The sequence below is a fragment of the Enterococcus sp. E5-162 genome (assembly GCF_035725965.1).
GTDB lineage: Bacteria > Bacillota > Bacilli > Lactobacillales > Enterococcaceae > Enterococcus_B > Enterococcus_B lactis.
The window spans coordinates 57,672-115,342 of record NZ_JAPRFV010000005.1 but is presented as its reverse complement, the minus strand read 5'-3'; the positions used below and the strand labels follow the sequence as shown (position 1 = coordinate 115,342).

Genomic DNA, 57,671 nt, shown 5'->3' with positions numbered 1-57,671 from the left:
TTTTCTTTATACAAATCTGCAATGAGTGTCGTATCTAGATTTTTCTCTTCGGAGACAGAATAAAAACGGACCGTTTCTCTCTCTTCCTTTGTTCCAAAACGTTCCGTATACATTTCTTCAAGTAATTCTTGTCTTTTTTTCAATTCTTCATCTTCATATTCAAAAGACTTATTTACTTTTCTATACAAATTTCGATTGTTCCATCTAGTCAACACAAATGAGATAATCAGGAAGCTGAAAAAGATCAATGCAAAAAAGCCGATGAAGAAATACAGCATTTTCTTTTCCAATAAAAAAGCGTACAAGTAAAAATCTTTGGCTCTTTCTGGTCTCGTCAATGGAAAAAACACCCATATAAAAGGAAGAACAACGATCATCCAACCGAAAAGAGCCACTAGCGTTTGCCAAATTTTCAACCAATAATTACCTTTCGAAAAATACTTATCTTTCACCAAAATCGATGCAACTTCTTCTCTTGTTACTTTTTTCATATCCTCACCTCACATTTTTTGTTACGACGTAGGAGTTTACCATACTTTTCATTTCTTTTCACATAAAGTGTTCCTAAATTTTTCCTAAGAAAAAGAACAAAACATTTCTCATCGGCAAATGAAAAATATTTTGTTCTTTTTATCAGTTGTTCTTTTTATTTTTTTATCTCTTAATTATGTTTCTCTTTCCAATACGACAATGCTTTTCATTCCTCTAGATATCGCCGTGTACATTTGTCTGCGTCTTCTTTGCTCATCTCTATTGTTTTCAAATGGATACAAGATTACATGATCAAATTCTAGTCCTTTTGCTAGACTCAAAGGAATGATCTGGCAGTTTTCTAATCCATATGAACTTTTTTTAATCGATTCTTGTAGCGTTTGGGTCTTCTCTTCTGTTTGGGTGATAATTGCCGCTTTTTCTCCTTTTAGAGAAGCCAAAATCTCAGCTAGTATTTCCAACAATTCTTCAGAGGATTGAAAAGAGCGGTATTCGGGTTCTTTTCCTTGCGGTCGGATCGATACGATGTCGATCTTCTCTTGATCCACAGCATAGGTTTTGAAAAGCTCTGTGATTGCTCCGCTAGAACGGTAACTATTTCTAAGATCATATCGATGGATCGGCAGATGGAAGTCATCGAAACAACGCATAATATCAGCAAAAGTAGTGGAAGAATTAAAGATTGCTTGATTCTCGTCACCTACTAAAGTAAAGTGAGTTTTTGGAAATAATTCAATCAATAGACCTAATTGTGCCAGGGTATAATCTTGTACTTCATCAATCAATAAATAGCGAAACACTGGTACATTTACCTTTTCAACAAGCAAATGATGAATAGCTAATAAAATGACTGCTTCATCAACAGTACGTGTGTGTTGCCAAACATAAGCTGAGCCATATCGTTTTTCATAAATTCTTTCAAACAATCGATGCTCATCCACCCACGCCATTTCTTCGATTTGTCTGGTTATTTTTCGATAGTTTTTTTGTAAAAGTTTCCTTGCATAAGTTGCGATACTTTGTTCCGAATCATCAGAAATCAATTCACCGAATAATTTCAACTGCCTATCTTCTGTCAACGAGAGTACCTGATTCTGCACTGCAGGACTTTTTGCTTGTTTCAAAAGATGGTTCTTCCATTCGCTCATCAGTGCCTTTTTCGTTGCTTGAAGCCTATCGATCAATTTAGGATGAGCAGGAACTTTCTCATATATTTTTTCGATCGTTTTTTTAGAAAGAACTGTTTTTCCATTTTTAGTAAGTCCACGGATAAAATCAGGATGATCTAGAAACAAAGGATCTGATCGTTTTAGATCATCGATATACTCTTTACTACGCAAATGTTCTGCTTGCTCTGATACATTTTCTTTCGTGATACGTTTGAAATAAGCTTCTTCACCTTCTATTTCCTCTGCTGAAAGCTGTGAAACCAGCTGCAAGATGGTTAGATTCAGTGGATTTCTTTCGCCTAATGATGGTAGGACATTCGAGATATAGTCGATGAACCGATGATTAGGCGATAGAATCAGCAAGTCATCAGATGTCATCGTATCTCGATATAAATAGAGCAGATACGCAATACGCTGCATGATAGCAGAGGTTTTACCACTTCCTGCTACGCCATTTACCAAGATATTTTGACTTTTCACATCCCGAATGATTGTGTTTTGTTCCGATTGGATCGTAGCAGTGATAGCCTTCATTTCATTGGTTTCATCTTGACCTAACACTTCTAATAACACATCGTCTTGGATAGCTACAGACGTATCAAAAAACTTGACCAAACGATCTCTTTCCAAAATAAATTGTCGTCTTTCTTTGATAACCGTATCGATTTTATTTTGACGAACCGTATAAGAAGACGGACCAATCACGTTATTGTAAAAAAGTTCGGCAATTGGTGAACGCCAATCATAAACAAGATTTTCATCTACATCATCTGTGAAATTTGCTGTACCGATATAAAAGGATTCTTTTGGCTCATTATCCAGAAAGTCTACAATGACTTTTCCAAAATAGGGACTTTTCAATAAACGTTCGATCTTTGCCAGCTGATTTTCTGCGTTTTTCTGTTTGATATTCATCTGATCGATTTCTCTATTTTTCATTTCAATCATCGAAAAAGTATCCAGGTTATCTAAGTAACTGTCAAAATTCAATCGAAGCTCGCCAGCCATTTCTTTCAGCGACTGGTTTCCTTCTATTTTTGCCGTATCCATCGATTCACGCAGTTCGTTTCTTTTATCGATTAGCTTTTGATACACATTCTTCAGATATGCTTCTTCTAACTGCTTTTGTGTGTCGACCATACACATTCTCCTCTTTTTTTAAAGTGGTGGAACCGATTAGTTTACCTCTTTTAAGAGTCGAATGCAAGCTTTTTAACGAGTATCATTTGTTAGGATATATCAGTTCTTCAGGTCGGACAGTTTGATATAAAGAAAATGCTCCATCAAGGTTTTTTACGTGGTAGCCAGACTGCTTCAAGATTCTTTCTGCTAGATAGCTACGTAAGCCGCTATGACAGCTGACGATATATTCTTGTTGACTGTCTAATTCATTTAATCGGTCCCGAAGTTCATTCAAAGGGATATGTTTGGCTTCCTTGAATTTGCCTTTTTCCAATTCTTCTGCTGTTCGCACATCTAATAAAATTTTTCCTTTGGCTAATTCTGTTGGCAATTCATGCCATTGTACGGTTTCACTAAGCCCTTCTGCAATGTTCATTGCTGCATATCCTAGCATGTTTACTGGATCTTTGGCTGAGCCAAATGGCGGTGCATACGTCAATTCTAACTCCGGCAAATCGAAGATCGTCAAATGCCCTTTGATTGCTGTTGCTAAAATATCGATCCGTTTATCCACACCTTTTGCCCCAACACCTTGTGCACCATAAATCTCGCCAGTCTCTGGATGGAAGATCAACTTCAGTAAAATATCTGTTGCTTCTGGATAATAGCTTGCATGATCTTTTCCTGACACATGAACGACTTCAAAAGACAGCTCGTTTTCTTTGGCTGTTCTTTCACTTAATCCGGTGGATGCGGCGGTCATTCCAAATGTTCGTATAATTGCTGTTCCAATACTGCCTTGATTTCTTCGAGAAATTCCGGAAATCGTGTCTGCAACTTGTCTACCTTGACGATTGGCTGGTGAAGCAAGAGAAATAAGTGCATCTTTTCCAGTGATTAGCTGTTTTACAACGATAGCATCCCCCACCGCATAAATATCAGGAATATTCGTTTGATATCGTTCGTCTACTAGGATACCCCCGCGTATACCTAATTCGATTCCAGCGGTCACTGCTAACTGGTTATCAGGACGAACACCAATGGATAAAATAACTAAATCAGCAGGGATGGTACGCCCGTCATCCAGTCGCAATCGTTTCCCGTGGTCTTCAAATCTAGCGACAGCATGAGAAGTAATCACTTCTACTCCTTGATGAGACAATTCTTTTTCTATAAAAGCTGCCATTTCTTCATCCAGTGTCGGAAGAATATGCGGCGCTTGTTCGATCACCATGACTTCTAAACCTCTTTTTTTTAGGTTTTCTGCCATTTCCAATCCGATGAATCCTGCACCAACGATCACGGCACGGTTTGGCTGTTTTTCTAACGCATGCATCACTTTATCGATGTCTGGTACATTTCTAATAGAAAAAACATTGTCGGCTTCTGTTATCCCTGGAATTGACGGAACAACTGGTTTTGCGCCAGGAGATAAAACCAATACATCGTACTGTTCCAGGTGTTTTTGACCTCCATGTACGACTTCTACTGTTTTGTTTTCAGGAAAGATAGCTGTCACTTCATGGTTTGGACGCACATCTAAACAAAAACGAGCAGCTAATGATTCTGGCGTTTGGACCAGAAGATTTTCCCGGTCACTGATTTCACCCGAAAGATAATAAGGCAAGCCGCAATTTGCAAAAGAAACATACGGTCCTTTTTCAAAAACAATGATTTCTGCATCTTCCATTAAACGGCGAAGCCGTGTAGCAGCAGACATCCCACCCGCTACACCTCCGACAATAACGATTTTCATCTTATTTCCCTCCTACTGTTCGATCAAACCATTGATTCATACCGCCACGTACATTCACCACATCATAACCAGATTTCTTTAATTCTTTTGCTGCTTGTTTACTCCTCATCCCTGATTGACAAATCACATAAACGGTCTTTTCTTTGTCTCCATCATATCTGTTTATGCCTTGTAATGGAATATTTTTAGCTCCTTTTATATGCCCACTCCGGTATTCTACAGGTGTTCTAACATCAAGTAATACTGGCTTTTCTAAAAGCTTTTCCTTTAATTCTGGGACTGTTATCGATTTTATGGGTTGAAATAACAAACTCATTTTCTGCACCTCATTTATATTTTATAAATACCTTATGGGGTATATTAAACAAGAGCTTTCTTATTCTGTCAACCAGAATGACTCTTCATTTTTTTACTGCTTTTTATATTTGCATAAAATACCGATTAGGGGTATTATCGAGTTATAAAAATGGAGGAGAATGTGCTATGGAGATTGAGAATAAAAATATCCTGAACCGTTTGAAACGTACAGAGGGACAAATTCGTGGTATCCAAAAAATGATCGAAGATGAAAAAGAATGTATGGATGTCATCACTCAATTAAGCGCTGTTCGTTCTAGCATTGATCGCGTAATGGGAATGATCGTTGCAGATAATCTGAAAAATTGCTTTGAAAATCCTGATAGTAATCCAGAAGAACAAGCAGCTAAATTAGAGCAAGCAATCAAGATGATTATTAAAAAGTAAAGGAATGATTTCAATGAAAGTCGTTTTCCATATTGATGAATTAGAAAAATGGTCAGAAACAGGGAAAAACGTAAAAAACCTGATAAAAGCTTCTCCTGAAACGACGATCGTCGTTTCCGTCAACGGCATCGCGATTACCGGTTATCTAGACTCTGCCAATGCAGAATTCTTAAATTTGAAAGAAGTCGTTTTTCACGCTTGTGCGAATGCTATGCGTGCTAATCATGTTTCAGAAAGTTCTTTACCTGAACAAGTAATCGTTGTACCAGCAGGTGTACTTGATTTAGTTGAACTGCAATCCCAAGGTTATGCTTATATCAAGCCCTAGTCAGTAGAGGTTGTGATCCTACCATTTAACTCCGAGTTACAAGAAATAATATTAAAAACAACTTTTCATGTTTTTGGTTTGGTTGGCTTATTATCGAGAAGTAGCTATTGGAAGTCTATTTATCAAAAAAAGGAGTGCGACATAGGTCACACCCCTTCTTTATTTTCTTTGAAACATCTTTCGGTACTCGACAGCATACAAGATAAAAGATTGTAAAAGACCGTAAGTGATGACGGCAAAAATGACTCTCACCCACAGCGTTGGTAATTCTGGGAAAAGCAACAAAAGGATCATGCCAACATAGATGACAGCAGTCGCTACTTTGCCATACCACTTCGCACCACTTAATTTGATATTTTTAGATAGCCCGATTAATCCAGCTACAAACATAAAGCCTTCTTTTATCAAGAATAGACCAAACAATAGCCAAAGCCACGGTCGATACCATGCCATAGACAAAATCAGGAAAAGTTGTGTCAATTTATCTGCAAACGGATCAAGTACCTTCCCTAAGTCTGTTACCTGATTATATCTCCGAGCAATGACCCCATCTAAATAATCAGACAATCCTGAGACAACAATTATCGTGCCTGCTACATAAAACGACTGTCTCAGCACAAAATAAAGATAAATCGGCAGCAAGAGAATACGGAATATCGATAAAAGATTCGGAATCGTTTGGATTTCTTTACGCCAGTTTGTGCTTATTTTCATTTGACCGACCCACCTCCTCAGCACTCTTTTTTATTTTAGCTTACATAGAGAATAAAACCAATGATTTTACTGCTGTTATTTTTTTGCAATCACTGATCATATGAGTTGGTCTGAAATAATCACTTGCTTTTTTCATCTTTTGCTCTTCTTTCTTCCTGTCGTTTACGCATTTCTTTTACTAACGCTTTATGGGCTTTTTTTGATCCTCGCTCTAGGTCACGCTGCTGTTTCCGTGTTTTAAAATCGATAAACAGACTGTCTAAATCGTAACCTGTCGGGTACAGATTTTCTGCTGAACGCACCAGACGAACACGCTGACGAGGCACACGGATCATTTCTTTTTCTAAATATACGGCAATCGTATCTTCACCTATATCCTCATAAACTAATGCTTCTTTTTGGTATTCATTCACAAATATTCGATCGCCTTTTGCAAAGAGCTGGCGTTCTTTTTTATTGTCCTTCCTAGTTATAACTGCTGTCTTAGGAGGAAATTCTTTTTTCTGTGTCCGGTAGGCTTTTTCCTCCAGGTAACGCTCTGCTTGCTGGATCAATTTCATAGACATAGCCATTTTATGTGCAATCCATAAAGCTTGGCTTTCTCCTGTTTCTCCAACACGCAATTGATATTTAGGACGAAGTGCTTCCCGATCGAAAGCCATAGCAGCCGGCACAAAATCTTCATGATCCCTGGCAAATTTCTTAATTTCTCCATAATGGGTCGTGGCAATGATCAATGCCCCCTGCTCATACATAGATTCCATGATTGCAATCGCTAATGCAGCCCCTTCATTTGGCTCTGTTCCACTGCCAATCTCATCCAGAAGTACCAATGTATTCCTTTTTATCTTTTTCAAAATAGCAGCGATGTTTTGCATATGACCAGAAAATGTGCTCAACGCATTTTCTAAATTTTGGTGGTCACCGACATCGACGAAAACCTCATCAAAGACAGCAAGCTCTGTCCCTTCTTTTGCCGGAACTTGCATGCCGAACATCGCCATCAAAGTCAATAAACCGACCGTCTTCAACACGACTGTTTTACCGCCGGCATTTGCTCCAGTGATAATCAAGCCTCGATAGTCTTTACCGATTTCAATATCCAATGGTACCGCATGATCAGGTAAAAATGGATGTCTGCCTTGTTTGATGACGATATGTTCTGATTTATTCATTTTAGGCGTGATCCCATTGATTTCTCGACTGAGTTTTGCCCGAGCAAAAATGATATCTAATACCGTCATCGTTTCGATCAATAAATCGATTGCTTCTTCATTTTCTGCAATAGCACCAGTCAATGCAGCCAGAACTTGATATTCTTCACTGATTTCTTCAGCTTTTAACAATTGATAGTGTTCATTCAGTTTAGAAACCACAGTCGGTTCAATAAAAACCGTCGTTCCTTTGTTCGATTCATCGATGATTGTCCCATCTACTTTATTTTTATAGCTGACTTTGATAGGAATCGTATAATATTCACCTTTTTGAACGATCATTGCTTCTTGGATCATTTCTTTGTTTTTCGGATGACGTAAGAATTTCAGCAATTTTGACTGGATTTCTTTTTCGATTATTTGTAATTGTTTGCGTACTTTACGCAGATTACGTGAAGCATCGTCACTGACTTTATTATTTTTTATTTTTTGGTCAATCAACTCTTCTACATTTATCAAATCAGGAAGATGCTTGCTATAAGCAAACAACAAAGGTGCCTGGTATTGATTCTTATCAAAAAACTTTGTGATCATCCGACTGCTTCTTAGAAAATCCGCATATTCGATCAAATCAGCGGGCGACAGAACCAACCCTTTTTTGACTTGTTCTGTCAGTGTATCGATCCTCGGCAATCCCATAAATGGAACATGCTGACTACTTTCTAAGATCAAGCGTGCTTCTCTTGTTTCTTCTTGACGATCTAAGACGGTTTGTAGGTTTGTCGAGGCCGTCATATTGTTGATTCGTTTTTTGCTATAGTTTCCGATTGCTCTTGCTTGGATTTCCTTTTTGATCCGATCAAATTGTAATTGACTAATCATTTCGTTGTTCATACTCTCTCCTTTTCTTGAAGAGATACCTGTCCCAAAATAAATAAGGGCCTAGAGATAAATAAAAGGATAGAACACAGCTTAAAAAAGTCATGTCCTATCCTCATTAGAATACAAAGATATTGTTTTCCTGACAGGTACCGTTTCATAAGCACACCAAATAAACCTTGTTTATTGGCTATTCGACTTACTGATTAGATACCAGCTACACTCACAAAACATTCCCCATTCTTCTAGGTCTTATTTATTTTCCACTTAACTATAGCAAGACGCCTTTTGATTGTCAAACCTTAGTATGTTTTATAGACTTACACCATTAACGAATAGACACCTACCGCGATAATTGCTCCAATCATTGGGCCTGCAATTGGTACCCATGAATATGCCCAATCTGAAGTTCCTTTATTAGCTATTGGCAATACCGCATGTGCTAATCGAGGACCAAAGTCCCGAGCAGGGTTGATTGCGTATCCTGTTGGTCCTCCTAATGAAAGACCGATAGCTAAGATCAATCCACCTACAGCGAATACGTTCGTTCCAGGTGCAAATTCGTTTTGTCCAAAAGCTAGCAACCCAAGAACTAATACAAATGTACCAATTAATTCTGTGATTACATTTGCTGGATAATTCCGTATAGCAGGACCTGTTGCAAACGTGCCTAAAATCGCACTTTCATCTTTCGTTGCATTCCAATGTGGCAAATAAGAAAGCCAAACAAGAATGGCCCCTGCAAAAGCTCCTAAAACTTGCGCAATGATGAAAGGAACGACAAGATTCCAACTAATTGCCCCTGTCATCGCCATAGCTAGAGAGACTGCAGGATTCAAATGAGCTGGGCCCATGAATCCAGAAATATAGACAGCCATTGTTACAGCGAGTCCCCAACCAAATGCGATGACAATCCAGCCAGAAGCTTGTGCTTTACTTTTGTTTAGATTCACAGCTGCACACACACCATCTCCAAGCAAGACTAGGATCAATGTCCCAATAAACTCCCCCATGATTTGAGTCATATCACTGTTCATTTATTTCTCCCCCTTTAGTTCCCGCAGATCTGATTCTGCGATCAATGCTTCTAAACGTTTAGTCTGTTGCGCTTTCTCTTCTTCTGTCCACCCAAAATACCCAGCAATTGCATCGATCACAGGTTGCTTGATCTCATCCAGCTGATCTCGTTCAAACAACAGATGATTCGTCCGACGAATGAGATAATCACCTGGGGCTAAAACCATTTCTTCTTCTAAGCCATAACGTAACCGAGCTGACTCAGCGAGACTCAAACCAGGATAAGGTGCCATTTCTTTTGCTAATTCAAAGATACGTCGAGCATTAGTCCCGTAAAAATCAGCGATATAAGTAGCATCTTCTTCCTCTAAACCGGCTGCTACTCCTTCTTTTGCTAATTCCTTCACTGTTTCTTCTAATTTCGTTGGATCGAAATTTCCACCTGAAATCTGATATTTTTTAGAGTCGATTTCTTTCGTCTCTATTCCGTATTCTTCTTTTAACAGCTGACGAATCAATCGTAAAGCTCCTTCTGCCATCTTACGGTAATCGGTGATTTTCCCACCTGATAAAGTCAGCAATCCATCTGGTTCTCTTTCTAAAGAACTACCTCTGGAAATCGTAGAAGGTGCTTTTTCATCACGGCTGTTTTCCAAATGGTTCAACACATCTTCTACTTCAGCACGTGAAACTTTATTTTCCTTATATTCACTCACTGTATCAACTACTTTATTGAAGCTCTTATCTGAAATCGATCCATTATCTCCACCATTATAATCAGAACCAGAATTACCAATCAATAGTGGACGAAGTCCTGCCCAGCTTGCTTCGATATCTGCCAATGTGATATTTGCTTCTGGATAGCGATGGTTGATTACATCCAATAGATAATCCACATCTTCTTGTGTGACTTTCGGATCCGTAAAGTCTCCTTGGTAATCCGTATCTGTTGTGCCAAAGTAAGTCTTGTTTTCTCTTGGGATAGCAAAGACCATCCGCCCATCTTGTTTTCCTGTATCGAAGTATGTGGGTTGTGGTACAGGCAGTTTTTTCGCATCTACGACTAAATGGATCCCTTTGGTTGGACGCATTTTAGGAGAGACTGGACGCGTAAAATTCAAGTTCCGTACTTTATCTACCCAAGGACCACTCGTATTGATCACTAATTTTGCTTTGATCTCGATCACTTCATCTGTCAGCAGATCACGAGCTTTGACGCCAACGATTTGATCGCCCTCATATAATAAGCCAACCGCTTTCATTTTACTTACTAGATAAGCCCCATCTTCTGCAGCTTTTTTGATATTATCGATCACTAAACGGGCATCATTGTTGCGGAAATCAAGGTAAACACCTGCACCTTTTAGTCCTTCTTTTTTCAAAAATGGTTCTCTTTCCAATACTTCTTCTGGTGTCAGGGTATAGTTCTCATATTTAGTTCCTGTCACATTTGCCAGTTTGTCGTAAAGGTCCATTGCTACTTTGACGGAGAACATATTGAAGGTTGTTGCTCCTTCATCATCATAGATTGGTAAAAGCATTGGATCTGGTTTTGGGATGTGTGGGGCAATACCTTGTACGACTGCACGTTCACCAACTGTGTCAGCTACTACTTCCACATCAAATGTTTTCAGATAACGAATACCGCCATGCACAAGTTTGGTCGAGCGAGAGGACGTCCCTTCTGCAAAATCTTGCATTTCGATCAATCCTGTTTTGATTCCTGATGCTGCTGCTTGGACTGCCACACCGGCACCAGTGATTCCGCCACCGATGATCAACAGATCCAATTCTTCTTGCTTCATTTTTTGAATGCTATCTTGTCTTGTCTTGTTTGAAAACATATGGATTTCCTCCTTATTCAAATGCTTGGGTAGCTTTTACTGCTTTTTTCCAGCCATTGTAAAGTTTTTCTCGGCGCTCTTCCTCCATTTGAACTTCAAATAACTTACCAGCTTCATAAAATTCGCGGATCTCATCTGTATCTTTCCAATAACCGACAGCTAATCCTGCTAAAAATGCTGCCCCTAGTGCTGTTGTTTCCAAGTTTTCTGCTCGTTGGATCGGTACATTCAAGATATCTGTTTGGAATTGCATCAGATATTCATTATTTGCTGCACCGCCATCCACTTTCAATACAGGAATATTGATTCCAGTGTCATCTTGCATCGTATCGATGATATCTCTCACTTGATAGGCAATCGACTGCAAAGTAGCTTTAATGATATCTTCTTTTGTCGTTCCACGTGTCAAACCAAACATAGCCCCTCGCGCTGACTGATCCCAATAAGGAGCCCCCAGTCCAACAAATGCAGGAACAACATAGACCTCATCTTCGTTTGTGGAGCGTTTTGCCGCGTCTTCCGAATCACTAGCTTTTTGCAACATTTGAAGTCCATCTCTCAGCCATTGAATCGAAGAACCAGCCACAAAAATACTTCCTTCTAAAGCATAGTACACCTTTCCATTTATGCCGTAACCAATTGTCGTCAATAAATTATTTTTGGATAATTGCGGTTTTTCACCGGTATTCATGACAATAAATGAACCTGTACCATAAGTATTCTTGACCATCCCTGGTTCGAATGCCATTTGTCCGAATAATGCAGCTTGCTGGTCTCCTGCCATCCCTGAAATTGGTGCTTCGCTTCCATAAAAATGATAACCTTGCGTATAACCATAAACTTCTGAGTTAGAAGTAACTTTTGGTAACATCACTCGAGGAATATTCAATAAATCCAAAATTTCCTGATCCCAATCTAGCTGATGGATATTGAACAACATCGTCCGACTGGCATTCGAGTAATCAGTAACATGTGCTTGTCCATCGGTCAGTTTCCATACTAACCACGAATCAATCGTTCCAAACATTAACTCGCCTTTTTCAGCGCGTTCTTGCGCACCTTCTACATGATCAAGAATCCAGCGAATCTTCGTTGCTGAGAAATAGGCATCGATCACTAGTCCTGTTTTTTCGTGGAAAAATTCTTGATATCCTTCATTTTTTAAGTTATCTGCAATTCCAGCTGATTGTCTGGATTGCCAAACAACTGCATGATAGATTGGACGTCCTGTATCTTTTTCCCAGATTACTGTTGTTTCACGCTGGTTCGTTATGCCAATCCCAGCAATCTGGTTTGGTTTGATCCCTGATTCGATGAAAGCTCCGGCAATAACTGACTGTACAGAATTCCAGATTTCATTTGCATCATGTTCAACCCAGCTTTCTTGCGGGAAATATTGCGTGAACTCTTTTTGAGAACTGCCGATATGTCTTCCTTTCTTGTCAAAGATAATTGCTCGTGAGCTAGTTGTACCTTGGTCAATCGCCATGATATACGTTGGTTCTGTCATTGTGATTCCCTCCATTATCTGCAAACGCTTTCTTTAACTACTTTTATCATACTACTCATTTAAAAAAAGAAACTGTCAAAATTTTATTCGTTTTTTCTTTTTTTTGACAGTTTTTCATTATGATGCTAGTTTTTGATTAATTCTTTTCTTTTTTCAACATTTCTATTCTTCTTTTCAATCGGATAATGTCATAAGGCGACGCAAATTCTGATAGATAATATTCACTCTGTTGCTTGTTTCTCTGACAAAACGTTATGACCAAATCATAGTTTTTTCCTTCTTCATAACTTTCAATCTCAATACCGCTGACTCCTCTCAGTTCTCTGATCAGATACTGTTGGAAAGCAATACGATAAATAGGCAAACTTTCTAAATCGATCCCTATCACTACTGGTTTCGCAATATAAAAATCGATCATCAAAAGAACATTGGCATACTGGATCATCAGATAACTAAGTGCACTGTCTTCGGCGCTTTTCCTTGGCAATTGCTGCATCGCTGTTTCCTGCAGTTTCTCCAATAGCTGTGTTAAGGAATGCCCAAGCATTTTTTGCTGCTGCTCCAAAAGCCGATCACGCTCGTAGACTTCGATCTTTCCAACAAAGAAAAACCATTCATTGTTGATTTGTGAAATTTGGTAGCCTACTGCTTTTTCCTCTTTGATTTTCAAACGACGAGGACGATAATGCCATAGCATCGTTTCCCGAATATAAGTATCCAAAACAGCTGTGGGTAACTTTTTGCTCCGTGTCAAATCATATTGATAAAATATTTCTTCGTCTACTATCGAAAAAGAAACAAAAAAGCTGTAAAACATCATTGTTTCGTATACATTCAGTTCTGCTGCTGTTCGACTAAGATGCATCACGATGATTGGATCGATTGCTTGATAAAGCCGATCCGACTGATAGAGTAATTTCTTTTCTTCCAAAGTTGCGTACGTACTTTTTTCATTCAATAGTCTTTTTTTCGTGATCCCGAGCCAGCAAGCAATCTGTGCTTCTGCTGATGCCGTAAACGTCGTTTCTAATACGCGACCCAATCCTAGAATGAATGGTCTTTTTTCTGGTGTATTTTGCAAAAAAAACGGTCGTTGGTCTTCCGGGATATATTGGAATAATTCATAATAAAAATATCGGATCTGTAGCTCTTCTCCGTATAATTGACCGTTTTTGATTTGTAATCCAAATTCCTCTAAGAGCTGGTTCAATTCTTTGATTTTTCGAAAAACAGAAGACTCACTGATATTAAACGCTGTCGCTAATCGAACGATGGATACTTGCTGGTGTTCTAATAAATAGACAAGCATTTTAAACTTCAAGCTTTCCTGTAATAAAAACAAAAGAATTTTTTCCAAACTGACATCTTCGTCCAACACAAGCAGCGCCTGATACTCGTTTCGCTGTACTTCTACTTTTTTTCCCATCATCCGGCCAATCAATTCAATATCTTCCAAATATTGATCAAAAGAAGTTTTTGACAGTTGGACATGCTCTCTCAATCCATTGATAGAGGCTGTTCCCCCTTGCAGAACAAGGTTTCGCAAAATCAGGATCTGTAACTGCTCTTTTCTTTCTAATAATGCTTCAATCTTCATAGGCAGTATTCGCCACCTTTGACCACACCATATCAGGCACACGATATTCTGGCTGGAAAAACAGCTCATGTTCTTCTAACTGTTCGAACGTCCAGCCTTCTTCTACTGCGATTGTCAGTTGGTCAAGAAGATGGAACATTTCTTTTCTGCTTTGGAGCTGTGCTCCAAGAATCTTTTTTTCAGAATCAAATAGGAATTTGATTTTGACTTTGCTTTGGTTTATTGCTGCAAGCTTGTATTCCGCGTACCCTGTTTCAATTTTTTGGGGATAAAAAATGCTTTCTTCTTCTGTCATACCTACGCTTCCTAAGAAATAGCCAAACCACTGATTGCCGACTGGTCGGTAGGTTCCCTGATCCTTTGTCGCGGAGCCGCTAATTGTCTTGCTGACATTTCGCGCTGTACGGACAGCGTTGTTTACTAGAGAAACGTACATTTTTTCATTTGTTGGGCGAAAAGTGACTTGGATTGCATCGCCAATTGCATAGACGTCTTTTTGAGACGTTTGCAAATAGTCATCTACCCAGATCGTTCCATCATCATTCAATGTTAATTGTTCTTCCCACATCTGATTGTCGGGGCGAGAATGGTTAGCCAGCAAAACAAGATCATAGTTTTCCCTTCTTCTTTCCGTCTCTACTACAGCGGTTTCATTTTCGGATAAAGATACGACTTGCTCTTCTAAGAAAAGCGATATCCCTTGATTTTTCATTTCCTTTACTAACGGTTCCGTCATTTCAGGGTCTAGGTAACGAAAAAGAATCGACTTTCGACTTTCATAAAGATGGATTTGTGTTTTTCCTGATGCTAACCCTTCAGCTATTTCGATCCCTGCTTGACCTGCTCCAATGATGGCAATTTTTTTTGCATCCATGATCTTTTGCTGAAGAGAAGCTATGTTTTGTATCTTTTTAACTGAGTGAATGAATCTTGCTTCTGCAGGAACATTTCGAAAATTTTGATTTGAGCCAGTCGCCAAAATCAAACGGTCAAAATCCAGTTTGTCTCCTCCTGCTAAAATGACTTTCTTTTCTTCCAATCCTATTACCGTCTTTTCTGTGTAAACATGGATACGATAGCGGTCAATCAGCTCTTCTTTGGTGATCCAAGAAAGTTGTTTTTCACTGGTGACCTTTCCTTTTACTATCAGATTGAATCCGCTGGGAATCCACCCTAACTTCGATTGCTTTTCAATCAAATATATTTCACTTGTTGGTATCAATTGGCGAAGATAAATAGCCGCATGAATCCCTGCAAACGACCCGCCGACAATTACAATGTTCATCTGCATTCCTCTTTCTTATTAAGTGTGCGACTGCCAACATGGGCTGAAATCACAATGTTCTTAAACCACGTTTACTCATTCCTATGATCCATAGCAGCGTAGCAGAACACACTCTCTCCATCCTACCGTGTGACTAGGTCTGCTTCTCAGTAATAAATTAGTTGACCTAATTGAAGAGTATCATTTCTGAAGAGATGTTTCAAAAAATGTACTCTTAGAAAGGCAAAAAACTCGCCTTTTGCGTACCTCTGTCCAAATAGGAAACAGAAAAGAACGAAAAGACGAGTTTTAGCGTGTGTAATGTAATAGTTAGAATAGACCTATCATTTTTATGTTGACAATTTTTAATGCTTTAATGCTTCAACCACTACTTCGCCCAATTGATGAGCAGATTGAGGGTTTTGCCCTGTAAGAAGACGTCCATCGATTTGAACGACTTCTGAAAAAGCTGGACCTGACTGATAGTCAGCTCCTTTTTCTTTCAAAGCATCTTCTGCTAAGAATGGTACTTCATTCGTTGTACCATTGGCTTCCTCTTCTTCATTACTGAATCCAGTCACTGTGCGTCCAGCTAAAATAGACTTTCCAGATTCATCTGTAACTGGCAACAATCCGACAACACCGTGACAAACAGCTGAGACCAGTCCTTCATTTCGATAGATTTGTGAAGCAACTTTCCCAAGATCTGTTGCTTCTGGAAAATCCCACATTGTTCCGTGGCCACCAGCATAATAAACTGCTGCATAATCTTTTGCATCCACATCATCAGGACGTAAGGTATTTCCCAAGGCCCGATTTCTGAAATCTTCATCTTTATAATAGGCCCAATCAATTTCATCCATATTCAAAACGCTTTGCGGTTCTAAAGGTACATATCCACCTTTAGGACTGACAAAATCTGCATCGATTCCATTTTTTACTAATACATCATAAAAATGAGTTAGTTCACTTAACCACAAACCTGTAGGACGCTCGATCTTTTCGTACTTTTCTACATTTGTTAATACGATCAATACTTTCATTTTTCCATCCTCTTTCTATAAAAATTGAGTTATTGATAACGTGCTTTCAAGAAATTATATAATGGACTTGGCAAATAAAGCTCTTTATATGCTTCTTCAAAAGGTTTCGTTACAAATTCATCCTCACGGTTTTCCAATAACTTCTCTGCCCAGTCAGGATCGACGATCATTTGCTGTCCAATTGCTGCAAGTTCTGCATATTTCAGTACTTGCTCTACATCTTTGCGAGTACGGATGCCTCCAACACCAATTAAAGGGATCTTTCCTTGGATCGTGTCGTGGACAGCTTCAAGAATCGACTGATCGCTGTATTTATCAGAACGGGCTCTTCGATCATACGCATTTAATGAAACATGCAGATAATCTAGTTTTGTCTCACGTAATCGTTCAAGAAGCCAGATCGTGTCTTCAAAACGAATACCTGGTGTTTCATATTCTTCTGGTGAGAAACGATACCCTACGATGAATGGTTTTTTTGCATATTTTTCAACCGTTGAGAAAACCGTTGTTAATAATTCGTCAATAAAACGATAGCGATTTTCTAAGCTACCGCCCCATTGATCCTCTCGTCTATTCGAATGTGGAGAGAAAAATTGTTGAATCAAATACGTATTTGCTCCATGCAACTCGATACCATCAAATCCTGATTCAATCGCTCTGCGTGTGGCTTCGCCAAATGCTTGGATTGTTTCTTTGATTTCATTTTCACTTAATGCTCGCGGTGTTTCTGCATCAGGTCGTTCCGCTGCAACTGCACTTGCAGATACAGGCTGTTCTCCGGATAGAGTAGCTCGACTAGTCATTCGTCCACCGTGGAAAATCTGAACAATCGCTTTTGCACCGTCTCCTTGGATTGCTTTAGCTAGTTCACTTAACCGAGGAATCATTTCATCATGAGCGATGCTCAGTTCACCTGGCCAACCTTTTCCGATATCTTGGACATTTGCAGCACCAGTAATAACAGCACCAAGTCCTTTAGAACGTTGTTTATAATAAGTAATCTCATCTTCGGTGATCACACCATTGAAGAAGCTGAGTTGTGTCGTCATAGGCGACAGCATCAATCGATTCTTCAATTGAACTCCTGAAGGTAAAGTAATTGATTGATCAAATTGTGACATTGTTATTCCTCCCATGAATTGCTCTAATTAACCTATCGAGAATCATCTATCATTAAACCACTCGATTAGTTGTACATGCAACTATTTTGCTTAAAAAAATTTTTATTTTTTTTGTAACTTATCTGTTGCTTCATTCATTATCTCGGCTAATTCTTTACTTGCTTCATTTCCCAAGACTGCTTTGTACGACTGATGGAGTTCTTCCCAGCTACCATCGACTTCCTTAGTAAATTGGCGTCCTTGTTCTGTAAGATAAACCAATGACAAGCGTCCTTCGCTAACTGTTTTGACGTATCCTTTATATTCTAATTTTTCAACAAAACGAGCGATTGTTGAAGGCGCAGAATAGAGCATTTGCGCAATATCTTTTTGCGGTATACCATCTTTTTCTTTTAATATCAATAAAATAAATCCATATGTTGGTGCCAGGCCTGTTTTTCTAAATGCTTCATCAGCTAATTTATTCAACATGCGATCAAGCTTTTTCACACTAAAGAAAAGACATTCATCCAACGCTTTTTCAATTGGCTTTTCCATTTCATCCCCTCCATTGGCGTACATATCATAGTATGATTTTTATTTTTTGTCAAAAAACACGGAGTAATGACCGCCTCCTCTGTTTAGTTTTGAGAAAAAGAAGTTGTGACAAAAAATATGTCACAACTTCTCGGTAATACGTTTCAATCAAATAAGCTTTTCTTTATTTTACTTCCACCACAAATGCTTCATATGGTCGTAACTCAACTTTGCCGTCTGGTAACTGTTTCAGAGGATAATTTGATACAATAACCCTTAAAGCTTCACGTGGAACAGTGAACACCTCTTTTTCACTGGATATATTGCAAACAACGAGCCATCGCTGGTCTTCATATGTGCGAGAATAGGCAAAGATATGCTCTGGCGTCTCTTCTACTAATTCATAGTCACCCCAGACGATGATGTCGTGTTTTCTACGCAAATCGATCAATTTTTTGTACATATAAAAAACAGATTTTTGATCTGCTAACGCTTCTTCTGCATTGATTTCTTTATAATTTGGGTTGACTCGAAGCCATGGAATTCCCATAGTAAACCCAGCATGTTCACTGGCGTTCCATTGCATAGGCGTCCTAGCATTGTCTCTTCCTTTCGCATTGATTGATTCCAAGATTTCCTCTTTTGTAAATCCAGAAGAAATCCTTTCGTTATACATATTGATTGTCTCAATATCTTTTGCTTCCGCGATATCATCAATTGGGCAATTCGTCATGCCTAATTCTTCTCCTTGATAGATATAAGGAGTGCCTTTCATCATATGAAGCAAGATAGCAAACATCTTGGCACTTTCTTTTCGATACATATCGTCATTTCCCCAACGAGAAACAATTCGCGGGAGATCATGATTATTCCAAAATAAACTATTCCATCCTTCATCCCCCAAAGAAGTTTGCCATTTCGATAATACTTTTTTCAGTTCAGAGATACTTAAAGGTTTCAAATCCCATTTGTCTTTGCCTTCTTGCTGATCTAATCCTATGTGTTCGAATTGGAAGATCATGGATAATTCCTTTCTTTTAGGATTGGAATAAAGTTTAGCAATCTCGGTAGTTGCTCCCCATGTTTCGCCAACGGTCATCAGATTTTTGTCGCCAAAAGTTGCTTGATTCATTTCCTGAAGATACTCATGCAGTTTAGGTCCATTACTTGTGATTTCTTTATCCGGTTCTTTGCCAATCATATCGATCACGTCCATACGAAAGCCACCAATACCTTTGTCGATCCAGAAATTCATCATTTGATAAATCGCTTGGCGAACCTGTTTGTTTTTCCAATTCAAATCAGGTTGACGCTTGCTATACAAGTGCAGAAAATATTGCCCTGTTTGCTCATCCAACTGCCAAGCAGGTCCACTGAATATCGATCGCAATCCATTAGGTTCCTCTCCATTGACTGGATCACGCCAAATATAGTAGTCACGATAAGGATTTTCTTTATTTTTACGTGCCTCAATGAACCACGGGTGTTCATCCGAAGTATGATTCACCACCAGATCCATAACGATACGGATATTTCTTTTCTTTGCTTCTTCAATCAGTTCCTCCAATTCTTCCATCGTACCGAATTCTGCCATGATTGCTTGATAATCACTGATATCATAGCCATTGTCATCATTTGGAGACTCGTACACTGGCGAAAGCCAAATCACATCAATGCCCAAATATGCCAGATAATCCAATCTAGAAATAATCCCTTGCAAGTCTCCAATCCCATCTTGATTTGAATCTTGAAAACTTCTTGGATAGATTTGATAAACAACTGAATGGTGCCACCATTTTCGTTCCATGATTTCCCTCCTATAAATGGATGTTTCTATTTTTCACTTAATCATCTAGTTTAGTTTCTTCCACCAAAAATTGTAACGCTTTCAAACAGTCATTGCACCTTGTTATCGGTAACAGAATAAAACAAAAAAACAGCTGAGGAAATTTCCTCAACTGTTTTTTGAAAGGATTGATTGATGTAGGGAAGAACGCTGATTTCACAACCTCTTTATAAACGGTGTTCACTCAGCTGTCCCTCGGTATTAGCTCAAAAAACGGCAAAATAGGAGGAACTATTTTTTCGTTTTTTGAGCTAATACTCAGGCCAGAACACTGATTTCACAACCTCTTTATTTCACATTCAATATCCACATGAATCCCACGAATACAAAGAACAGACCATACATGATTGGAGATACTTCTTTTCCTCTTTTAGCCGCTAACATCGTAATTGGATAGAAAATAAAACCTAATGCAATCCCATCTGAAATACTATAAGTCAAAGGCATGCCGATCAAGATCAAGAAGGAAGGGATCGCAATCTCTAATTTTCCCCATTCGATTTGACGTAATGATTGAGCCATCAAAACACCTACCATGATCAATGCTGGTGCAGTTACTTGTGAAGTAACAACTGATAGTAATGGAGAAAAGAACAAACCTAACAAGAAAAAGATTCCTGTAGTAATTGCTGTGATTCCTGAGCGTCCTCCAACAGCGATTCCAGCTGACGATTCTACGAATGCACCAACAGGAGAAGTACCTAATAAGGAGCCCGCAAGCATAGCTGTTGAATCAGAAGCTAAAGCTTTCCCTACACGAGGCATCTTGTTGTCTTTCATAAAACCTGCTTGATTTGCTAATCCAACTAAAGTTCCTGCTGTATCAAAGAAAGTCACAAGCAAGAATGTTAGTACTACGACCCACATTTGAAGAGAATTGATGTCCCCTACATGTTTTAACGCAACTAAAAATGTTGGTTTCAAACTTGGTGCTGCGGCAACAATTTCAGAAGGCATTGGAATCAAACCTGTGACCAGACCTAAAATCGTTGTAGCTGCCATCCCAATGAAAATGCCACCTGGTACACGTCGAACAAGCAAGATAGCCGTGACGACTAATCCAAAAATCGTCAACCAAGTAGAACCAACGTTGAGTGATCCTAATCCTACTAATGTAGATTCATTCGAAACGATGATGCCACCTTCGCTCAGACCAAGGAAAGCAATAAATAGACCGATACCACCAGAAATCGCATATTTCAAATCTGCTGGGATCGCATCAATGATCATTTCCCGCAGTTTGAAGATTGTAATCAAAATAAAGATCAAAGAAGCAACGAATACGCCGGACAATGCTGTTTCCCATGGGATCCCCATCCCTAAACAAACAGAATAAGCAAAGAAAGCATTGATCCCAAGAGCAGGTGCCGTTCCAATTGGATAACGGGCTAATACCCCCATCAAAATACAGCCAATCGCACTGGCTAATGCAGTCGCAGTGAACACCGCTCCTTCATCCATTCCAGAAGCGCCTAATACAGTTGGATTTACAAATAAGATATAGGCCATTGAAATAAATGTCGTAAATCCTGCCAGTACCTCACGTTTTACCGTGGTGTTCAATTTTTCTATTTCGAAGTAGGAAAGTATTTTTTCCTTCATCTTCCATCCCCCTAAATCCGAACATTATAAATAAAGTCCGTTAAAATTTCGATTTATTAATAAAACAACGTGTTTTATCATATACTAAAACAAAACATAAGTAAACAAAAAATTCGGATTTTAAGCAAAATCCGAACGTTCCATCTGATTAAATCCCTTTATCTCAAAGTTCATGAACATTCACTTTGGATTACAAGAATTTCTTTATTGTGTTAATAAAGTTTCTTCATTCTAGTCTCAAAAATCAATAGTGTGATTTGATTTTACCATTTCGTTTCTGCTCTTCTTTGATGAATTCTTTTGTATCAACAGGATTTAGGTTATTTAGTCCGACAAAACCTGTATCGACCATTTTTCCCCAACCTTTTGTCTTCTTTTTACCTGATTTGAGATTCCTTGCTCGAAGCTTCTCACTATGTTTTGCTCGCCGATACTTCAAATAACCTTCTAGCCTTCCCATTAGATCCACTGTTTTTCCTCCTTTTTATTCAAACAGACAACTCAGCTTTTCCTATAACAAAATAATTGCCTTCAGGGTCCGAAAAATTGAAAGTCAAGACGCCATTGTTGTCTGTGATTTCTCCAGGTTCGTCCATGTTCTCGTAGATAGTTTCAAATTCATCCGTAAAAAAGACTAAAGAAGGTGGCGGTCCCAATACTTCTGGTGAAAACTTCTGCACAAATACTTTTGGAAATACATCTAATTCTAATTCTTTTGAGATACTCAGTACAATACTCTTAAATTCTTCTGGCAATTCGATCGTTTCTGAAATTTCTGCACCAATTTTTTCTACAAAGAATCGGCAAATCATCTCTACGTCATTGACATAAAGCATCACACGTGTTTTTTGTATCATCGTTTGACCCTTCTTTCTAGTTGATTTTCTTACCTGTCTATAAACTGATTCCATTATATCACGAAAGCGCGAACACCTTGTGTTTGATCCTATTCAAGAAAAATAAAGCAATAGTTTCTAGACTTGATGTACTCCATTAATTTTTTTACAAAAAAAGAACGGCAATAAATGCCGCTCTTCTTTTTTCGATTTTTTTATAATTCTGCTTCTGATTCAGCTTTGGTTAGTGTGTGTCTGACACTAGACACGCCAAATGTTTGATCGATTTTTTCCTTCAACGCTTCGATTGCCTGTGCGCCACGTGCTGCTTGTTCAGCATTGATGGATTCAATGACCAGCACCGCTGCTTGCGTTTCTTCCGTCAGCATCGTTCTTTGGGCTTCACGCCAGTTGAGACAGCGACAGATTGCTCCTTGTTCATCATAGTAGATGATTTCTTCCGGAAGTGCCGGAGCATCGGAATCTGCACCTAAAGGCAGGAATGATTCGCCACCTTGGGCTTTTCCTAGATGCAGATTTCCTGAAATCTTTTCGATATCTTCTCCGCCACAAGGTACGCCAAAAGACAAGGAAATACTATTATAAATATCTACAAGCGGGTTGATTGGGAAAAATTCCCGTTCTTGATTTGCACGTTTCAGTAAAGCTTCAATAGAAGAACGTGCACCTTTTTTAGTCTTGAATGTGGTAAAAGCCTGACGCCACTGAGCAATGACTTCGTTTTGGCTGAATGTTTCTTCTGTAAGGTAATTTCTTGCTTCTTTTGCCGCGCTATTCAATAATTGATGATACGTTTCTTCAGTTTCTTCTGTTACGTGATTATCGATACCACTCGCGGATAAGATTTCGATGGTTGCTTCAGGAAATACTTCCCAAAAATTGGCATCCACTATTACTTTTTTCATATGTTTACACCTCTTGATTAGAATAATTCCTTGATGAATAGATCGTCTGTTTGGGGATCATCTCCCATATAAAAAATATGTTCACTGTACTTGGTAAATCCTCTTTTGCGATAGAAAGCGAGCGCAACATCGTTGTGTTCCCACACACCGAGCCAAATGGCTGTTTTTTGCTTTTCTTTTGCTTTTTTGATAGCTGTATCTAGTAAAAATGTACCAATACCTTGATGTTTAAATTTTTTTCGTACATAGATTCGCTCGATTTCTAAAAAATGATCATCCATTTCCTCAGATTGACTCGTTCCTATATTTAGTTTCAGGTAACCCGCAGGCTCTTGGTCGATACTTACTAGTAAAAAATCAGTTTCTTTCTCTTTTAGCTCTTCTGTAAGTTTTTCTGGCGCATAAGCTTGTCTCAAGTAAGCAGCTAGATGCTCCGGCGAATTATCTTTTCCAAATGTATCTGTAAATGTTTCGATACTGATTTGTTGTAGTAAGTCTACATCTGAAGGCGTCATTTTTCGAATTTCGTATTTATTCACGGCTTCTTCCTTTCAATAGATCCTTTTATTACCTTTTTTGACAAAATTCCAATCTTCGCTAATATTCTTGCATACTTTCTTTAAAAGATATTCCAATTGTTTCGCTTCCTCGTCAGACAGACCATTTAATGCGACTGCATTAGAGTAGTTGTTTTCTCGGATGATGAAAGGATAGATTTCTGCTCCTTTTTTAGTCGGATAGAGTTTCTTGATTTTTTTATTTTCTTTATCTTCCAAACGTTCGATCATCCCATTGGATTCTAATTTCTTGATTGCTCGTGCAGTCGTTGTACGATCTACTTTGATCATTTCTGCTAGTTTTTCTTGGATGATTCCTGGATTTTCGCAAATACGTACTAAATAAAGATACTGCCCTCTTGTTAAATCAACTTCTTTGAATTCGATATTGCTGATAGAATCCAGCGCTCGGGCAATCATTCCGATGTCTCGAAGAATTTCAGCCATTTCACCCCACCTTTATTTTGTTTGTAAGACTAGTTTACCTCTTTTTGTTGCAAATGCAACTATTTTTTAATAAAAGAACGAGTTCTTTTTAGAGAACTCGCAGAGTAAATAGCTTTCTTCTTTTACGAAAAAACTCAATCGCAATAAAGCTGGTTTTTGTTTTCTAAAATGAGCAACTGCTTCTTTGTTGTTCGTTTTTCTGATAGCTTTGGCAACTCTTCTATGCTAAAAAAACCCATGTCGGAAGTTTCGTTGTTCTCAATAAATTTTGCATCTTCATCGTGGATCGTACAAGCAAAAACAAGCTTATAATACTGAAAAAGCTGCGGAATATCTTTTTGTTTATTCGTATCAAAAACCGCTCGCAGCTGTGTAGATTCTACTGTTAAACCCGTTTCTTCATAGACTTCTTTCCGCACGTTTTCTTCAGGAGATAAACCTATTTCGGCAAATCCGCCTGGCAGTGACCATTCTTTCGTCCGTTTATCTTCGATTAGTAGGATCTTGCCGTCTTTTTTGATATAGGCACGAACATCAACTTTTGGTGTGGGATGACCTTCTTCAATAACTGTAAGTGCTTTTATTTCTTCGAAAGTTTCTTTTCCTATTTCACTGATCAATTCCAATGAGATCGTCCGAATCTCCTCAAATCGTTCTTTATCGAATACATCTTTTCCATAATACAGACCAGCTTGAGAAAGTGCGAGTAGTCTTTTGTATTGAGCCAACTTGTTATTCATTCTCTTCCCTTCTTTTCATCGAATGTATGACTATGTAATCAAGTATAGAAGACTGACCTAATTACGGCAAATAAACACAAGGAAATCGGCAATAAATAAAAGAATATTAAAAAAACATTTTAGAACAAAAAGACATTCGACTCCTCTGTGCTGTGAATAACCGATGTTCAAAAGCTTGCATCTGCGGTAATAAGCCCAACCAAACGAAAAATAGGAGGAACTATTTTTGTTTGGCTGTTCTTATTACTTGATGCAGGACAGCTTTTTCACAACCTCAAGAGAAGAGCCGCCTGTCTTTATTACCTGTCACTATCAAACCATTTCTTCGTCACTTATTGTCATTGATTTCTTTTTCTAATTTATCCAATAATGGAGTGTAATCCACTTGAGTATAGTCTGTTACATCAAATTCATATAGTGTTCCTAACTGGAATTCATCATATTTTCGGTCAGTGATGATCTTTTTGAATGCTTCTTTCGTAATATGGTTCGTCCCTTTCGATCGATCTTCCAATATGTCGCCATAGTGATAATGATCCATGATATAGCTCAAATGACGATCTGGTTCACGATCACGTTTGTACCGACGTTGCCATAACACTTCAAAATCTGCTGTCAGGCGAATCGTAATCACCTGATATCCGTATCTTTCTGCTAATTCTTGGAGTCGAGTTTTTTGCTTATCACTAAAAGGATACTCGGACACAATCACTTTCTTTCCTGCTTCCATATACAGATCAAGTGCTTTGTAATAGAAAGGATAAACTTTCGTCCTTTCTTGTTCCGCCCGTTCTTCCAAGTTGTTAAAACCGATGGATTCTGCATAATATTCCTTGATTTCATCGAGCGTGATGGCATACATATCTGGAAATCGTTCCCGTAGTTTATTCATAAGATATGTTTTTCCTGTACCAGGACTACCAGCTAGAAGAATGAAATACTTTTTCATCTCATTTGTTTCCTAAGTTAATTGGACTTTCCAAGTTCATAAACAGTCCAATCTTATGCTTGACAATTTCTTTTACTGCTTCATTTGCTGGAATCACATTATGGCGAAGAGACTTGTTGATTTCTGTTTCACTAAAGGTTCCTTTAGCCACTTTTGTCCAGTTGACTAAAAGCTCCGTTCCAACATTGAATTTGCGGATCCCGTTATTGATCAATTCAGGATAATCTTCTTCTTTCACACCTGTTCCGCCATGGATAACGAGGGGGACATCGACTACTGCATCGATTTCTTTCAGCAAGGGAGTGTTCACTTCTGTTTTTGATTTGAATTGTCCATGATTCGTACCAATAGCAATAGCTAATGCATCCACACCTGTAGCTTCTACAAATTTCACTGCATCTTCCGGTCTTGTATATACCTTGTCATTTTCAGCGACATGGATCCCTTCTTCTGTACCGCCGATCGTTCCAAGTTCTCCTTCTACGGAAACACCGTGTGCATGGGCATATTCTACCACTGCTTTCGTTTTCAAGATATTTTCTTTGAAAGGCAGATGGGACCCGTCATACATGACAGAAGTATATCCGCTATCGATTGCTTCTTTGATATCATCAAAGTCTCGGGCGTGGTCTAAGTGCAAGACTGCATCAACCATTTCTTCTTCTGCAATAGCTGTCATTACATTGACTAACACATGCATGCCGATATATTTTGCGGTGTCGACACTTGTTTGAATAATGATCGGCGAGCCCATTTCTTTTGCTGCGCCTAGCATGGCAGGAAGCATTTCTAGGTTATGTGTATTAAAAGCTCCAACTGTAAAATTCAATTCTTCTGCTGTTTTTGTTACTTCTTTCAATGTTGTATACATCTTTTATTGCCACCTTATCTTTTTATTTATTTCCTTTGATCGTTACTTGTTTTGCAATTTGTCGCATCTCATCCATTTTGCCCATGTAGTAATCGATTCCTTGATCATCCCCAGCACGAGCAGCATCTGCACGCTTCTGGTTATAGAGGCTCATCAGTTTTTTATACCCATCTCCGATCGTCTGTTTATTTTCCAAGCTCTTTTCTAAATATTGGATGGCTTGATCGTTCTCATACAATTCAGAAAATTTAAGTCCAATTTGTTCATAAAGTTCCGCTAATTCGTGCTTCTCTTGGGTCGTTGAAATCTCTTGATTTAATTGTGTAATCTCTGATTGAATCTTTTCGATCGCTTCTGGCGAGAGGATTTTTTCCTCTTTTATCGATCTTTTTTTTGGTTCATTTTCTTTTTTCTTAAAAAATCCGAACATCATTTTCCCTACTTTCAATTAAAATGCTTTCAAAATTGGGCTTAAAATCCAGGCATATAAGAGTGCGGCGGCTACTGTATCTACATCGGTTGCTGTAGCATTGATGAACCCCATCGAATTAAAGATCGTTACTAGCAAAGCAGGCAATAATGTAATAAAGAAGCCATGAGCAATACCGCCAATGATCGCTCCTCGACGTCCGCCAACTGCGTTACCAAATATCCCCGCTGTTCCTCCGGCAAAGAAATTCGTTAGCATACCTGGTAAAATCATCGCTAAGCCGAACATCGGCAAAGTGAACATGGCAATAATCGTACCGATCGTTGTCGTAATGAAACCTAAAATAACAGCATTTGGGCTGTAGGGAAAGAAAACTGGACAATCTAAGGCAGGAATCGCATCAGGAACTAATTTCATAGCTATCCCTCGAAATGCCGGCACGATTTCACCTAACAGTAGACGTACACCAGCTAGCAATACATACACACCCACTACGAATTGGATGGCTTGTAAAAAGGCAAACATGATATAGTTTTGATCTCCTGATAATTCAGAAGCGAATGGTTCACCTGCAAATAAAACAGTGATGATATATAGTGGAACCATCACGACCATGACAGACAGATAAGTATCTTGCAAAAACTCGAAATGTGTAGGCAGCTTGATATCTTCGATCGATTTTTTATTTTCGCCTTTCTCACCAAAAAGTTTAGCCACACCGGCTTCAAATAAGTACCCAATCGTACAAAAATGCCCTAAAGCAATATCATTTGATCCTGTGATTTTACGAATGATTGGTTGTGCTACTGCCGGCATAGCAATGGCGAAACAAGCTCCGATAAAACCACCGACTAAGATCAATACGATTCCTCGCAGACCGGCGAAATAACCAAAGACTGTCGTCATCGTCGCCATCCATAAAATGGCTTGACCAGTTAGAAAAATGTACTTCCATTTTGTGAACCGAGCTAAAAGAATATTGAATACAAAAATGGCTAAGAACGTCAGCGCAATATCTCTGCCTAAACCTAAATCATTCATTGCTTGACCATTGATAGATTCAATCGAAGGGATGATCCCTTGCATATGGAATCCTTCAGTAAAAATTTTCCCGAAATAAGTTAAACTCCCAACGATGATACTCGAACCAGCACTCAACACTTGGAATCCTAGGAGTGTCTTTAACGTGCCAGAAATGACTTGTCCTGCTGATTTCTTCTGCAGCAGTAGACCCAACATAGCAATCAATGCAATGGTGATCGATGCCTGAGTCAAAATATTTTCGATGATAAAATTGATAACGCCCATGTTTTTATCCTCTTTTCTTTTTTATTTAGATAACTCCCTTATCTTGTAAAACTGGGGTGATTTTTTCTTCAATTTCATTTTTCGAGACAATATTTTTCAAATAGATCATCGCTGTTTTAGGATCGACTGAGAATTTTTCGAACTGCGAGCGAAAATTTTCTGCTGTGATGATCACATCTGGTTTCATGGACACTGCAGAAGAAATATCACAATGGTCCAGTTTGGCTTCTACTCCTAATTTGTTCAAAACATCCTCAGCAGACATCTGTGCTGCAAAACTACTTCCTAAACCTGCGCCGCATACGAATAAAATGTTCAATTTGTTCATCTTTGTTCTCCCCCGTATCATTTATTATTTCTCAACTACTGAAAAAGCAGTTGTTTGAAATCTTCCACATTGGTGCATTCGATCAATCGATCCAACTTCTCTTCGTTGTTGATCAGTTCGATCAGTTCTTTCATGATGTTCAGATGCGAGTAGGAATCTACTGCTGCTAAACAAAAAATGATCTTTACTGGATCCATTTCAGGATTACCGAAATCGATTGGTTGCTCAATCGTAGCTACGCTGACTCCTAACTTATTGACCCCATCTTCTGGTCGAGCATGGGCTAGCGCCATGTGTTTACCAATCACGATATATGGCCCGTATTCATTCACTGCACGAATCATCGCTTCGACATAGCGTTCTTCAACAATGTTTTCTTTGACCAATGGTTTAGCAGCTCGTTCAATCGATTCCTCCCAAGTAACGGCTTTTTCTTTAATTATGATATTGCTGTCCGTCAAAATATCTTTTAACATAGGCTGGACCTCCCTTTTGTTGATTTCTAAATTGTTTGTTTCGAATAATTTTTCCAACTTGCCATAGATGATGCGGTCCACTCGGCCACCACTTTCTTCCATGACACCGATTATTTGAGTGAATAACTGCGTCGATTCATGACTGTTAGGTTTTAACCGCTGCAGTTCTTCATTTCTTTTCAAAAAATCTTCTATAACTAAAATATTCGTCTCAGTCAGAATTGGATCGACAACTAAAAGCGGCTTGTTTCGATAATTCAATTGAAAGGTGCTGAAAACCAAATCGACATCCAGTTTATCCACTAATTCGATTTCTTTTGAACTTAAAACTGCAGTAATCTCAATCTGAGGAAATTTTTCTTTCAGATTTTCTGCTAACAGATTCCCGGTAGCCATGCCGTGATTACAGACAACAACTGATTGATAAACATAATTCAGGTCTCGCTTGATCACACTGGCAATCGTCGAAAAGTGGATGACAAGAAAAGCTATCTCGTCCTCCAGTATCTTGCCGCCAATTACTTCTTCGATCGTAGGAACAAAATGAGTGACTGCGCGGTGGATTGGAAAATAATTTGTTCGGATGTTTTCTTTCAATGGATTCATGACTTGGATAGCATGCTTGATTCTTATGATCAGTGCAGCCATGTGTTTATAGAGATTTTCGAATAAAGCTTCTTCTTTTAGATGAAAAGGTATGCGTGTCTCGTTCTCTACAAATTGGATCAATTGGATCGTTAGTAGTTGAGCTTGTACCCACTCAATCGAATTGGAGATATCTCTAGCATTGAACGTCTCGATAGTGAAACGAAGATAATTTCTTTCTACTTGTGGGACATTGTTCAACTGAAATTCCGTGATCATGTAGTCGATAAATGCAGAGAAGCTGCTGTCTTTTATTTCTGTATTTTTCCAATTAATGGCGGAGATGAATTCATGTTTCCTGATTCGCTGGATCCAGATCAATGTAAAAAGCAGAATTTGCTTTTTATAAATATCATCCTCTTGTTTTAACAACTTATTGGAATAGATCTCCTCTATTTTTTTGATTTCCACCAAAGGAAAATAATGGAAAAAGATTTTTTGAGCCGGTGTTAGTTGCGCGTCTTGATTCATAAAGAAGTCGGTCATCCCCAGATTCTGATTGATAAAATCATAGATCATCGTACGGATAGATCGTTCTGAACCTTTATAAACCAGTCCCTGCTTTCCATAACTGACGATCTCGATTCCATAACTGACCAGTGTTGCTCGTAATCGTCGCATATCTTCATCTAACGTACTTTTAGAGATTTGAAATTCTTCTTCTTTTTTGTTTAGATGGATCGGGTTTCGGCTGTAAGCAATGGCTAAAACTAAATCAAAAATACGTTCCCGCCGATTCAAAAAGCCGTCTTTCACCTCTTTTATTTCAGTTTCTAATCGAACTTGCTTGTCATTCTCCAGTTTCAACAAAAAACCTTTGTTGCGAATTGTTCTGATTTCCGGAAGCTTTTTACTGCTCAACCAGATATTCGCTTCAAGAACTTCCTGTCGGATCGTCCGCTGACTGACATGGAAATCAGCTGCTAGATGTTCCGCTTTTACTGGATATTGGGCTGTCATGATTCTGTGAAGTATTTCAATTGTTCTTGTTTTCATAGAAATGATCTCCTTCTGATTCCAAGTATATGATTCCGCTTACATAATAAAAAGTAGATATTTCTGCCACTTGAAGTGGAAAGAAAGTAAGCATAGCAAACAAAAAATAAGCCGTATGCTTTTTCAACTTCTCAACGAAAAAGACATACGCCTATTATTACAAAAATTTTGCCCATCTATACAAAAAAGAGGTCATGAAAAAGCTGTCCTGCATCAAGTAATGAGAACAGCCAAACAAAAATAGTACTTCCTATTTTTCATTTGGTTGGGCTTATTATCGTAGATGCAAGCTTTTGAACACCATTTAGTGGAGAGGTTGTGACAGAGATGTTCAGCCTTGAGCGACAAGAAGCGATTTTGAAAAATAGCTTCCCATATTTTACAAAATCGTGCCTTATTGCCGATAGGCTATCTCTGGAACACCGTTTATTCAGAAAAAGGAGCTACGACAAAATTTTTGTCACAGTTCCGTTCATAAGTATTTTCTGTCAATCCAGCATAATCGGCTGGATAAAATCTGCTTGCCATCTTTTTTCTTTCTCAGAAAAATCAAAATACCATATCTGAGAAAAATACTGTCGTTGTGTCTTACTTCCTGAGATCACTCGCCCATCTTTTCGATCGACTGAATAATCACAGCATCTGAAATCAATTCGGATGGCAAAACTATTTTCGTGGATCTGTCGATAATTCCCTACTTCCTGAATAGTTATTTTTTTAGTATGATTTCTTACACCGTCTGCTTTGTTTTTTTGCAGAACTTTCTGATGTTCGGCAAACAGCTTGTCTGTATAACAGCTTCTGGCTTTTTCAGGAGTTTCTTCTTCCCAAGCAGATTGGATCTTCATGAATATCTTTTGGATTTCCAGAAACTGTGCTTTCTTTTCTTTAGCCGTTCCTGACATGCGGGACAATATCTCCGCTTTCAGCCTTTTCTTTTGTCTTTTATTCTTGACGATAGAAAAAGCAGAAACCCCTCCTACTGACAAAACAGCTAATGCAAGAAATCCCGTTTGCTCATAACTAGAAGGACCTGTACTTGGACCATAATACCCATAAGAATCTCTGCCGTAAGAACGACTGCTAAAATAACTGCCCCCATATGAACGACCGCCAAATGAACCTCTGCCCGAACTTCGACCGCTAGATGTACCTCCACCATGACCACCCGCGATAGCGAATCCTTGGGTCGGCAGAGCAAACAAACATAGGCCCACTAACAAAATGATTGCTAAATAATTGATTTTTTTCATTGCCTTCCTCGTTATCTTTTATTACAAAAAACTATTGTTATCATAGCCTTGCTAAAAGGAAGAGTCAATAACCAGATGCATAAACTGTTTTTTTAGCAGCTTTGTCTTAATTTAATCATTAAGTGACATCGGACAGACATAGGTGTTGGCAGTCCATATTTCCTCTATCTTCAGCATGAACAAGCTGGCAGACAAAAGATCTGCGCTTCCTCCAGGAGAGATTTGGTTTTCCTGACAAAAGTGCAACAGTGCTATAAATGGACGATTTGGTAAAGCACTTTGACTAGCAGCATGAGCAAGTTTCTGCATTTCCACTAACGTTTTCTGATCACTGCGATGCAAGACACAGGTGTCATCTAAGGAACTCATCAAAACTAACAACATATGCATTTGTTTCTGTACATCAGAATCATTATCTAGCTCCTTAGCAGCTTGGATTGCAAGCCTTATATGCGGATAACCCAACACTGCTTCTTCATATGCACCATTTATGCCGTATTTTTGCTTCACCGTATGCCCATGAGTGTTTTTTTTATGACGATATTTTGTATCAGGAAAAGCAGCAAGTTTACTGACATCATCAAGTATTTTGGTTAAAGAAAAAGGCTGTTCCGTACTGATTTTTTGCGCAGTGACACTGACCAATAGCCCCATTGCCCAAATCGCTCCTTTATGGGTATTGATACCCTCTGTAGCAATCAGCATTGCTTTTTCCGCTTTCCGTCCAATCTCAGCAATCTTTTCTCTTAACTCCTGATCAATAGCATGCTGCCATGATAATTGAGCCATTTCTTCAAAAAAAGGAGTCAGCGTCTTCGCAGACTTAAGAAATAAAGCATAGTCCATATCGGAATGTGCACCCGCATCCAGTGCATCCACTAATCCAGGTTTTGGGCTTAATGTTACTTCTGCGATCAATGCTTCCTCTACCAACGCAGCGAGTTGCTGAGTCACTGCTTTTTTTCGTTCGTCATTTATCATGACACTCACTCCTTCTTTCTATTACTTGTTGAACCCTTTTTTGATGGCTACCCAAATGATGTGAAGCAACCAGCTTAAAGCAAATGCACAACTTGCCGTCATTAGATACGCTACAAGAATCATGACTCCTGAAGGTAACTGCAGCCAACTATCTTTAAACAATAACAACAGTACTTGGAAAACAAAGACATTTGCTAAATACGTACGGTAAGCATAAACAGACAACCATTTGAACAATGGTAATTTTGGCGAATCGTTTACAATCATTTTTGAAGCGCCCATGAAGACAGCAAAGATGATGACTAAACTGTACAAACTTTGGATCGTATTCAAGTAAGGCGCATTCGCAAAGCTCAAGTCTCCTGGATGTGCGAGCAATGAACGGACAGAAAAGAACGCGATAACTAAGCCAACAGGTAAGAAAAGATAACGTACTCTGTCCAAATATTGATAGACTTTTTCGTGATAAACAAATGCGGCTACCCCATAAATCCCGTAAATCATGAAACTAGCAACAAACCGATCTAACAAGTACCAGCTGTCATGATAAGGACCAGTCAATACTTGTGTTTGATAGAACAGATACCATGCAACATATAAAATCGTTGAGCCAATCAATACTGGCCATACATAGTTTTTATTAGCAAATACTTTGTAACCGAGCCAAACAAAAAACGGCATGAACAATTGGATCTGCAGCATCATAACCGTATACCATAAATGAGGCGCTCCATCACCTGTCACATATTTCAGTAAAAAGCTTGCAGTATCCGTATACGGAGTTTGTTGTTGGACTGCTGGAAATAGCCAAAGATAAGCCGTCGTCCATAGAAGATAGGGAACGACTAGTTCAAAAAACTTTTCTTTCAAAAATTCCCAATAAGACAAATGCTGACTTGTTTTTACCATATTATAGACAATTGCAAAAATAAACATTGGTGCTGTGTATTTAACGATGACGTAAAAGGTACCAAGAAAAGCTGTATTTGTTGCGCTGTGGCTGTTTGCCAAAGCAAAGCTCAATATCGTTTGCATCATAACAGCCGTTACAGCTGATACTTTCTGGAAGTCACTTACGTTGATTTTGATTTTTTTGTTTTCAAACATCGCTTTCTCTCACTTTTAGTTTATTACCAAATCTCTTTGGTTAGTTTTGGCCCTGTTGTTGTTTTCAACAGGAGTTTTTTCTCTGGTGTCCGCAAGTATTCTTTTAGCGAAAATCCGCCTTTTGATGTAATGACTTGGGTATCGAATTGCTCAAAAAAAGCAGGATGCGATTGAATTGCCTGAATTGGCAATTCAATCGGTGAATCTGCGTACAGCAGCAAATCAAAATCGCTGGTTTCTTTTACTGCCGGAATCCCAGTTGATAATTCAAATCCTAAGCTGCCGCCGATCCCCCATTTGCACCCTGATAATATGTTTCTAGCCGCATGAAATTGCTGATAAACAGGAAAGGGGGCAACTTCCTTTTCTCGAAAAGATTCTCGATCAATGATTGTCCATGGATAGATCACTTTTTGAACAGAGTCACTTGGAATCTCAAGAGCCAAGCGCTGATTTCGTGCCGTACCTCGCAGACCAATCGGCAAAAACCCCCGATCAGTAGGTTCAGCACGCCGAACGACACCATACACTTGTTGAGAAAGCTTCAACCATTCTGGCAACTCTTTCTTGATTTCCTTTTTATCAAAAACAACAATATCATGTGCTTGAATCATTTTTTATGCATCCCATTCTTCGTCCATTTTGGCACGGACTTTATTTGTTTCGACACGTCCGAATGTTTTGGCTGTTTCATTCGTGTATCGATTTGTCAGCATCGTATCATTTGTATTGCGGACATCTTGAATGGCTTCATTGATTGCTTCGATGACTTTGCTGACATTTTGTTCTGAAGCAGCTTGGTCGGTGATATCTTCTAGGAAATGATAGATTGCTCCTAGTTTTGTATAATTATTGATATCGTAAGCGATAGCTGGAACTTTTTCAGCAGCTGCTTCGATTTCAGCAACCGAACGTTTTGTCACACGTGCAGCACTTTCTTTAGACATCGCTTGGACAGTGATTTCTTTATTATTTAAAGCAATCAAGCGGCTTGATTGTAATCCATGTGCTAAAAACGCACCTGAAATAGCATTTCCTGCAATCAATCCAATAACTGGATGTCCAGCTTGACGGAGTTTTGCATAAGCAGCAGCACTATTAGCCAAAGCCACATGGATACCGATCAATTCTTCGTTATAACCGTATGCTTGGCTTGGTACATCGATCACAACGACGATTGGCCGTTTCACTTTTTTATCTTTATCTTCTTCGTAAACATGAGTTAAAATTTGTCCCATGCGGAAACCTTCAACTAAACCAACTTCACCGTTTCGTACACGGTACATCGGATTTTTAGGATCAGGTACGATCGATGTCACGATGGCTTCTTCTATGAATTTACTTGATTTACCATAATACACAGTACTAATAGAAGAAGTTGGATTTTTCATGCCAGTTAGTGCCGCAAACCAATCGTAACCAACACTTGTTGCAGCTGGTTCATTTCCTTCTGCTACTTCTGGTAAGTCCATTGATTTTGCTTGATGGTTAGCAATTGCTTCATTGTAATCGTCAATGCTCATTGGTTTTGAAAGATCCAAAGAATCAAGTAATGATAAATAAAATGCTGAGCTTTCACTGCGATGCGTGTCTTTTCGTTCGTCCATTGCTGCGATGACAGCAGCTTTGATTGCTTCTACACTATCAGTCACTAGTTCATCAATGATTTTTGATTCTACCCGTTGACGAGATCCTAATGTATTCCAAATCAAGTCTTTGTCACTAGAATCAAATTCTCGAACACCTGCTTCTTGCTCAATAACTTCTGGACCATTCAAACCGACTCTCGCTTTTTTTGTTGCGATTAAATAACTCATCAATGCTGAAGTAATCGACATACCGCCAAATGATCCTACACGTCCTGGGATCAAACCGATGACTGGTACATATTGTTTCAAAGCAATGATTACATTTCCGATTTCTGAAATAGATAACAGTCCGTAGTTCGCTTCTTGCAGACGAACACCGCCTGTATCTAGTACGATGACTGGAAAAATTTCATTTCCTTTTTTGTTTTCTTCTAATACATGTTCGAGTGCAGCAACGATTTTTGCACCGGAAACTTCACCGATACCGCCACCTTGGAATTTTCCTTCCATAGCGATTACTACTGCTTGTTTGCCATTGATCGTGCCACGGCTGACAACAATCCCGTCATCACTTTCAGGGACGATTCCTTGTGCCGGCAAACTTGGCGCGATGATTTGATCGAATGGATCAATCAATTCACGTCCATTGTCAAGTAGAGCGTTCACTCGTTCTCTGGCGTTTAATTCTACAAAACTATTTTTCATCTGAAAGTTCCTCCATTGCTTGCGTCAATCGTAGGTACACAACTCCTGGTGTAGCACCGAAGTCATTGATCACGATATCTGCTGAAATTGGATAACGATCAAAAAATCTCGTTAATACGTTGTTCCATACTTCGCCGAAGCCATCGCTTCCTGTACAGATTTTTACAGTAGATTCTTTTTTTTCTGTTGGAAACATCAAGATTTCCAAATCACCTGAACCGACCACTCCTACATGGATTTTCTTATTGATCGGCTGTTTCGTTGGATATTTATAAGCTAATTGTTCCATGGATCTCTCCCCTTTTTGTAAAACAGAGCATACACGTTCTGCTTATTCGTCTTTCTTCTTCCACCTGGGTAAATGGCGACAAAAGGTTTTTCTCGCCAATTTTATGACCAAGTTCTGAATTTCATTGGCGGCTCATACAGGCCATCTGACCATTCGATCAAATCATCGATGGTTTGTGCAGCTAATAATGAACGTTTCGCTTCACTACGTTTGATGCCTAGATCTTCTGGCAATTTCACGATGCCGGCATCGCGCAAACGGTCTAGTGATTCTTTCGTACTTGTCATTCCAAGAGGTGTAACACCGCCGATTGCTGCAATTGCTGCTTGGCGTTCTTCTTTTGTTTTTGCTTTGTACAAATAAGCAATTCCTTCTTCTGTCACGATATGTGTGGTGTCTTCGCTATAGATCATCACTGGTGCATTGGCTAAGCCTGCTTGTTTTTGAACAGCTAGTGCATCTAATTCTTCGACAAAGACTGGTTTTTTATTTGAACCATATGTTTCCACCATTTGAACAACTAATTTTTGTCCTTTCCCTAATGGATCATCATTGTTGCGAAGTGATTGCCATGCTGGTGTAGAATGACGACGACCGCCAGGATTATGTCCCATGTTAGGCGCACCGCCAAAGCCAGATAGACGTCCTTTTGTTACGGTCGAAGAATTTCCTTCATAGTCTAGTTGCAAGGTTGAACCGATAAACATATCGATGGCATATTGTCCTGCAGCTTGTGATAATGTTCGGTTACTACGCATCGTGCCGTCTTTTCCGACAAAGAATACATCTGGACGAGCAGCAATATATTTTTCCATACCGACTTCGCCACCGAAACTATGGATGCTTTCAACCCAACCTGATTCGATAGCTGGAATCATCGTTGGATGTGGGTTCAATACCCAGTTCTTCGCGATTTTCCCTTTCAACCCTAGTGATTCGCCATAAGTTGGCAATAACAATTCGATAGCTGCTGTATTGAATCCAATACCATGATTCAAAGATTGTACGCCGTGTTCTGCGTAGATTCCTTTGATTGCCATCATCGCCATTAGGATTTGCAATTCTGTGATGTTTTGAGGATCGCGCGTAAATAGTGCTTCTAATTGATAAGGTTGATCTGCTTTTACAACAACATCTACCCAGTCTCCAGGAATATCGACACGAGGAAGTTTATCAACGACTTCATTGACTTGAACGATCACGATACCATCTTTGAAAGCTGCGGCTTCGACGATTGTTGGTGTTTCTTCTGTATTGAAACCTGTATACAAGTTGCCGTCTTTGTCTGCTTTATCTGCAGCTACTAAAACGACATTTGGAATCAAATCGATGAATAAGCGTCCATAAAGTTCCAAATAAGTATGGATATCACCTAATTTCATTGTGCCGTCTTCAATCATTTGGGCGACACGCAAGCTTTGTGCACCTGCATAAGAAAAATCGATCTTACTTGCGATTCCTTTTTCAAAAATATTCAAATGTTCTGGTCGTGAGATACTAGACATAATCAAATGCAGATCATTCACTTTTTCTGCATCTACTTTTTCAAGACTTTCTGAAAGAAAACTTGCTTGTTTTTGATTGTCGCCTTCTAATACAACTTTGTCGCCGGGAGCAATCAGTTTTTCCATCACTTCTACGATTTTTTCAGTTTCTACATACTTGCCATTGAGCAAGTTGCTGATTTTTTCCAATCGCTGCGCTTTTTTTTCGCGTTTAGAAGCCCAGTTGCGGTTTGGTTTTTCCATAATTAGTCATCTCCATTTTTGATATAGAAACGTGGCGTCATCAATACCATGTTGGTCTAGATTGATCGTACGGATCCCTTTATCTACACCAAATTTTGTATGAATCAGCTTTGTCAAAGTATTGCCGGGGGGAAATTCAATCGTCAGATCCATTCCTAATTCTTTTGCCAAGTCCATCATTTGGTTCCATTGCACAGGGAAAGCTAGGTTTTCCAACAAATCTTTACGAATCTCTTCTGCGTCCTGAGTGGCTCTTCCATCCGTATTTTTTATATACAAACATCTAGCATCAGATAGATGGACAGACTGCATATACGGCTTGAATTTCTTGACCGTATCATTCATCAAGAGACAGTGAGATGGCACAGGAACTTTCAGCAGCTTCGCTGTTTGCGCTTGGTGCCGTTTGGCTTCTGCCAACGTAACGGATAAACCTTCGATACTCCCAGATAACGTATGTTGCATGGGACAATTTTCATTTGACAAATAAACTGGGTGGTCAGGATCAAATGTTTTTGCTACAATTTCCTCTGCTTCGCTTCTCGTCACACCTACTACTACGCCCATTGCATAACCGCTTGGATAAGCTTCTTTCATTAAGACTGCGCGGTGATAGACTAGTTCCGCTGCATTTTCAAATGTCAAAGATCGACAAGCAACAGCTGCACAAAAAGCACCGATCGAATGTCCTGCTACAATATCAGGCTGAATACCGTTTTTTTCCATTTCATCTAAATAAAATACTGCTTTTGTCAGTAATGCTAGCTGGATAAAAACCGTATCTTGATAGTTTTCTTCTTTATCAACTAACCGATACCCCGTCACATTTTCTAAACGTTCCATGTACATTTCAGGGATATCCGCTAACATCCCTAACTTCTGACTGCCTTGCCCAGGAAATAAGAAACCTGTACTCATGAGCCTCGCCTCCTTAGCACTTACTTTTTCCACTGCTATCTTAGTCAATTTCTGCTATAATAAAAAATGCCAAAAAAAGAAAAAACCATAACAAAAAGGTATGGATGGGATGGATAATTATGAAATTGCTTCATCTACAGTATTTTAAAAAAGTGTTCGAAACAAAAAATGTCACCCAAGCAGCCAAAGAATTATTTATTTCTCAACCTGCCTTGAGCCGTGCGATCAAACATTTGGAAAACGAATTAGGAGTCCCTTTGTTTTACCATAGCGGTAGAAACATTGAGACAACTGTTTATGCAGAAGAATTCTATCCATATGCAGTCAAAACATTAGACACATTAGAAGAAGGAATCAAATTATTGTCTTCGGTCAATGAGAAGATCGTTACTTCCGTCATTTTGTATTTAGAGGTAGCCTCTGTTTCTATTCCGAACTTGGTCCGAATTTTTATGGAAAAGCATCCTGATATCCAATTAACGATCATGCAACATCATTTACCAGATGATATTACCGACCCTGTACTGTACATCACTTCGGAGATGAAGCCTGGCATGACCAATATTCCTATCATGAAAGAACCTGTTTATGTAGCCATTCCTAAGAAACATCCTCTTGCGAAAAAAGAACATCTGCAATTAGAAGATATCCAACGCACCCCCATCTTGATGCTGTCAAAGAGCAATGCCTTCCGTCATACACTGGATGCAGCACTTGAAGCGAAAAGTATCGAATTGACGATCAGTTCGACGACAGATGATCCTGCGACATTACGTTCTATTGTCAAGCAAGGCTTAGCTGTTAGCTTTTTCCCAAAAGTTTCTTGGTCTTACGATAAAAATGATCCTTTCGTCTTGCGGGAAATCAAAGATTTGCCCTTGACACGAACAATTTATTTATCTTCTAGCTTCACAGAAGATCATCCTTTGATCAAAATGATTGCAAAAACGATGCGAGAATTTTATTTAGGAAAATAAAAAGAAAAGAGCTGTGACAAAATTCTTGTCGCAGCTCTTTTTTTCGAACAAACGGTGTTCCAGAAGTAACTTCTTCAGAAATAAGCCCAAATTTCCCAAAAATTTGAGAAGCTATTTTCGTAAATTCCTTCTTATTTCTTGAAGCTAAACACTTCTGTCACAACCTCTTCTCTATTGTCCTATACATTCATTGCGTTGATTTGAAACTTTCATCAATCAAACCTGCTAGTTCATCTAGTTTTTCTATTTTACGTAGATCAACAGAGATCCAATGTTCTTTATTCATGTGATAGGCTGGAAAATACCCCTCTTTTCCTCGCAAAATACCGCCAAGTTCAGGATCGACCTTCAAATCAAGGATATCGATGATCCTATGGTCACTTGCATCATCATAGATTTTTTCTTCTGGAACAGACATCAGGACCCCAAACCATTTTTTGCTTTTTTGATGTCTGAATACGCAATAATCAGGGAATTTTTTAAAAATATATTCTGGAGACAAATTGTATGTTTCATCGATGTGATCGATTAGTTCTTTTTCCGTTAGCATCTGCTTCCATCTCTTTCTTATTGATTCTCTTTATTCAAACATACCACGTAAGAATAGAAAAATGAATACTGGTTGAAAGATCAGATGAAACTTGACCACCGTTTATTTTCTCCGTATTCTTAGAATAGAAGGGAGCCTGGTTTATGTATTCACTAATGAAAAAAATCATTACCGAAAAAGATATTCGACGTCATGTTTCTTTAGTCGAACAATTGCTGAATCATACAAAGATAACCGTAAATGAATTAGCTGAAATCATAGGGACAACCGAACGAACGATTTTTTCTGACCTTCAATCTATTCGCTCTCATCTGCCCGAAGGCTGGGACATCTTCAGCGATCAAGCAGGAATCAGTTTGCAAAACCAGCAAAATTTATTAACAAATGACCTTTGGGAGATTTTTTTCAAACAATCAGTCAGTGTCGAACTGCTGAAAAATCTGCTTTTTACAAAAAAAGTTGCTGTCCCTGATTTTCTAGCGGATCATGGGCTTTCTTATGGGACATTGAAAAGACATGTGACTAAAATCAATCAGCGTTTAGCAAGTTACGACTTGCAGATCGATTTGACGAAATATACAGCTTGTATTCTTGGAAAAGAGCGTGCGATTCGTACTTTCTATCATCGATTGCTGATTCCTTTCACTCATAACAACTATTTTTTCGAGGATTATTCAATCCATGAATCCCATTATTTTCAATTTTTAAGAAACCTCAGTCAAACTGAACTAGCTGTTGAAACAGAAGAGATTTTCGGAACATGTTGGTTCTTTATCAATACGATCCGTATAAAAGCGAATTGCCGGTTAGATTCTTCTATCCATATCAACAGCACACTCTCCTCCCTGTATGACTCTGCATTGAAAAAATTGTATTTAAAGGAAGGTATTTACCTTAAAGACACTGAGCTTTCTTTTGCTTCTTTCTGCTTTCTGGAAAGTTGGAATTACAACAATAACTATGGACAAGAAATCGCTCGCTGCCTGCATCATTCTCCATTTTTAGAGGTCCTCGAAACGTTTGTAGAGGAACTAGCTTCAGAGCTGTCTCTTGATCAACTAAAAAAAACATCTCTGACTGATAACTTGGCTCTCCTCGTATTAAAATATCATGAATCGCCAATACTGATCGAACCTTTGGAACGCCAATACCATCGTTTTTTAGAGACGTATGATCAGCAATATGCACACTTGTATCAGCAGAAAGAGAATTTACTGAACGATCTAAAAAAAGAAATGGAAATCAATGAACCAAATTACTTTCTTCAACTCTTGTCTTTACTGATCCAACAAACGATTTTTTCTATCAAACCGAATTTGTTCAATGTCTATTTTATTTTCCAAGGAGAACCTTCATGGAAGGCGTTCTTGCAGCAGGAATTAAAAGATTACTTGGGAAAACGTGTCTGCTTCTTACCTATCGAACTAACCGATCTTTCCACTATTTCTTTTGAAAAAACAGATATCTTGATTTCCAATTTCCCGTTGGATTCTCTAGATATCCCTATTGTATACATTTCTTCTATTCCAACGAAAAATGAGCTCAATCGTTTGACTGAACTCACTTTCAAAACTTTTTTATAGTAACGGCTAGCGACTGAATTCTCTAGCTGTTTTTTCTTTTTTGCGAAACAGTTTATTCATGATCCCTTTTTCTATTTCTACAACTAAGAATAGAAGAATCACATTTGCCCCAATCAATAACTGTTGTGTCATCGTTAAACTTACTGTACCGATCAGCTGCTGACCGATTGGCAGAAAAATAACCATCCCCTGCAATAAAGCAAGGATACCTAATGAAAGAAAAAGCGATTTGTTTTGCAAAAGACCTTGGTTCAGTGACGGCTTGGACAACTCTCTGCAATTGATCATGTAAACAGCTTGAGCTAAGACGATATTTTGCAGAAGAATGGTTTGCTGTAAGCTTTGCCCTTCAAATTGCATAGCCAATAAATAGGCAGGAACCATGATCAGTAGTGCGACATAGATGATCCGAAACAAATGATAACCAGATAGGATTCCTTGCTTTGGATCTCTCGGTGGACGCTTCATGATTTCTGGATCTGGCGACTCGAACCCTAATGCATAAGATAAAGTGATTGTCGTTACCATATTGACCCATAAAATCTGTACTGGGGACAAAGGTAGCGGGCGATTCAGTATCAGCGCCCAAATCAAAATCAATCCTTGAGCTAATGCAGTTGGTAAGAAGAAATTGATGGTCTTTTGCAAGTTATCCAAAATGCGCCGACCTTCTTTTACGGCTTTTGCAATCGTATGGAAATTATCATCTCCTAAAACCATATCAGCTGCCTGTTTGCTTACTTCACTACCTTTGATTCCCATAGCGATTCCTATATCGGCTCTTTTCAAAGCAGGTGCATCATTTACGCCGTCTCCGGTCATTCCGACGATTTCTCCATTTTTCTGCAAAGCTTTCACGATTCGCAGTTTGTGTTCTGGTGTCGTTCGAGCAAAGACATCGACTTTTGGTACTTGTCGAGTCAACTCTTCTTCAGACATAAGATCCAAATCGATTCCTTCTAAAACTTTAGCAGTATGTTTTAAGCCAATTTGTTCCGCGATTGCTTTTGCTGTATCTTTGTGATCCCCTGTAATCATTTTCACTGAGATCCCTGCTTGTTGGCATTCCTTTACAGCTTTGACTGCACTTTTTTTTGGCGGATCAATCAACCCGGCAATCCCTGCAAAAGTTAATTGGGTTAAAGACTCATGCGTGAGTTCCTGTTTCGAATCTACTTTTTTGTAAGCAAATCCTAAAACACGCTGACCTTTTTTCGCAAACGCTGTGGCTGTTTGACCCCATGCTTCTTGTTCTGAATAAGAAAGAGTTGATTTAGCCAATAATACTTCTGGCGCACCTTTGACGTAAATCACCGTTCCTTTTTCCTCCGTATGCATCGTTGCCATATATTTGTATTCAGAGCTGAACGGAATCTTTGCTTCTATTTTTTTCAAAGGCAGATTGGCTGTTTCTGTGTGTCGAATCAGTGCAAGTTCTGTCGGATTGCCACTTAAATTTTCTATTTTCTGTTCTTCTTTCGTCTTTAATTCCTGACAATTTTTCATAATAGACAGTACGCGAGTTTCTTCTTTTGCTGCTACATCCACAACTGTCATTTCATTTTTTGTCAATGTCCCTGTCTTATCTGAACAGATCACTGTCATAGAACCTAATGTTTCTACCGAAGGAAGTCCTTTGATGATCGCCTTTTCTTTTGCCATTTCATGTACTCCAACGGATAGGATCATGGTCAAAACAGCTGGTAATCCTTCGGGTACCATTGACACCACCAAAGCGATCATAGCTGAAAGAAGGATATGCCAATCCATGCCATAGCGGAATGTTGTAAAAACAACTAAGAACAAGATTAAACAAAGAATGCCTTGAAAAATTTGTTTGTTCAATCGGTTGATCTTTTTGATCAGAGGCGTCGTTTGTTGTTCGACCGATTGCAGTGCTTGATTGATTTTACCGATTTCTGTCGTGTTTCCTGTTTCTACAACGACACCGACTGCAGAACCAAATTGTACAAGTGTTCCTGAAAAAGCCATATTTTTCTGGTCACCGATTGATTCTTCTGCTGCCAAAACGGAATGATTTTTTTCAGATGCTTCTGATTCTCCCGTCAAAATCGATTCTTCTACTAGTAGATCATGTACTTCGATCAACCGAACATCTGCTGGAACGACATATCCGGCACGTAAGACAATGACATCTCCTTTTACTAGTTCTTTCGCAGGGATTTTTACTTGCATCCCGTTCGATAGTACTATCGCTTCTTGTCCCATCAGCTGCTTCAAACCATTCAACGATTCTTCTGCTTTTCTTTCTTGCCAATAACTAACGAGTCCGTTGACGATCACTACGAATAAAATAATACTTCCTTCGATGTATTCGCTCGAAGCAAATTTCAAAAAAGAGGCAATGATCAACACGATCATCAGCAGATCAGTAAAGTGTTTTGCTATTTTTTTCCATCGTTTTGTCTGCTGTCTTGCTTCTATCTCATTATATCCTTGATCAGTCAGGCGTTTCTGCCGTTCTTCTTGCGACAACCCTTCTGTTGATGTTTGATGGTTTTTCAATGTATCTTCTACCGTCAATTTGTACCAGTTCATCCTATCTCCTCCTACTTAATTGATACTTTTATTATACGTAGGAAGATTTTTCAGGCGTATCGATTATTTCAGGGAAGTCTGAAATAATTCGTTTTGCCGAGCAAAAAACATAAATATTAGATTGTCGCTTGTTGCCTCTTATAGGATAACGGCACTTATCTCGTGGGAAAAATAGATGGAAAACAGGGGGAATACAACTAATTTGCCAGAATAACCAGTTGTCTATTTTCCATTATGTTTCTTCCCTCCATATTTCGTTGGTCAATGTCTCGCAGATACATGTACTTATCTGTAACACCACTTCACTATAGCGCCAAAAATGAGAAAATTTTTTTTATAACATCAGATTCACGTAGAATATTTCAAACAAAAATAAATAAAGTCGGATTTTTCTGATAATTAAACGTGGAAAAACGAACAATTTTTTAATAAATCAGACTTCTAAAATGGATAGTCTAAAAAAAACGAACAAATAACTTAAATGACTATCATTCATTCATCAACTGTATTTGCATTCCGTTTAATTGTTAAAAATTCACAATCTATTTTCTAATGAAAATATTTATTTTTCAATTTTTATAACATAAAAATCTTTTATTAACGGAATTTACAGGCTTTTTCAGAAATTAACTGATGATTTCAAAAAGAAAACATGTCATAATATTTTCCATATTGTGCAAAAAAATACAAGATGGAGGCTTTACTATGATTGAAGAATATATTGAGAAGAATATTTTGAGACAGCTGTTTTTATGTGGGCAATTCTATGTAAATAAAGAAGTCAATCTAGAAAAGCTCTCCTATCTTCTACATGTTTGCAAAACCACTTTACTCAATGATATCAATAACATAAAAAAAGAATTTGAAGAACAAATTGTTTATACGCATCGAGAAAAAGATTGTTACACTTTATATTTTTCAGAACATATACCTCGATGTAAGATCATGCAGCAATTGACCCAAAATTCGTTGTTTTTAAAAACTTGCCTGCTTTATTTGGAAGAAAATGAACCTGATTATCTCCAACTAACTGAGTGTGAATTCATCTCTGTCAGCAAAGCTTACTCCTTAAAAAAACAAGTATTGGCTTATTTTCATGATTGTGGGATCGAAATCGACCGCTACTCCCCTCGATTCACTGAAATGGAAAGACGTCTGTTGCTTCTTAATGTGGCTTATCGTTTAGGCAGCTTTAAGTCCTGGGAGCTACCTGAATCATTTTTTGAACGTGCGGATCGTTTCATTGAATCTGTAACGGAGAATAGCGGTAGATTTTATGATAAAGAAAATAAAGAAATCTTATCGATTGGTTTTGCTATTAGTTTCTTACGCCAACAGTTATGTACTGTGACAATAGATCCAACATTTATCGAAGAAATCAAAAAACGTCCTATTTACAATTATGTCGAGTCAGCATGGGAAACCACTGATTTCCAAACCTATTATAAAAAAGAAGAATTTGCCTTTATTTTGACACTGTTCAATCTTTGTAATTATGGTTGCCATTCTTATCAGTTGATTGCGGAAGATTTTCAACAGCTACACCAAGTGTTTATTGACAATACTCCCGAAATAAAAGAACTAGTTGCTACTTTTGAAACTCATTTCCATCAAGAATTATTCGGGAATCAGCCATTTGAACGTGCGCTGATTCATCTGATGCGTTCGGCTTGGGATAACTATCAATTATTCATGCCAGAAAAATTTTATCTTCTAAATGAGGAACAGACAAATTTGTATAAAGAAGTCCAAACTCTTTTTTCCAGTTGGGCCAAACGACTACCTTATGATCTACGGTTTAATCCTAATTGCATGCGAGCTTTTGTCATCGAATTAAGTGGAATTCTCCGTCTGACAAAAGAACGTCTGACTATCTATATCGTCACAAATTCGGATGTTCATTATCTGATTTATCGGGAAGCCTTGGAAGCTGTAACTACTTTTGATTTTCAAGTTGCACCAACAATTTATGCAAGTATATCTGATATAAAGAAGTATGCACAGCAATCCTCGAACCGAGTGTTATGTGAACGTACATTATATACACCGGATGCAGTCCAATATGAGAATATTATTCCTATTTCAATCAATACGATCGAACGAGCAATCGTTTCAGCTGTGCAAAATAAATAAGAGGCTGTGACAAACATTGTGTCACAGCCTCTTATTCTGAGTAAACAATATTCCAAAAGTAACTTCTTCGGAAATAAGCCGAAATTTTCGTAAATTTCTTCTCATTCCTTGAATCTGCCCACTTCTTAACAACCTCTCGATAAACGGCGAGCTCATAACCTCACTTATTTGGAACGTCTACTGGCCCGATTTCTTTATTTAAAAAATAAGAAATGATCGTTCGGATAACTACCAATGCAGCTAGTTGGAAAATATCCTGCAAAGTAGGCTTGATAATCGATTCGATGATTCCAGCTGAAACAAGAATTTCCAAACTTAGAAGTATATAGCCTCCTAACATCTTTTTAATAGCATTGTTCTCGCTGACTCGGTCGTTTTTCGCTTCTGTATGGACAAATAAGTATTTCAAGAAATCCTTAATCGACAGACAAACTCCCCAAATCAATAAACAGATAGCAAAAATATCAAGTCCCAGTACAAGTTTTTCAAAATATGGAAGAAGAAACTGCATCAACTCTGTCGTCATCCTACCTCTCCTCTTCTTTGTTTCTCTTTGTCTTCTATTTCCTGATTCAAGAAATAAGAAATGACTGTTCGAATGATAATAATAAGTGCAAGCTTCAAAATATCTGTCCAAGTCGGCTTGATAACTGACTCGATGATATCAGCAACGACTAGTACTTCCAAGCTTAACAAAATATAACTTGCTAACAGTTTTCTTGTATCTGCATTACGAGCATTACATTCTGCATAGTTTTTCTTGACATGAGACCAATCAAAAAGTTTGAATAGAACAAGAACGATCCCAGCAATTAAGATACCGATAGAACAAATATTTAAAATAGCAATGATCCATTCTAAATAACCGATCAATTGTGTGTTAAACATTGCGTCGCCACCTATCTTTTTTCCATTTAAGAGCCGATACTTTTATATCAGCTACTGACTATACAGCAAAGTATCTATTATCAATTGTAAAAGAAAACAGATAATTCCGTCCACTCATATGAAAAACACCCTTGACACTAATCCTCTTTCGATAAGTGCAAGGCTGTTTTTGCTAGAGTAGTATTCAAATCAGCATAGCTCTAAAACAGCTTTTGGACTTCTGCAATTATTTCTTTGGTTTTGGAAGCATTCAAATCAGCATAGCTCTAAAACATTTGGCGATTTCTAGTTCGTGTTGTAGATGTTTTGGAAGCATTCAAATCAGCATAGCTCTAAAACCTCGCAGAAAAAATTTTTCCGTCAATGTTTCATAATCACGCTACTCGTTCATAGCAAAACTTCAGCTTTGAACGCTTCTCTTTTTTACCATTATACCATGTTTTCCAAGTTCAAGAAATAGTCTTTATCCAAGACAAATTGTTTTATCCCTTTGATCGAACGCGGCTCTACAAATAGCACTTCCATATGATATAACGAAATATAATTTTGCACTTCGCTTATTTCTTCTTCCGTGAGATAGGAACACACATTGATCAAAACCAATAATTTTTTCTTAGACAAGTATTTATAAACCTGAAGCAACTCAAGTAATTTCTCAAAAATAGTATCACTTCTTGTCTCGATCTTGATACCCAATGCTTTGAATAATTCCAAGACCGTGATCTCGTCTCCTTCTAAATCGAGTTCGTGATCCAACAACTCGTACCCGATCAGCTCACTGATTGTCGCTGTCAGTTTATCAATCATTGATTTCACTTCTACTTTTTCATTGAGCTGGCGCTCCAAATCTGCGTAGATCAATTTTAAAGTCGATGCCGAATTGATGTCAAAACCTAAAACATCTGTGATAATCAGTAAATCTGACTCTTTTAATTCTTTGTATTTATCGTTGAACAGCTTTAGTTCATGGGATTCACTGTACTGATAGAACCATTTCACGATTTTTGCAAACACAGTGACATCTTCTACGATTAAAAATGTAGCTTTTTCCAGTGACAGAGGCTGTTCCAATAATGGAAAATTAAGATTCAGCATCTTCGTCCTCCCCTAGATAAATGACTCGCTTATCCGAATTAGCCACACTTGTATCTCTTTCCCCGCTCAAATAAACCATACGCGCGAATTGTTTTTCCGTTACCGTGAGTAGTGTGACAAATCCTTTTTTAGGGTTATTGCTTTTTAATCGTTTCAGCATCGCTTGGCTAGCTGTAGGATTCAGCAACAATTTACTGTACACGGAAAACTGATGCATGATGAATCCTTCGCTCAATAAAAATTTTCTGAATTTCCTGTATGCTTTTCGTTCATCGGCTGTTTCAGTAGGCATATCAAACATTAAAATCATTCTCATATAACGATAACTCATATCCGAAATTGAGGGACTCCTTCCGTCTCGTTATTCAATACTTTGATTACTTTACTCGTATAATCCGATACGATGTTGGTAAGAAACATTTCTTTTTTTCCATAACTGTATTTATTGGTAAATAAATCAAACAAACGCCGCTTGATCACAGGAAATTCGCAGTTGCGGTAGCGATAAACAATCTCGTCTATGACCGGTCGGAATGGTTCCATGAAATCACTAGCCAAATTAAAATCATTGAATTGATTCGCATGTTTCAATCCAAATTGTGTCATGCAACCATTTTTGACGATTTCTCGGGCAAACATGCTCAACAACAGTGTATATCCGTAATCTAATCCTGCATTGATCTCATTGTTTTCTTCACGAGTAAACTTCGTGCCGAACAATGTTTGAAAATAGATTCTTGCAGCATGGCCTTCGCGATTCGTTGGGTCAAATTCAAGTAAACCTTCGTGCAATTCTTGTATTGATTCTGCTTTTTCAGTAAATGATTGCTTTTGCAAGAAATTGCTTTGGTTCTGGATTTTCTGGGAAATAATTGCTGTCCATACCTGCCCCTTTTTTTCAGGAGACCACGCCAATTGTCGCGTTAACTGCAAACTGCTGTCATGTCTACTGTAGAACGGCAACAGCTTAGCAACAGGAAGTCGCTTGTCATCACAAAACAACACGAGTATTTTCTCATCGACTAATCGTTTCAAGAGCATCGTTGTGATAGTGATATCTGTGGTTTCCAATAACAGCACATCAATTTCTGACAGATGGAGACGTTCGGTTTTTTCAGCATTTTTGAAAATCAAATGATTATTTACGTATGCTAATTTTGAATGTGTGTTGACCACTACTGTGCGCCATCCCATTTATTTCCCCATCCTGATACGAGTTTCATATAATCCGGTGATTGATTGATGAATAATCGTTGACTGCCAGATCTCAGTCAAGCTAGTGTACCTTTTTCGCGGAATCGTCACATCAAAAAATTTGAAATCAGCCGGTGCGCCCATCGCATTGAACTGCATGAGATTGACAAAAGAACTTGCTAGTTTAGCTAGATCATCCGTTTGGTTTTCTTTGTAAATTTTTTCCAGTTTCTCAATATTTTTCTCTGCCAAGGTATATTTCCCTGCAAATTCGAGGACACGGGCAAACACTTCTGAAAACTCCTTGTGGTGTTCATTCACATAATCAAAACTTTCTTTATGAGAAATCTCATCGTACTGTTTTGCATGATAAAGAAGTGTGACCAGATGCTCCGGCAAGAGAAATGAATTGGCTTTTTGTGCTTCCTTATTGCTTGCGACCATTCGTTTACGCCCGTTTTCTAGTTCAAATAGCGCGTACTTAGGCAATTTCATCTCAATTTCTGCCTGTTCGTACCCTTTGTTTTTCAAAAATAAAACGGGGGATTGTTCAAATGCTTCTCTCTCCATGATTGTGATGCCTTCTAGCGCATTTGTCCGTTTGCGCGCTTTTCCTTTTTCATAAGTGAAAGCGACTGTGTAAGCAACGTTTGGGCTACCTAACCCGCCGTATTTAGCTGGATCCCAGTTGTTTTTCCGAGGTAACAGCTTAGAAGAATCTTTTTTAGGCTCAACTGTTTCCTTTGAGAAGCCTCCTTTTTGAATTTCTGTTTTTTTCACGATATTCATATGGTGGTGATTGATGACTTTTTTTACCTGTGCGATACTTTTTGATTTGTCCCAGAAAATCTCGCCATTTTCATCGCAAACCGGTGTGTCACTTTCGAAAAATTTCATGATGTTCGAATAAAATTCTTTTTTTACCGTCGCTTTGTTTGCTTTATGCGCATTGAACTTCAGATATTCGCCATAAACGAATTCCGGTGCTAGTTGCGGATATTTCTTCAAAAGAGCAAGAGCGACCACACCGTTCAGATATGCATCATGTGCGTGATGATATTCATTAATCTCACGTACTTTATAGATCCCGAAACGGTTTCTGAATTGACTGACTAGTGCAGATTTGAGCGTGATGATCCGAACTTTACGTATCGGTTCATTTGTGTCTTCTGCTTTATTGAACCGATGATGTAAAATACCGGCTACGTGTTTGGTAATCTGACGCGTTTCCACCAACTGCCGTTTGATGAATCCTGCCTTGTCTTCTTCCGTCAATTTGATTTTTGTCAGATTATCAAGTTTTCTTTTACTGATCAGCTTAGACGAATAAAGGTCGTACCAGAAACTGCGCATTTTTTTCACGACTTTCTCACTTGGTACATCGTCTTTTTTCAGACGATTTTCTTTTGAGGAAACTAAAACTTTGTTATCGATTGAGTTATCGGTCGTAAAACTTCTTGGGATAATATGGTCGATATCGTAATCTGATAATCGATGGATATCTAAAGGCGCACCTGTATACATGTCTCGACCATTCTGCAAATAATAGAGATATAATCGGTCTTTTTGCAGGGAGCTGTTATCGGTCGGATACTCTTTCAGCAATTGACTGCCGAAATCTTTAAGTGATTCTTCCAAAGCTTTCAACCGCGGCCGTGAACTTTTGAGTCCTCTGCCCGTCGTTTGATTTTCTCTGGCCATCTCGACCACGATGTTTGCTGGTTCATAGCCCATGATGCCAACGATTTCATCTACAATCTTCAAACTTTGGAGGATACCTTTTTTGATAGCCGGACTGCCTGTTAATTCTTTGACAATTTCTTCCAGATTTTCTGTGTCTGTGATCATTTGTGCTTTTTTGATTTCTTTTTTGAACGATAAACTATCATCATTGATCAGCTGCATGAAGTTACGATTTCGATGATGAGGAAAATCGTCATCATTGATCAAATAGTCTAAGATTGTTTTGTTCGATTGTTTGTCTCGGATTCCTTGAATCAGTTCTTTCGATAATCTACCCCAACCAGTGTAATGTTTTTTTGTAAGTTTCTTGATTATGTGTTTACCTAAAGTCGCTTCATGATGACTCAGCCTTGTTTTAATCATTTCCCGATCCTCAAAAACAGTCAGCGTTTTGATGATTTCTTCAAACATTGATGCCAATTCAGGATCTTCCAGCCATTGTTTCATTTCTCTTTTATTTTCACTCATGGTCAAAAAATCGTGGTACGTTGTATAGGAAGCGTTGAATGCTTTTTCGATGCCGGACAGTTCTGCGTGTTTGATATCGTATTTCAAATACAAGAATTCTTGTAAATCTTTTTTGGTTACCTTTCGATTCTTTTCGAACAATTCATGAAAGATTTCTTTCTTCTCTATGCTGGAAAAATAGTTCATCTGACCACGTTCGTCTTGATATCTTACTTTAGTCAACTCATTATAGATCGAAAATTTCTGATACAACAGGCTGTTTTTTGGCAATACCTTGTTGTGTGGCATGTACATATCTGTGTTGATCATTCGTTCGATAAACCGGACAGCAGAGCCCTCCATATCCACTATTTCAGGTAAGTTCCAAGGTTTGATCTTTTCCTCTGATTTTCTGATAAGCCACGCAAATGGACTATTTTCCTGTTTTTTTGCTAACGGACCAACATAATACGGTATCTTGAAGGTCAATAAACTTTCCAGCTTTTCTTGTTCTTCTTTTAAAAAAGGATAATGCTTTTTCTGGTTTGCAATAATTGCTCTCAGCTCGGTCAAATGGATCTGATGCGGGATCACACCGTTATCAAATGTGCGCTGTTTTCTCAAAAAATTCTCTTGTTCGATCTTTGTCAGGAACACCTCGCTGCCTCGGATACCTGTCAGTTCTTTTTTGACAAATTTATAGAAATCTTCTTGTGTCGCATGCCCTTCGATATACCCTGCATATCCGTTGACTGAATTATCCCCAAAAAAGGCGCGATATTTCTTCGGCAGATTCTCTTTCACAAATCGTTTCAGAAGGACCAAGTCTTCTTTATGTGCGTCATAGCGTCTGATCATCCCTGCTGAAAGCTTCGCTCGTGTATTTTTCGTGCTGTCAGAAAGAATCTCAGATAACAAGACAGCATCATAAACATTTTTCGCTTGGACAAAAAGATCGATGTAATCATCTCCGATTTTCTCTAACAATTCTTCAAGGTCTTCTTCATATGTTTCTTTTGAAAATTGCAGTTTTGCTTCTTCTTCTAATCCAAATACATTTTTGAAATTCCCCTGATTCCCTACCATTAATTTTATAAATTGACTGAGATAACCATTGGATTTTTCATGAGGAAAATATTTCAGGAGCGTTTCTGCTTTTTTTGTTTTCGACATCTTTTCTGTAAAAACGAAAGAACAATCGACCGCTTCGTCTAATTTTTCTGTTTGTTTGTCGTCTGCTTCGCTGAATTGCTGGTTATATGTGCTCAGAAATTGACGAAAAGTCTCTGTCACTGAGGAATTCTCCGTATTTAATTCACCCTCAATCAAAAAATGTCCCCGATATTTCAAGAGATGAGCCATCGCTAAATAAACGAGACGGATGTCCGCTTTCTCTGAAGAGTCAGCTAGCGCTTGTCTCAAATGATAGATCGTCGGGTAAGTCTGATGGTAGCTTTTTTCTTGCTTGATCGTAGCAAAGACCGGATGTCTCGACTGTTTCTTTTCATCTAGGACTAAAAAACTTTCATTCAGTCGAGCAAAAAAGTGTTCGTCTATTTTTAAGATCTCTGGTGCGAATATTTTTTGCAGTTCAAGGATTCGTTGTCTGCGTCTCGCTAACCTCCTGCGCGCGGTCCGCTTGCTTCTTCTTGCTTCGGCAGTCTGGCCTTCGTCAAAAAGTCGAACACCCCAAAAGTTTTTCTTCGTGCTACTCTTTTCTGTATTTCCTGCTACTTTCATCTTTTTGGAAACCAGTCGATAGTCATCTGTCAATACGGACCACCCGACGGAATTGGTCCCGATATCTAATCCGATCGTATACTCTTTCTTCATGCGCTAAATCATCCTTTCATCCAACAGCTCATCATAATTGAAAAAACGAAAACACCTATTGTAAAAGCTGTGATTTTTGCTATAATAAATATATTGGTAGCATTCAAATCAATATAGCAAGTTAAAATAAGGCTTTGTCCGTCATCAGCTTTTTTAAAGCAGCGCTGTTCTCGGCGCTTTTTTTGTGCTTTGCTTTTCAAAATCATCCCTTCATCTTCTTGCCAGACAGGAAACCATTTTCACTAAAATTATATCATATAATTTTTTTAATATGATTCACTTTTTTCTGCTATTCAGACTTTTTGTACGTTGTTTTATCATTCATCAAAAATATTTATTGTTATTTTTTGTACGTCTTTTTCTACTTTTTTCCTTCTTCCATTTTCTTGTTTTCTTACACGGCATTCAGACACTTCTTCTTTTTTGTCAAAATTTCCTTTTTCTTCTCACCCTATCATTTGGCATTCTCATAAAAACGAACTATCCTTGGATATAGAAAGAGAAAACAAGGAGGCGTTTTTCATGAGTAAAAAATTAATCAAAGTCGGCATCGGTTTAGGTTTGCTTGCCCTTGGCGCTGCATATCTAGGAAAAAAAACAGGGCTATTCGAAGATGACAGTCATTTATATGATGAATTTGAATCCATCTAGCATCCTATTTCGTTGAATCACTACGGACATACTTGGAAGACATTGGAGGAATCACAATGAGAAAAAGTAAAGCAATAATGATTGGTGCCGGTATTGCCAATATGGCAGCGGCTGTTTATTTGATTCAAGAAGGCAAATGGAAAGGGGATCAGATTACCTTTTATTCATTGGATGATCACGGTTCAAATGATGGTGCACCGACCGACACTGTAGTGGATGAATATTGGAATAAAAATCATCCATTAGAAAACCAAAAAGGCTATATTGCTCGAGGCGGTCGTATGCTTAATTACCGTACCTATGTAGATTTGATGGATCTATTAAGTCGAATACCTTCTGTTACTGAGCCAGGAATGACTGCTGAAGAAGATACAAGAGATTTTGATGCAAAACACCGTACCTTTGACAAAGCACGTTTGATGGAAGGTGGTAAAGGGATCATTGACGGCGGAAAACTGGGCTTCAACAACAAGGACCGTATTCTTCTGACTAAACTGATTGCCATGCCTGATTCAGAAGAAGAAAAACTAGACAATATCACTATCGAAGAATATTTCAAAGATGATCCACACTTTTTTGAAACAAACTTCTGGTTTATGTGGGAAACAACATTTGCTTTCAGAACACGTAGTTCTGCTCAAGAATTGCGTCGCTATATGCATCAAATGATTTATGAATTCACTCAAATCGAACATTTAGTGGGCGTCAATCGAACACGTTACAATCAGTACGAAAGTATCATGCTTCCTTTGATCGAGTACTTGAAAGAACAAGGATGCAAAATCATTTTGAACCGCCGTGTCACTGACTGGGAATTCAAAGAAACACCGATGCAAGATGAAATCACTGTGACTGGTTTGAAAATGACCAATACATTGACTCAGGAAGAGGAACATGTCACGGTAGATGAAGATACAGCGGTCATTTTCACGAATGGTTCCATTACAGATTCAGCTACTTTGGGAGATTACGAAACACCAGCTGTAGAAAATATGGATTATGGTGCAGCTTCTAGTCTCTGGAAAAAAGCCAGCGAACGTTTCTATAACTTAGGAAATCCCGATAAATTTTTCGCGGATCGAGATGCGAGCGAATGGGTCAGCTTTACCCTGACGACGAAAAACCATTTGTTGTTGAATGAAATCACCCGTATCACGACTCAAGAACCAGGAAATGCCTTGAATTCATTTATTTCAACCACACCGATCACGTCGTTAGGCCAAAAAGATGTCAATATGTCTATCGTCGTGCATCATCAACCGCATTTTACGTCTCAAAAACCAAATGAAACAGTTATTTGGGGTTATTTCCTTTATCCAAGACGACGTGGCGAATTTGTGGATAAACAGTATATTAAGATGAACGGAAAAGAAATGTTGGAAGAACTGATTGGACAACTTTCAAAAGTAGATCCTGGACCAGTGAATATTCGTGAAAAAGAAACAGAGATTTTCGACAGCGTAATAAATAATATCCCTGTCTATATGCCTTATGCTTCCGCATTATTTAATAACCGTGCAAAAAGTGATCGACCAAAAGTCATTCCTAAACATTCAACCAATCTGGCCTTTACAGGAGAATTTGTTGAGCAGCCTTATCAGATGATCTTTACTGAACAAAGTGCTGTACGTTCTGGAGAAATCGCTGCTTTCCATTTTGCGGGCATCCCTATGTCCCGTCTTGTCAAAACACCGCGTTACGACAAAGACATCCCTACTCTAGCTCGTGCCGCAAAAAAAATGTTTGAATAATCAGGAGGTTGTGAAAAAGCTGCCTTGCATCAAGTAATAAGAACAGCCAAGCAAAAATAGCTTCTCATATTTTTCGTTTGGTTAGGCTTATTACCGCAAATGCAAGCTTTTGAACACCGTTTAAGGAAGAGGTTGTAAAATCAGCGTTCTGACCTGAGTATTAGAGAAACAAATGGCAAAATAGTTCCTCATATTTTGCCATTTTTTGAGCTAATACCGAGGGTCAGCTGATTGAACACCGTTTACCAAGAGGTTGTGAAAAAGTCGTTTAGTTTCGAGTATTAAGAAAAATTTTGGGGAAATGGCTTTCTACATTTTTGCATAAATTTGGCTTAATACCGAGAAACTGGCTTTTGAACACCGTTTACCAAGAGGTTGTGAGCCTACCGTTCAGCTCCGAGTCACAAGGAACAATTTCAAAAAATAGCTTCCTATGTTTTATGAATATTG

General features: G+C 38.5%; 52 protein-coding genes (1 of these 52 only partly in view). 7 read left to right on the top strand and 45 right to left on the bottom strand.

The features are described from left to right. The 4 genes from OZZ83_RS06845 to OZZ83_RS06830 form a co-directional block, all read right to left on the bottom strand. Positions 1-491, bottom strand: partial view of a hypothetical protein gene (locus tag OZZ83_RS06845; RefSeq protein ID WP_002310700.1) — the 5' portion only. 19 nt of this gene lie to the left of the window's left edge; 491 of the gene's 510 nt are visible here — the first part of the coding sequence; it begins with the start codon at positions 489-491; its stop codon lies beyond the left edge, outside the window. Positions 492-665: 174 nt separating this feature from the next. Beyond that, positions 666-2,801, bottom strand: a complete 2,136-nt coding sequence (locus OZZ83_RS06840) for a HelD family protein (protein WP_278023689.1) — start codon at positions 2,799-2,801, stop codon at positions 666-668. 82 nt (positions 2,802-2,883) lie between these two features. Beyond that, complete coding sequence (locus OZZ83_RS06835; protein ID WP_002310698.1) at positions 2,884-4,539, bottom strand: FAD-dependent oxidoreductase; 1,656 nt, start codon at positions 4,537-4,539, stop codon at positions 2,884-2,886. A gap of 1 nt (position 4,540) precedes the next feature. After that, positions 4,541-4,855: a rhodanese-like domain-containing protein gene (locus OZZ83_RS06830; RefSeq protein WP_278023688.1), complete on the bottom strand. Its 315-nt coding sequence runs from the start codon at positions 4,853-4,855 to the stop codon at positions 4,541-4,543. A 167-nt stretch (positions 4,856-5,022) separates the two neighbouring features. On the opposite strand from OZZ83_RS06830, the gene OZZ83_RS06825 reads away from it, so the two are divergent. Next, the gene (locus OZZ83_RS06825) at positions 5,023-5,283 is read left to right on the top strand and encodes a metal-sensitive transcriptional regulator (RefSeq protein WP_002292566.1); all 261 of its coding nucleotides are present in this window, start codon (positions 5,023-5,025) and stop codon (positions 5,281-5,283) included. Between the two features lie 13 nt (positions 5,284-5,296). After that, on the top strand, positions 5,297-5,611 hold the full coding sequence (locus OZZ83_RS06820; RefSeq protein WP_002330734.1) for a DsrE family protein: 315 nt from the start codon (positions 5,297-5,299) through the stop codon (positions 5,609-5,611). 159 nt (positions 5,612-5,770) lie between these two features. On the opposite strand, the gene OZZ83_RS06815 is transcribed toward OZZ83_RS06820, so the two are convergent. From OZZ83_RS06815 to OZZ83_RS06660, 32 genes are all read right to left on the bottom strand, one after another. Further along, on the bottom strand, positions 5,771-6,325 hold the full coding sequence (locus OZZ83_RS06815) for a CDP-alcohol phosphatidyltransferase family protein (RefSeq protein ID WP_002310692.1): 555 nt from the start codon (positions 6,323-6,325) through the stop codon (positions 5,771-5,773). A gap of 119 nt (positions 6,326-6,444) precedes the next feature. Next, the gene (locus tag OZZ83_RS06810; RefSeq protein ID WP_278023687.1) at positions 6,445-8,373 is read right to left on the bottom strand and encodes an endonuclease MutS2; all 1,929 of its coding nucleotides are present in this window, start codon (positions 8,371-8,373) and stop codon (positions 6,445-6,447) included. A 305-nt stretch (positions 8,374-8,678) separates the two neighbouring features. Continuing rightward, positions 8,679-9,395, bottom strand: coding sequence for an MIP/aquaporin family protein (locus OZZ83_RS06805; protein WP_002292560.1), 717 nt, complete (start codon positions 9,393-9,395; stop codon positions 8,679-8,681). Continuing rightward, positions 9,396-11,219, bottom strand: coding sequence for a type 1 glycerol-3-phosphate oxidase (gene glpO / locus OZZ83_RS06800; RefSeq protein WP_278023686.1), 1,824 nt, complete (start codon positions 11,217-11,219; stop codon positions 9,396-9,398). Positions 11,220-11,232: 13 nt separating this feature from the next. Next, complete coding sequence (gene glpK, locus OZZ83_RS06795; RefSeq protein ID WP_002314031.1) at positions 11,233-12,729, bottom strand: glycerol kinase GlpK; 1,497 nt, start codon at positions 12,727-12,729, stop codon at positions 11,233-11,235. A 136-nt stretch (positions 12,730-12,865) separates the two neighbouring features. Beyond that, entirely contained in the window at positions 12,866-14,326 is a 1,461-nt protein-coding gene (locus OZZ83_RS06790; RefSeq protein ID WP_002316639.1) for a helix-turn-helix domain-containing protein, read from the bottom strand. Further along, on the bottom strand, positions 14,316-15,611 hold the full coding sequence (locus tag OZZ83_RS06785) for an NAD(P)/FAD-dependent oxidoreductase (protein ID WP_002335170.1): 1,296 nt from the start codon (positions 15,609-15,611) through the stop codon (positions 14,316-14,318). The genes OZZ83_RS06790 and OZZ83_RS06785 overlap by 11 nt, the downstream gene beginning before the upstream one ends. 344 nt (positions 15,612-15,955) lie before the next feature. After that, on the bottom strand, positions 15,956-16,633 hold the full coding sequence (locus OZZ83_RS06780; protein WP_002310684.1) for a type 1 glutamine amidotransferase domain-containing protein: 678 nt from the start codon (positions 16,631-16,633) through the stop codon (positions 15,956-15,958). 29 nt (positions 16,634-16,662) lie between these two features. Next, positions 16,663-17,754, bottom strand: coding sequence for an NADH-dependent flavin oxidoreductase (locus tag OZZ83_RS06775; RefSeq protein WP_002320708.1), 1,092 nt, complete (start codon positions 17,752-17,754; stop codon positions 16,663-16,665). 102 nt (positions 17,755-17,856) lie between these two features. Next, positions 17,857-18,291, bottom strand: a complete 435-nt coding sequence (locus OZZ83_RS06770; protein WP_002310682.1) for a MarR family winged helix-turn-helix transcriptional regulator — start codon at positions 18,289-18,291, stop codon at positions 17,857-17,859. Between the two features lie 163 nt (positions 18,292-18,454). Further along, positions 18,455-20,077, bottom strand: coding sequence for a glycoside hydrolase family 13 protein (locus tag OZZ83_RS06765; protein ID WP_278023685.1), 1,623 nt, complete (start codon positions 20,075-20,077; stop codon positions 18,455-18,457). Positions 20,078-20,404: 327 nt separating this feature from the next. Then, on the bottom strand, positions 20,405-21,718 hold the full coding sequence (locus OZZ83_RS06760) for an NCS2 family permease (protein WP_002292548.1): 1,314 nt from the start codon (positions 21,716-21,718) through the stop codon (positions 20,405-20,407). A 244-nt stretch (positions 21,719-21,962) separates the two neighbouring features. Beyond that, on the bottom strand, positions 21,963-22,187 hold the full coding sequence (locus tag OZZ83_RS06755) for a hypothetical protein (protein ID WP_002345427.1): 225 nt from the start codon (positions 22,185-22,187) through the stop codon (positions 21,963-21,965). 19 nt (positions 22,188-22,206) lie between these two features. Continuing rightward, complete coding sequence (locus tag OZZ83_RS06750) at positions 22,207-22,629, bottom strand: VOC family protein (RefSeq protein WP_278023683.1); 423 nt, start codon at positions 22,627-22,629, stop codon at positions 22,207-22,209. A 140-nt stretch (positions 22,630-22,769) separates the two neighbouring features. Next, on the bottom strand, positions 22,770-23,480 hold the full coding sequence (locus tag OZZ83_RS06745) for a B3/B4 domain-containing protein (RefSeq protein ID WP_002310678.1): 711 nt from the start codon (positions 23,478-23,480) through the stop codon (positions 22,770-22,772). A 17-nt stretch (positions 23,481-23,497) separates the two neighbouring features. Next, positions 23,498-23,995 (bottom strand): GNAT family N-acetyltransferase, encoded by a 498-nt coding sequence (locus OZZ83_RS06740; protein WP_002316636.1) that lies wholly within the window; start codon positions 23,993-23,995, stop codon positions 23,498-23,500. Between the two features lie 36 nt (positions 23,996-24,031). Further along, on the bottom strand, positions 24,032-24,484 hold the full coding sequence (locus OZZ83_RS06735) for a MarR family winged helix-turn-helix transcriptional regulator (protein WP_002310676.1): 453 nt from the start codon (positions 24,482-24,484) through the stop codon (positions 24,032-24,034). Positions 24,485-24,618: 134 nt separating this feature from the next. After that, positions 24,619-25,224, bottom strand: coding sequence for an NUDIX hydrolase (locus tag OZZ83_RS06730; RefSeq protein WP_002335169.1), 606 nt, complete (start codon positions 25,222-25,224; stop codon positions 24,619-24,621). A gap of 328 nt (positions 25,225-25,552) precedes the next feature. After that, positions 25,553-26,173: an AAA family ATPase gene (locus tag OZZ83_RS06725; RefSeq protein ID WP_002312719.1), complete on the bottom strand. Its 621-nt coding sequence runs from the start codon at positions 26,171-26,173 to the stop codon at positions 25,553-25,555. 1 nt (position 26,174) lies between these two features. Beyond that, a complete protein-coding gene (locus tag OZZ83_RS06720; RefSeq protein WP_325066028.1) occupies positions 26,175-27,044 on the bottom strand; it encodes a class II fructose-bisphosphate aldolase in 870 nt (289 codons plus the stop codon). A 22-nt stretch (positions 27,045-27,066) separates the two neighbouring features. Then, positions 27,067-27,474 (bottom strand): hypothetical protein, encoded by a 408-nt coding sequence (locus OZZ83_RS06715; protein ID WP_002330731.1) that lies wholly within the window; start codon positions 27,472-27,474, stop codon positions 27,067-27,069. Between the two features lie 18 nt (positions 27,475-27,492). Then, entirely contained in the window at positions 27,493-28,782 is a 1,290-nt protein-coding gene (locus tag OZZ83_RS06710; protein ID WP_002312716.1) for a PTS sugar transporter subunit IIC, read from the bottom strand. Positions 28,783-28,807: 25 nt separating this feature from the next. Beyond that, on the bottom strand, positions 28,808-29,110 hold the full coding sequence (locus OZZ83_RS06705) for a PTS sugar transporter subunit IIB (protein WP_002292534.1): 303 nt from the start codon (positions 29,108-29,110) through the stop codon (positions 28,808-28,810). Positions 29,111-29,145: 35 nt separating this feature from the next. Beyond that, on the bottom strand, positions 29,146-31,227 hold the full coding sequence (locus tag OZZ83_RS06700) for a BglG family transcription antiterminator (RefSeq protein WP_278023682.1): 2,082 nt from the start codon (positions 31,225-31,227) through the stop codon (positions 29,146-29,148). Positions 31,228-31,715: 488 nt separating this feature from the next. Continuing rightward, positions 31,716-32,480 carry a TIM44-like domain-containing protein gene (locus tag OZZ83_RS06695; RefSeq protein ID WP_002310667.1) on the bottom strand — a complete coding sequence of 255 codons (765 nt, stop codon included), beginning with the start codon at positions 32,478-32,480 and terminating at the stop codon, positions 31,716-31,718. 111 nt (positions 32,481-32,591) lie between these two features. Then, the gene (gene mdcB / locus OZZ83_RS06690; protein WP_278023680.1) at positions 32,592-33,461 is read right to left on the bottom strand and encodes a triphosphoribosyl-dephospho-CoA synthase MdcB; all 870 of its coding nucleotides are present in this window, start codon (positions 33,459-33,461) and stop codon (positions 32,592-32,594) included. Between the two features lie 21 nt (positions 33,462-33,482). Beyond that, on the bottom strand, positions 33,483-34,568 hold the full coding sequence (locus tag OZZ83_RS06685) for an acyltransferase family protein (RefSeq protein WP_002345432.1): 1,086 nt from the start codon (positions 34,566-34,568) through the stop codon (positions 33,483-33,485). A gap of 23 nt (positions 34,569-34,591) precedes the next feature. Then, a complete protein-coding gene (locus OZZ83_RS06680; protein WP_002310663.1) occupies positions 34,592-35,182 on the bottom strand; it encodes a malonate decarboxylase holo-ACP synthase in 591 nt (196 codons plus the stop codon). Between the two features lie 3 nt (positions 35,183-35,185). Next, on the bottom strand, positions 35,186-36,862 hold the full coding sequence (gene mdcD, locus OZZ83_RS06675) for a biotin-independent malonate decarboxylase subunit beta (RefSeq protein WP_002314020.1): 1,677 nt from the start codon (positions 36,860-36,862) through the stop codon (positions 35,186-35,188). After that, positions 36,852-37,151, bottom strand: coding sequence for a malonate decarboxylase subunit delta (locus OZZ83_RS06670; RefSeq protein ID WP_002292523.1), 300 nt, complete (start codon positions 37,149-37,151; stop codon positions 36,852-36,854). The genes mdcD and OZZ83_RS06670 overlap by 11 nt, the downstream gene beginning before the upstream one ends. Positions 37,152-37,252: 101 nt before the next feature. Beyond that, the gene (gene mdcA, locus OZZ83_RS06665; protein ID WP_002310660.1) at positions 37,253-38,899 is read right to left on the bottom strand and encodes a malonate decarboxylase subunit alpha; all 1,647 of its coding nucleotides are present in this window, start codon (positions 38,897-38,899) and stop codon (positions 37,253-37,255) included. A gap of 6 nt (positions 38,900-38,905) precedes the next feature. Next, positions 38,906-39,817 carry an ACP S-malonyltransferase gene (locus OZZ83_RS06660; RefSeq protein ID WP_002320713.1) on the bottom strand — a complete coding sequence of 304 codons (912 nt, stop codon included), beginning with the start codon at positions 39,815-39,817 and terminating at the stop codon, positions 38,906-38,908. Positions 39,818-39,936: 119 nt separating this feature from the next. On the opposite strand from OZZ83_RS06660, the gene OZZ83_RS06655 reads away from it, so the two are divergent. Next, complete coding sequence (locus OZZ83_RS06655) at positions 39,937-40,794, top strand: LysR family transcriptional regulator (RefSeq protein ID WP_002287551.1); 858 nt, start codon at positions 39,937-39,939, stop codon at positions 40,792-40,794. A 187-nt stretch (positions 40,795-40,981) separates the two neighbouring features. Here the strand turns inward: OZZ83_RS06655 and OZZ83_RS06650 are convergent, their stop codons facing one another. Further along, the gene (locus OZZ83_RS06650) at positions 40,982-41,344 is read right to left on the bottom strand and encodes an MmcQ/YjbR family DNA-binding protein (RefSeq protein WP_002310656.1); all 363 of its coding nucleotides are present in this window, start codon (positions 41,342-41,344) and stop codon (positions 40,982-40,984) included. A gap of 143 nt (positions 41,345-41,487) precedes the next feature. Between OZZ83_RS06650 and OZZ83_RS06645 the strand changes: the two genes are divergently transcribed. Next, entirely contained in the window at positions 41,488-42,927 is a 1,440-nt protein-coding gene (locus OZZ83_RS06645) for a helix-turn-helix domain-containing protein (protein ID WP_002310654.1), read from the top strand. 6 nt (positions 42,928-42,933) lie between these two features. Here the strand turns inward: OZZ83_RS06645 and OZZ83_RS06640 are convergent, their stop codons facing one another. Continuing rightward, entirely contained in the window at positions 42,934-45,486 is a 2,553-nt protein-coding gene (locus OZZ83_RS06640; protein ID WP_325066027.1) for an HAD-IC family P-type ATPase, read from the bottom strand. A gap of 705 nt (positions 45,487-46,191) precedes the next feature. Here OZZ83_RS06640 and OZZ83_RS06635 point away from each other — a divergent pair. Beyond that, a complete protein-coding gene (locus tag OZZ83_RS06635; RefSeq protein WP_002310652.1) occupies positions 46,192-47,619 on the top strand; it encodes a helix-turn-helix domain-containing protein in 1,428 nt (475 codons plus the stop codon). 160 nt (positions 47,620-47,779) lie between these two features. On the opposite strand, the gene OZZ83_RS06630 is transcribed toward OZZ83_RS06635, so the two are convergent. From OZZ83_RS06630 to OZZ83_RS06600, 7 genes are all read right to left on the bottom strand, one after another. Continuing rightward, positions 47,780-48,145: a DUF1622 domain-containing protein gene (locus tag OZZ83_RS06630; protein WP_002292507.1), complete on the bottom strand. Its 366-nt coding sequence runs from the start codon at positions 48,143-48,145 to the stop codon at positions 47,780-47,782. Further along, positions 48,142-48,507, bottom strand: a complete 366-nt coding sequence (locus OZZ83_RS06625; protein WP_278023677.1) for a DUF1622 domain-containing protein — start codon at positions 48,505-48,507, stop codon at positions 48,142-48,144. Before OZZ83_RS06625 ends, OZZ83_RS06630 begins: the two co-directional genes overlap by 4 nt. 429 nt (positions 48,508-48,936) lie before the next feature. After that, positions 48,937-49,599, bottom strand: a complete 663-nt coding sequence (csn2, locus tag OZZ83_RS06620) for a type II-A CRISPR-associated protein Csn2 (protein WP_025478102.1) — start codon at positions 49,597-49,599, stop codon at positions 48,937-48,939. Continuing rightward, entirely contained in the window at positions 49,589-49,933 is a 345-nt protein-coding gene (gene cas2, locus OZZ83_RS06615; RefSeq protein ID WP_002310648.1) for a CRISPR-associated endonuclease Cas2, read from the bottom strand. Before cas2 ends, csn2 begins: the two co-directional genes overlap by 11 nt. Then, a complete protein-coding gene (cas1, locus tag OZZ83_RS06610) occupies positions 49,930-50,796 on the bottom strand; it encodes a type II CRISPR-associated endonuclease Cas1 (RefSeq protein ID WP_002348338.1) in 867 nt (288 codons plus the stop codon). Before cas1 ends, cas2 begins: the two co-directional genes overlap by 4 nt. Beyond that, positions 50,797-54,819 carry a type II CRISPR RNA-guided endonuclease Cas9 gene (gene cas9 / locus OZZ83_RS06605; RefSeq protein ID WP_002335161.1) on the bottom strand — a complete coding sequence of 1,341 codons (4,023 nt, stop codon included), beginning with the start codon at positions 54,817-54,819 and terminating at the stop codon, positions 50,797-50,799. Between the two features lie 8 nt (positions 54,820-54,827). Beyond that, positions 54,828-55,025 carry a hypothetical protein gene (locus tag OZZ83_RS06600; protein ID WP_002310643.1) on the bottom strand — a complete coding sequence of 66 codons (198 nt, stop codon included), beginning with the start codon at positions 55,023-55,025 and terminating at the stop codon, positions 54,828-54,830. Between the two features lie 316 nt (positions 55,026-55,341). Here OZZ83_RS06600 and OZZ83_RS06595 point away from each other — a divergent pair, with 316 nt between their 5' ends. Together OZZ83_RS06595 and OZZ83_RS06590 are read left to right on the top strand one after the other, a co-directional pair. Next, entirely contained in the window at positions 55,342-55,470 is a 129-nt protein-coding gene (locus tag OZZ83_RS06595) for a hypothetical protein (RefSeq protein ID WP_002287569.1), read from the top strand. A gap of 56 nt (positions 55,471-55,526) precedes the next feature. Next, on the top strand, positions 55,527-57,221 hold the full coding sequence (locus tag OZZ83_RS06590; RefSeq protein WP_002310641.1) for an oleate hydratase: 1,695 nt from the start codon (positions 55,527-55,529) through the stop codon (positions 57,219-57,221). Positions 57,222-57,671 lie beyond the last annotated feature (450 nt).

Coding starts and splice junctions, on each gene's coding strand:
- OZZ83_RS06790 (WP_002316639.1), bottom strand. CDS start 14,326: ATGAAGATTGAAGCATTATTAGAAAGAAAAGAGCAGTTACAGATCCTG.
- OZZ83_RS06805 (WP_002292560.1), bottom strand. CDS start 9,395: ATGAACAGTGATATGACTCAAATCATGGGGGAGTTTATTGGGACATTG.
- OZZ83_RS06705 (WP_002292534.1), bottom strand. CDS start 29,110: ATGAACAAATTGAACATTTTATTCGTATGCGGCGCAGGTTTAGGAAGT.
- OZZ83_RS06760 (WP_002292548.1), bottom strand. CDS start 21,718: ATGAAGGAAAAAATACTTTCCTACTTCGAAATAGAAAAATTGAACACC.
- cas9 (WP_002335161.1), bottom strand. CDS start 54,819: ATGAAGAAAGAGTATACGATCGGATTAGATATCGGGACCAATTCCGTC.
- OZZ83_RS06680 (WP_002310663.1), bottom strand. CDS start 35,182: ATGATTCAAGCACATGATATTGTTGTTTTTGATAAAAAGGAAATCAAG.
- OZZ83_RS06775 (WP_002320708.1), bottom strand. CDS start 17,754: ATGTCACAATTTGATCAATCAATTACTTTACCTTCAGGAGTTCAATTG.
- OZZ83_RS06595 (WP_002287569.1), top strand. CDS start 55,342: ATGAGTAAAAAATTAATCAAAGTCGGCATCGGTTTAGGTTTGCTTGCC.
- OZZ83_RS06735 (WP_002310676.1), bottom strand. CDS start 24,484: ATGGCTGAAATTCTTCGAGACATCGGAATGATTGCCCGAGCGCTGGAT.
- mdcD (WP_002314020.1), bottom strand. CDS start 36,862: ATGAAAAATAGTTTTGTAGAATTAAACGCCAGAGAACGAGTGAACGCT.
- OZZ83_RS06630 (WP_002292507.1), bottom strand. CDS start 48,145: ATGACGACAGAGTTGATGCAGTTTCTTCTTCCATATTTTGAAAAACTT.
- OZZ83_RS06645 (WP_002310654.1), top strand. CDS start 41,488: ATGTATTCACTAATGAAAAAAATCATTACCGAAAAAGATATTCGACGT.
- glpK (WP_002314031.1), bottom strand. CDS start 12,729: ATGACAGAACCAACGTATATCATGGCGATTGACCAAGGTACAACTAGC.
- OZZ83_RS06670 (WP_002292523.1), bottom strand. CDS start 37,151: ATGGAACAATTAGCTTATAAATATCCAACGAAACAGCCGATCAATAAG.
- OZZ83_RS06635 (WP_002310652.1), top strand. CDS start 46,192: ATGATTGAAGAATATATTGAGAAGAATATTTTGAGACAGCTGTTTTTA.
- OZZ83_RS06720 (WP_325066028.1), bottom strand. CDS start 27,044: ATGTATACAACATTGAAAGAAGTAACAAAAACAGCAGAAGAATTGAAT.
- OZZ83_RS06590 (WP_002310641.1), top strand. CDS start 55,527: ATGAGAAAAAGTAAAGCAATAATGATTGGTGCCGGTATTGCCAATATG.
- cas2 (WP_002310648.1), bottom strand. CDS start 49,933: ATGAGTTATCGTTATATGAGAATGATTTTAATGTTTGATATGCCTACT.
- OZZ83_RS06745 (WP_002310678.1), bottom strand. CDS start 23,480: ATGAAAAAAGTAATAGTGGATGCCAATTTTTGGGAAGTATTTCCTGAA.
- OZZ83_RS06625 (WP_278023677.1), bottom strand. CDS start 48,507: ATGTTTAACACACAATTGATCGGTTATTTAGAATGGATCATTGCTATT.
- OZZ83_RS06770 (WP_002310682.1), bottom strand. CDS start 18,291: ATGGAAAAGCCAATTGAAAAAGCGTTGGATGAATGTCTTTTCTTTAGT.
- OZZ83_RS06830 (WP_278023688.1), bottom strand. CDS start 4,855: ATGAGTTTGTTATTTCAACCCATAAAATCGATAACAGTCCCAGAATTA.
- OZZ83_RS06780 (WP_002310684.1), bottom strand. CDS start 16,633: ATGAAAGTATTGATCGTATTAACAAATGTAGAAAAGTACGAAAAGATC.
- mdcB (WP_278023680.1), bottom strand. CDS start 33,461: ATGATAAATGACGAACGAAAAAAAGCAGTGACTCAGCAACTCGCTGCG.
- OZZ83_RS06840 (WP_278023689.1), bottom strand. CDS start 2,801: ATGGTCGACACACAAAAGCAGTTAGAAGAAGCATATCTGAAGAATGTG.
- OZZ83_RS06650 (WP_002310656.1), bottom strand. CDS start 41,344: ATGCTAACGGAAAAAGAACTAATCGATCACATCGATGAAACATACAAT.
- OZZ83_RS06655 (WP_002287551.1), top strand. CDS start 39,937: ATGAAATTGCTTCATCTACAGTATTTTAAAAAAGTGTTCGAAACAAAA.
- mdcA (WP_002310660.1), bottom strand. CDS start 38,899: ATGGAAAAACCAAACCGCAACTGGGCTTCTAAACGCGAAAAAAAAGCG.
- OZZ83_RS06685 (WP_002345432.1), bottom strand. CDS start 34,568: ATGTTTGAAAACAAAAAAATCAAAATCAACGTAAGTGACTTCCAGAAA.
- OZZ83_RS06695 (WP_002310667.1), bottom strand. CDS start 32,480: ATGAAAAAAATCAATTATTTAGCAATCATTTTGTTAGTGGGCCTATGT.
- OZZ83_RS06765 (WP_278023685.1), bottom strand. CDS start 20,077: ATGGAACGAAAATGGTGGCACCATTCAGTTGTTTATCAAATCTATCCA.
- OZZ83_RS06815 (WP_002310692.1), bottom strand. CDS start 6,325: ATGAAAATAAGCACAAACTGGCGTAAAGAAATCCAAACGATTCCGAAT.
- OZZ83_RS06785 (WP_002335170.1), bottom strand. CDS start 15,611: ATGAACATTGTAATTGTCGGCGGGTCGTTTGCAGGGATTCATGCGGCT.
- OZZ83_RS06600 (WP_002310643.1), bottom strand. CDS start 55,025: ATGATTTTGAAAAGCAAAGCACAAAAAAAGCGCCGAGAACAGCGCTGC.
- OZZ83_RS06820 (WP_002330734.1), top strand. CDS start 5,297: ATGAAAGTCGTTTTCCATATTGATGAATTAGAAAAATGGTCAGAAACA.
- glpO (WP_278023686.1), bottom strand. CDS start 11,219: ATGTTTTCAAACAAGACAAGACAAGATAGCATTCAAAAAATGAAGCAA.
- OZZ83_RS06835 (WP_002310698.1), bottom strand. CDS start 4,539: ATGAAAATCGTTATTGTCGGAGGTGTAGCGGGTGGGATGTCTGCTGCT.
- OZZ83_RS06710 (WP_002312716.1), bottom strand. CDS start 28,782: ATGGGCGTTATCAATTTTATCATCGAAAATATTTTGACTCAGGCATCG.
- OZZ83_RS06750 (WP_278023683.1), bottom strand. CDS start 22,629: ATGGAATCAGTTTATAGACAGGTAAGAAAATCAACTAGAAAGAAGGGT.
- cas1 (WP_002348338.1), bottom strand. CDS start 50,796: ATGGGATGGCGCACAGTAGTGGTCAACACACATTCAAAATTAGCATAC.
- OZZ83_RS06700 (WP_278023682.1), bottom strand. CDS start 31,227: ATGAAAACAAGAACAATTGAAATACTTCACAGAATCATGACAGCCCAA.
- OZZ83_RS06740 (WP_002316636.1), bottom strand. CDS start 23,995: ATGACGCCTTCAGATGTAGACTTACTACAACAAATCAGTATCGAAACA.
- OZZ83_RS06810 (WP_278023687.1), bottom strand. CDS start 8,373: ATGAACAACGAAATGATTAGTCAATTACAATTTGATCGGATCAAAAAG.
- OZZ83_RS06730 (WP_002335169.1), bottom strand. CDS start 25,224: ATGAATAACAAGTTGGCTCAATACAAAAGACTACTCGCACTTTCTCAA.
- OZZ83_RS06640 (WP_325066027.1), bottom strand. CDS start 45,486: ATGAACTGGTACAAATTGACGGTAGAAGATACATTGAAAAACCATCAA.
- OZZ83_RS06825 (WP_002292566.1), top strand. CDS start 5,023: ATGGAGATTGAGAATAAAAATATCCTGAACCGTTTGAAACGTACAGAG.
- OZZ83_RS06715 (WP_002330731.1), bottom strand. CDS start 27,474: ATGTTCGGATTTTTTAAGAAAAAAGAAAATGAACCAAAAAAAAGATCG.
- OZZ83_RS06660 (WP_002320713.1), bottom strand. CDS start 39,817: ATGAGTACAGGTTTCTTATTTCCTGGGCAAGGCAGTCAGAAGTTAGGG.
- OZZ83_RS06725 (WP_002312719.1), bottom strand. CDS start 26,173: ATGAAAAAGTATTTCATTCTTCTAGCTGGTAGTCCTGGTACAGGAAAA.